The 54,883-nt window shown below is 73.2% G+C and carries 50 protein-coding genes (1 of these 50 cut by a window edge); 31 read left to right on the top strand and 19 right to left on the bottom strand.

Annotated elements, in window-relative coordinates; all coding sequences use genetic code 11:
- Positions 1-142: the final stretch of an ATP-binding protein gene (locus ACZ6NC_RS09660; protein WP_465730758.1), read on the top strand. 1,106 nt of this gene lie to the left of the window's left edge; 142 of the gene's 1,248 nt are visible here — the last part of the coding sequence; the start codon falls outside the window, past its left edge; it ends in the stop codon at positions 140-142.
- A gap of 13 nt (positions 143-155) precedes the next feature.
- On the opposite strand, the gene ACZ6NC_RS09655 is transcribed toward ACZ6NC_RS09660, so the two are convergent.
- Positions 156-848: an ester cyclase gene (locus ACZ6NC_RS09655; RefSeq protein ID WP_465730756.1), complete on the bottom strand. Its 693-nt coding sequence runs from the start codon at positions 846-848 to the stop codon at positions 156-158.
- Between the two features lie 128 nt (positions 849-976).
- Positions 977-1,516 carry a GtrA family protein gene (locus ACZ6NC_RS09650; protein WP_465730754.1) on the bottom strand — a complete coding sequence of 180 codons (540 nt, stop codon included), beginning with the start codon at positions 1,514-1,516 and terminating at the stop codon, positions 977-979.
- Positions 1,517-1,783: 267 nt separating this feature from the next.
- Here ACZ6NC_RS09650 and ACZ6NC_RS09645 point away from each other — a divergent pair, with 267 nt between their 5' ends.
- Genes ACZ6NC_RS09645 through ACZ6NC_RS09635 form a run of 3 tightly spaced genes read left to right on the top strand, consistent with a single transcriptional unit; the run spans position 1,784 to position 4,682 of the window.
- Positions 1,784-2,902, top strand: coding sequence for a 5-(carboxyamino)imidazole ribonucleotide synthase (locus tag ACZ6NC_RS09645; RefSeq protein ID WP_465730998.1), 1,119 nt, complete (start codon positions 1,784-1,786; stop codon positions 2,900-2,902).
- Positions 2,899-3,423, top strand: coding sequence for a 5-(carboxyamino)imidazole ribonucleotide mutase (gene purE, locus ACZ6NC_RS09640; protein WP_465730752.1), 525 nt, complete (start codon positions 2,899-2,901; stop codon positions 3,421-3,423). Before ACZ6NC_RS09645 ends, purE begins: the two co-directional genes overlap by 4 nt.
- A gap of 23 nt (positions 3,424-3,446) precedes the next feature.
- Positions 3,447-4,682, top strand: coding sequence for a dipeptidase (locus ACZ6NC_RS09635; protein WP_465730750.1), 1,236 nt, complete (start codon positions 3,447-3,449; stop codon positions 4,680-4,682).
- 7 nt (positions 4,683-4,689) lie between these two features.
- Here ACZ6NC_RS09635 and ACZ6NC_RS09630 read toward each other — a convergent pair whose 3' ends face one another.
- Together ACZ6NC_RS09630 and ACZ6NC_RS09625 are read right to left on the bottom strand one after the other, a co-directional pair.
- Positions 4,690-5,103: a CoA-binding protein gene (locus ACZ6NC_RS09630; protein ID WP_465730748.1), complete on the bottom strand. Its 414-nt coding sequence runs from the start codon at positions 5,101-5,103 to the stop codon at positions 4,690-4,692.
- A 73-nt stretch (positions 5,104-5,176) separates the two neighbouring features.
- The gene (locus tag ACZ6NC_RS09625) at positions 5,177-6,514 is read right to left on the bottom strand and encodes a UDP-glucose dehydrogenase family protein (protein ID WP_465730746.1); all 1,338 of its coding nucleotides are present in this window, start codon (positions 6,512-6,514) and stop codon (positions 5,177-5,179) included.
- A gap of 227 nt (positions 6,515-6,741) precedes the next feature.
- Between ACZ6NC_RS09625 and ACZ6NC_RS09620 the strand changes: the two genes are divergently transcribed.
- The 5 genes from ACZ6NC_RS09620 to ACZ6NC_RS09600 all read left to right on the top strand — a co-directional run bounded on the left by ACZ6NC_RS09620 (position 6,742) and on the right by ACZ6NC_RS09600 (position 12,182).
- Entirely contained in the window at positions 6,742-7,896 is a 1,155-nt protein-coding gene (locus ACZ6NC_RS09620) for an LCP family protein (protein WP_465730744.1), read from the top strand.
- A 105-nt stretch (positions 7,897-8,001) separates the two neighbouring features.
- Positions 8,002-9,168 carry an acyl-CoA dehydrogenase family protein gene (locus ACZ6NC_RS09615; RefSeq protein ID WP_465730742.1) on the top strand — a complete coding sequence of 389 codons (1,167 nt, stop codon included), beginning with the start codon at positions 8,002-8,004 and terminating at the stop codon, positions 9,166-9,168.
- A 166-nt stretch (positions 9,169-9,334) separates the two neighbouring features.
- Complete coding sequence (locus ACZ6NC_RS09610; RefSeq protein ID WP_465730740.1) at positions 9,335-10,198, top strand: oxidoreductase; 864 nt, start codon at positions 9,335-9,337, stop codon at positions 10,196-10,198.
- Between the two features lie 172 nt (positions 10,199-10,370).
- On the top strand, positions 10,371-11,594 hold the full coding sequence (locus ACZ6NC_RS09605) for a beta-ketoacyl-[acyl-carrier-protein] synthase family protein (RefSeq protein WP_465730738.1): 1,224 nt from the start codon (positions 10,371-10,373) through the stop codon (positions 11,592-11,594).
- Positions 11,595-11,684: 90 nt separating this feature from the next.
- The gene (locus tag ACZ6NC_RS09600) at positions 11,685-12,182 is read left to right on the top strand and encodes a GNAT family N-acetyltransferase (protein ID WP_465730736.1); all 498 of its coding nucleotides are present in this window, start codon (positions 11,685-11,687) and stop codon (positions 12,180-12,182) included.
- A gap of 129 nt (positions 12,183-12,311) precedes the next feature.
- Here ACZ6NC_RS09600 and ACZ6NC_RS09595 read toward each other — a convergent pair whose 3' ends face one another.
- Together ACZ6NC_RS09595 and ACZ6NC_RS09590 are read right to left on the bottom strand one after the other, a co-directional pair.
- Positions 12,312-12,923, bottom strand: a complete 612-nt coding sequence (locus ACZ6NC_RS09595) for a hypothetical protein (protein WP_465730734.1) — start codon at positions 12,921-12,923, stop codon at positions 12,312-12,314.
- 185 nt (positions 12,924-13,108) lie between these two features.
- On the bottom strand, positions 13,109-13,711 hold the full coding sequence (locus ACZ6NC_RS09590) for an NAD(P)H-dependent oxidoreductase (protein ID WP_465730732.1): 603 nt from the start codon (positions 13,709-13,711) through the stop codon (positions 13,109-13,111).
- Between the two features lie 98 nt (positions 13,712-13,809).
- On the opposite strand from ACZ6NC_RS09590, the gene ACZ6NC_RS09585 reads away from it, so the two are divergent.
- From ACZ6NC_RS09585 to ACZ6NC_RS09575, 3 genes are all read left to right on the top strand, one after another.
- On the top strand, positions 13,810-14,457 hold the full coding sequence (locus ACZ6NC_RS09585) for a class I SAM-dependent DNA methyltransferase (protein WP_465730728.1): 648 nt from the start codon (positions 13,810-13,812) through the stop codon (positions 14,455-14,457).
- A gap of 51 nt (positions 14,458-14,508) precedes the next feature.
- Positions 14,509-15,666: an alkene reductase gene (locus tag ACZ6NC_RS09580; protein ID WP_465730725.1), complete on the top strand. Its 1,158-nt coding sequence runs from the start codon at positions 14,509-14,511 to the stop codon at positions 15,664-15,666.
- A gap of 92 nt (positions 15,667-15,758) precedes the next feature.
- Positions 15,759-16,253: a peptidylprolyl isomerase gene (locus ACZ6NC_RS09575; protein ID WP_465730723.1), complete on the top strand. Its 495-nt coding sequence runs from the start codon at positions 15,759-15,761 to the stop codon at positions 16,251-16,253.
- A gap of 76 nt (positions 16,254-16,329) precedes the next feature.
- Here ACZ6NC_RS09575 and ACZ6NC_RS09570 read toward each other — a convergent pair whose 3' ends face one another.
- Entirely contained in the window at positions 16,330-17,694 is a 1,365-nt protein-coding gene (locus tag ACZ6NC_RS09570) for an LCP family protein (protein ID WP_465730721.1), read from the bottom strand.
- Between the two features lie 230 nt (positions 17,695-17,924).
- Here ACZ6NC_RS09570 and ACZ6NC_RS09565 point away from each other — a divergent pair, with 230 nt between their 5' ends.
- From ACZ6NC_RS09565 to ACZ6NC_RS09550, 4 genes are all read left to right on the top strand, one after another.
- A complete protein-coding gene (locus tag ACZ6NC_RS09565; RefSeq protein WP_352297720.1) occupies positions 17,925-18,011 on the top strand; it encodes a putative leader peptide in 87 nt (28 codons plus the stop codon).
- Positions 18,012-18,130: 119 nt separating this feature from the next.
- Complete coding sequence (ssuE, locus tag ACZ6NC_RS09560; RefSeq protein ID WP_465730718.1) at positions 18,131-18,685, top strand: NADPH-dependent FMN reductase; 555 nt, start codon at positions 18,131-18,133, stop codon at positions 18,683-18,685.
- Positions 18,686-19,006: 321 nt separating this feature from the next.
- Entirely contained in the window at positions 19,007-19,792 is a 786-nt protein-coding gene (locus ACZ6NC_RS09555; RefSeq protein WP_465730716.1) for an ABC transporter ATP-binding protein, read from the top strand.
- A gap of 19 nt (positions 19,793-19,811) precedes the next feature.
- On the top strand, positions 19,812-22,388 hold the full coding sequence (locus ACZ6NC_RS09550; protein ID WP_465730713.1) for an ABC transporter permease: 2,577 nt from the start codon (positions 19,812-19,814) through the stop codon (positions 22,386-22,388).
- A gap of 79 nt (positions 22,389-22,467) precedes the next feature.
- Here ACZ6NC_RS09550 and ACZ6NC_RS09545 read toward each other — a convergent pair whose 3' ends face one another.
- On the bottom strand, positions 22,468-24,054 hold the full coding sequence (locus ACZ6NC_RS09545; RefSeq protein WP_465730711.1) for an LCP family protein: 1,587 nt from the start codon (positions 24,052-24,054) through the stop codon (positions 22,468-22,470).
- A 164-nt stretch (positions 24,055-24,218) separates the two neighbouring features.
- On the opposite strand from ACZ6NC_RS09545, the gene ACZ6NC_RS09540 reads away from it, so the two are divergent.
- Positions 24,219-25,259, top strand: coding sequence for a glycosyltransferase family 2 protein (locus ACZ6NC_RS09540; RefSeq protein WP_465730709.1), 1,041 nt, complete (start codon positions 24,219-24,221; stop codon positions 25,257-25,259).
- A 102-nt stretch (positions 25,260-25,361) separates the two neighbouring features.
- The gene (locus ACZ6NC_RS09535; RefSeq protein ID WP_465730707.1) at positions 25,362-25,979 is read left to right on the top strand and encodes an acyltransferase; all 618 of its coding nucleotides are present in this window, start codon (positions 25,362-25,364) and stop codon (positions 25,977-25,979) included.
- 25 nt (positions 25,980-26,004) lie between these two features.
- On the opposite strand, the gene ACZ6NC_RS09530 is transcribed toward ACZ6NC_RS09535, so the two are convergent.
- The 3 genes from ACZ6NC_RS09530 to ACZ6NC_RS09520 form a co-directional block, all read right to left on the bottom strand.
- A complete protein-coding gene (locus tag ACZ6NC_RS09530) occupies positions 26,005-27,669 on the bottom strand; it encodes an LCP family protein (protein WP_465730705.1) in 1,665 nt (554 codons plus the stop codon).
- 215 nt (positions 27,670-27,884) lie between these two features.
- Positions 27,885-29,195, bottom strand: a complete 1,311-nt coding sequence (locus tag ACZ6NC_RS09525) for an LCP family protein (RefSeq protein WP_465730703.1) — start codon at positions 29,193-29,195, stop codon at positions 27,885-27,887.
- Between the two features lie 36 nt (positions 29,196-29,231).
- Positions 29,232-30,023 (bottom strand): TIGR03089 family protein, encoded by a 792-nt coding sequence (locus tag ACZ6NC_RS09520; protein ID WP_465730701.1) that lies wholly within the window; start codon positions 30,021-30,023, stop codon positions 29,232-29,234.
- 104 nt (positions 30,024-30,127) lie between these two features.
- Between ACZ6NC_RS09520 and ACZ6NC_RS09515 the strand changes: the two genes are divergently transcribed.
- Entirely contained in the window at positions 30,128-31,267 is a 1,140-nt protein-coding gene (locus tag ACZ6NC_RS09515; RefSeq protein WP_465730699.1) for a peptidoglycan recognition protein family protein, read from the top strand.
- Between the two features lie 27 nt (positions 31,268-31,294).
- Here the strand turns inward: ACZ6NC_RS09515 and ACZ6NC_RS09510 are convergent, their stop codons facing one another.
- Positions 31,295-31,786 carry an SgcJ/EcaC family oxidoreductase gene (locus tag ACZ6NC_RS09510; RefSeq protein ID WP_465730697.1) on the bottom strand — a complete coding sequence of 164 codons (492 nt, stop codon included), beginning with the start codon at positions 31,784-31,786 and terminating at the stop codon, positions 31,295-31,297.
- Positions 31,787-31,792: 6 nt separating this feature from the next.
- On the opposite strand from ACZ6NC_RS09510, the gene ACZ6NC_RS09505 reads away from it, so the two are divergent.
- Positions 31,793-32,761 (top strand): DNA-3-methyladenine glycosylase family protein, encoded by a 969-nt coding sequence (locus ACZ6NC_RS09505; RefSeq protein ID WP_465730695.1) that lies wholly within the window; start codon positions 31,793-31,795, stop codon positions 32,759-32,761.
- 187 nt (positions 32,762-32,948) lie between these two features.
- Here ACZ6NC_RS09505 and ACZ6NC_RS09500 read toward each other — a convergent pair whose 3' ends face one another.
- The 3 genes from ACZ6NC_RS09500 to ACZ6NC_RS09490 all read right to left on the bottom strand — a co-directional run bounded on the left by ACZ6NC_RS09500 (position 32,949) and on the right by ACZ6NC_RS09490 (position 36,106).
- Entirely contained in the window at positions 32,949-34,241 is a 1,293-nt protein-coding gene (locus tag ACZ6NC_RS09500; RefSeq protein ID WP_465730693.1) for a coenzyme F420-0:L-glutamate ligase, read from the bottom strand.
- 182 nt (positions 34,242-34,423) lie between these two features.
- Entirely contained in the window at positions 34,424-35,383 is a 960-nt protein-coding gene (gene cofD / locus ACZ6NC_RS09495; RefSeq protein ID WP_465730691.1) for a 2-phospho-L-lactate transferase, read from the bottom strand.
- Positions 35,384-35,452: 69 nt separating this feature from the next.
- Positions 35,453-36,106, bottom strand: coding sequence for a cysteine dioxygenase (locus ACZ6NC_RS09490; protein ID WP_465730689.1), 654 nt, complete (start codon positions 36,104-36,106; stop codon positions 35,453-35,455).
- A 609-nt stretch (positions 36,107-36,715) separates the two neighbouring features.
- Here ACZ6NC_RS09490 and ACZ6NC_RS09485 point away from each other — a divergent pair.
- The 3 genes from ACZ6NC_RS09485 (at position 36,716) to ACZ6NC_RS09475 (ending at position 42,887) form a co-directional block, all read left to right on the top strand.
- Positions 36,716-36,988 carry a WhiB family transcriptional regulator gene (locus ACZ6NC_RS09485; RefSeq protein ID WP_148644569.1) on the top strand — a complete coding sequence of 91 codons (273 nt, stop codon included), beginning with the start codon at positions 36,716-36,718 and terminating at the stop codon, positions 36,986-36,988.
- A 259-nt stretch (positions 36,989-37,247) separates the two neighbouring features.
- Complete coding sequence (locus ACZ6NC_RS09480) at positions 37,248-41,162, top strand: glycosyltransferase family 2 protein (RefSeq protein WP_465730686.1); 3,915 nt, start codon at positions 37,248-37,250, stop codon at positions 41,160-41,162.
- A 6-nt stretch (positions 41,163-41,168) separates the two neighbouring features.
- Complete coding sequence (locus ACZ6NC_RS09475; protein ID WP_465730684.1) at positions 41,169-42,887, top strand: DUF5719 family protein; 1,719 nt, start codon at positions 41,169-41,171, stop codon at positions 42,885-42,887.
- 76 nt (positions 42,888-42,963) lie between these two features.
- Here ACZ6NC_RS09475 and ACZ6NC_RS09470 read toward each other — a convergent pair whose 3' ends face one another.
- Positions 42,964-43,416, bottom strand: coding sequence for a metallopeptidase family protein (locus tag ACZ6NC_RS09470; RefSeq protein ID WP_148644571.1), 453 nt, complete (start codon positions 43,414-43,416; stop codon positions 42,964-42,966).
- Positions 43,417-43,605: 189 nt separating this feature from the next.
- Here ACZ6NC_RS09470 and ACZ6NC_RS09465 point away from each other — a divergent pair, with 189 nt between their 5' ends.
- From ACZ6NC_RS09465 to ahcY, 6 genes are all read left to right on the top strand, one after another.
- Positions 43,606-44,049: a DUF3499 domain-containing protein gene (locus ACZ6NC_RS09465; protein ID WP_465730682.1), complete on the top strand. Its 444-nt coding sequence runs from the start codon at positions 43,606-43,608 to the stop codon at positions 44,047-44,049.
- A 136-nt stretch (positions 44,050-44,185) separates the two neighbouring features.
- Positions 44,186-45,619, top strand: a complete 1,434-nt coding sequence (locus ACZ6NC_RS09460) for a phosphomannomutase/phosphoglucomutase (protein WP_465730680.1) — start codon at positions 44,186-44,188, stop codon at positions 45,617-45,619.
- 154 nt (positions 45,620-45,773) lie between these two features.
- Positions 45,774-45,956, top strand: coding sequence for a Trm112 family protein (locus ACZ6NC_RS09455; protein WP_465730678.1), 183 nt, complete (start codon positions 45,774-45,776; stop codon positions 45,954-45,956).
- Between the two features lie 71 nt (positions 45,957-46,027).
- Positions 46,028-47,284 (top strand): SIS domain-containing protein, encoded by a 1,257-nt coding sequence (locus ACZ6NC_RS09450; RefSeq protein WP_465730676.1) that lies wholly within the window; start codon positions 46,028-46,030, stop codon positions 47,282-47,284.
- A gap of 87 nt (positions 47,285-47,371) precedes the next feature.
- Positions 47,372-48,346, top strand: a complete 975-nt coding sequence (locus ACZ6NC_RS09445; protein WP_465730674.1) for a cation diffusion facilitator family transporter — start codon at positions 47,372-47,374, stop codon at positions 48,344-48,346.
- A gap of 336 nt (positions 48,347-48,682) precedes the next feature.
- Positions 48,683-50,131 carry an adenosylhomocysteinase gene (ahcY, locus tag ACZ6NC_RS09440; protein WP_465730672.1) on the top strand — a complete coding sequence of 483 codons (1,449 nt, stop codon included), beginning with the start codon at positions 48,683-48,685 and terminating at the stop codon, positions 50,129-50,131.
- Positions 50,132-50,199: 68 nt separating this feature from the next.
- On the opposite strand, the gene ACZ6NC_RS09435 is transcribed toward ahcY, so the two are convergent.
- A complete protein-coding gene (locus tag ACZ6NC_RS09435; RefSeq protein WP_465730670.1) occupies positions 50,200-51,096 on the bottom strand; it encodes a hypothetical protein in 897 nt (298 codons plus the stop codon).
- A gap of 211 nt (positions 51,097-51,307) precedes the next feature.
- Positions 51,308-51,463: a hypothetical protein gene (locus tag ACZ6NC_RS09430; protein WP_465730668.1), complete on the bottom strand. Its 156-nt coding sequence runs from the start codon at positions 51,461-51,463 to the stop codon at positions 51,308-51,310.
- A 120-nt stretch (positions 51,464-51,583) separates the two neighbouring features.
- Between ACZ6NC_RS09430 and ACZ6NC_RS09425 the strand changes: the two genes are divergently transcribed.
- A complete protein-coding gene (locus ACZ6NC_RS09425) occupies positions 51,584-52,219 on the top strand; it encodes a hypothetical protein (protein WP_465730666.1) in 636 nt (211 codons plus the stop codon).
- Positions 52,220-52,255: 36 nt separating this feature from the next.
- Here ACZ6NC_RS09425 and ACZ6NC_RS09420 read toward each other — a convergent pair whose 3' ends face one another.
- Complete coding sequence (locus ACZ6NC_RS09420; protein WP_465730664.1) at positions 52,256-53,197, bottom strand: RDD family protein; 942 nt, start codon at positions 53,195-53,197, stop codon at positions 52,256-52,258.
- 266 nt (positions 53,198-53,463) lie between these two features.
- Between ACZ6NC_RS09420 and ACZ6NC_RS09415 the strand changes: the two genes are divergently transcribed.
- Positions 53,464-54,468, top strand: a complete 1,005-nt coding sequence (locus tag ACZ6NC_RS09415) for a stage II sporulation protein M (protein WP_465730662.1) — start codon at positions 53,464-53,466, stop codon at positions 54,466-54,468.
- Positions 54,469-54,883: the final 415 nt, after the last annotated feature.

The following is a 54,883-nucleotide window of genomic DNA, read 5'->3' as shown; positions in this document are numbered from 1 at the left end:
GGTCAGCGGCCGCAACTCGACCGGCATCGGCCTGGCCGTCGCCCGCGACCTCGCGGAGGCGGACGGCGGGCGGCTCGAACTGCTCTCCCTCAAGCCGCCGGTGTTCGCGCTCTTCTTGGGGCGGAGCCGCAAGGACGACTAGCGGGGCGTGTGGATCAGCTGGGTGCCATCCCGAGCTGGCGCATCAGGCCCATGACGTCCCACTGCCACCAGCCTTCCGCGATCATTCCGTCCGCGAAGCGGAAGGTCGTCGTCCCGCGCCCGACGACCGACTTACCGGTGGACGGCATGCCCATGAAGTCGGCCTTCTGCGTGGCGTGCCAGGTCCACCGGGTGGCGACCTCGTCGCCCTCGGCGATCTGGCTCTCGATCGCGAAGGTGAAGTCGAAGGCTCCGACGTAGCCGCTGCAGCGCTCCTTGAACGCCGCCGGGCCGACCGCGTCCCCTTCGCTGCCGTAGTCGTGGTCGCGGTAGTCGGCGGTCATGCACTCGTCGATCACGCCGAGGTTGCCCTTGGCGATCTCGTCCAGGAGCCGGGTCGCGGCGGCCTTGTTGAACTGCTCGTCGCGGACCACGTCCAGGTCGGTGAAGGTCGGCGGCTCGTCGCAGAGCGCCACCATCTCCCGGAAGATCCGGTCGGTCTCGGGCAGGTGGGAGTTCTTCATCGCCTCCTCGTACGAGGCGAACTCCACGATCTCCACGACGTGCTTGGTGTCGGAGCGGTCCGTGGCGACCACCGCGTGGCCGGCCGTCCGCCTGCCCTTGGTCTGCTCGGCCCAGCTGTCCATGAGCCGGTTGAGGTCGTCCAACCTGTCGGTCTTGCAGTCGATGATCTGGACGAACGCCATGGCGAGCCTCCTGGGTTGCCCCCCGGGCCTCGATCGTTCGCCGGCCGTGCTCGCCCTCGGTCCCCACTGTCCTCTTGCGGAGGCGGGCACGGCAAGAGGAGCGGGCACGGCAAGAGGGGCGGGGAGGCCTACTCGGCCTTGGCGTACCGGATCTCCTGGGCGGCCAGTATCAGTTCGGCCTGCGCCGCCAGCTCGCTGTCGGGCTCCTTGGCGGCCGTCGGCTCGGGGATCGCGGTGAACACCCAGGTCCGGTACGAGATGAAGCGGAACACCGTGGCCACCGCGAGGCCGACCACCTTGGCGCCCAGTTGCTCGTAGCTCGAGTCCAGGCCCAGCACGTACCTCGAGAAGCCGAGCACGCCGGTCTCGATCAGCATGCCGATGCCGCTGTAGACCAGGAAGAGCGTGATCTCCCGCTTGCGGGAGGCGGCGTCGCGGTCCCGGTACAGCCAGTAGCGGTAGCCGAGGTAGTTGGTCGCGATCGCGATGACCGTCGCCACGATGTTCGACCGCACCGAGGCGAGGCCCAGGCCGTTGATGCAGACCCAGAACAGGGCGAAGTTGACCACCACGCCACTCAGGCCGACGATGCCGAACTTCACGACTTCGCCCTTGAGCCCGCGCATCTTCTGCACCAGCGAGGGGTTCGACGCTTCGGTCGTCGCCATACCGGGCTGCCTCCATGAACCTGCGGACGAGGGGGCCCGGAGCGGATGCTCGGCCGGCCCTTGAGCCCTGCGTGCACGCACATGATCGGACCACGCGTACCAGGACCTAGCGGCCCAGGCTACCCGCTTCCGCCGTTCGGCTCAGCCCCGAGGGCCCCGTGCACTCTGGGACGCCCTCCGTGGCAGAGCGGTTCCACGGGCTCCCACCGGCCCGGATATCCTGGCCGGGTGACTTCCCCCGGCAACGCGAATTTTCCAGTGGTGGGCATGATCGGCGGCGGGCAGTTGGCCCGCATGGCACACCAGGCGGGCATCCCGCTCGGGGTCAGGTTCAAACTCCTCGCCGACACGCCCCAGGACTCGGCCGCGCAGGTGGTCTCCGATGTCGTTCTCGGTGACTACCGCGACCTCGACACACTGCGCCGCTTCGCGGCCGGCTGTGACGTGATCACCTTCGACCACGAGCACGTGCCGACCGAGCACCTGCGGGCCCTGCAGGCCGACGGCGTCGCCGTCCGGCCCGGCCCGGAGGCGCTGGTGAACGCCCAGGACAAGGGCGTGATGAGGGCCAGGCTCGACTCCATCGGGGTGCCCTGCCCCCGCCACCGGATCGTCGCCGACCCGGCCGACGTCACCGCCTTCGCCGAGGAGGGCGCCGGATACCCGGTCGTGCTGAAGACCGTCCGCGGCGGCTACGACGGCAAGGGCGTCTGGGTCGTCGACGACGAGCAGGAGGCGCAGGCGCCGTTCCTGGCCGGCGTCCCGGTGCTGGCCGAGGAGAAGGTCGACTTCGTGCGCGAGCTGGCCGCCAACGTGGTCCGCTCGCCCAGCGGCCAGGCCGTCGCCTACCCGGTGGTGGAGAGCCTCCAGGAGAACGGCGTCTGCGCCGAGGTCACCGCCCCGGCGCCGGACCTCGACCCGGCGCTGTCCGACGAGGCCCAGCAGCTGGCCCTGCGGATCGCGGGCGAGCTGGACATCACCGGCCACCTCGCGGTCGAGCTGTTCCAGACCCGGGACGGCCGGATCCTGGTCAACGAGCTGGCCATGCGCCCCCACAACTCCGGGCACTGGACCCAGGACGGCGCCGTCACCTCGCAGTTCGAGAACCACCTGCGGGCCGTGCTCGACCTGCCGCTCGGCGACCCCCGGCCGCGCGCCAAGTGGACCGTCATGGTCAACGTCCTCGGCGGCGACTACCCGGACATGTACCACGCCTTCCTGCACTGCATGGCCCGTGACCCGGGCCTGAAGATCCACATGTACGGGAAGGACGTGAAGCCCGGCCGCAAGGTCGGCCACGTCAACGTCTTCGGGGACGACCTCGACGACGTCCGCGAGCGCGCCCGCCACGCGGCCGCCTACCTGCGAGGAACGATCACCGAATGACCCACCCCCTTGTCGGCATCGTGATGGGCTCGGACTCCGACTGGCCCGTGATGGAGGCCGCCGCCCAGGCCCTCGACGAGTTCGAGATCCCCTACGAGGTGGACGTCGTCTCCGCGCACCGGATGCCGCGTGAGATGGTCGCGTACGGCGAGAACGCCCACGCCCGCGGGCTGAAGGCGATCATCGCCGGCGCCGGCGGCGCGGCCCACCTGCCGGGCATGCTCGCCTCGGTCACCCCGCTGCCGGTCATCGGCGTGCCGGTGCCGCTGCGCTACCTGGACGGCATGGACAGCCTGCTGTCGATCGTCCAGATGCCGGCCGGCGTGCCGGTGGCCACCGTCTCGGTGGCGGGCGCGCGCAACGCGGGCCTGCTGGCGGTGCGGATGCTGGCCGCGTTCGACCCGGAGCTGACCGAGCGGATGACCGACTTCCAGGCCGAGCTGAACAGCCAGGCCACCGAGAAGGGGAAGAAGCTGCGGGCCAAGGTGGCGGGTTCCTCCTCGTTCGGCTTTGGAAAGTAGTCAAATCGGATACAACAGTTCGTATGACACCTGAGCTGTTGGACTCCTCCACCCCGTCGGACTCCACCGCCCTGCTGGAGCGTGCCCGGGCCGTCCTCCGCGACACCCCCGTGGTGGACGGGCACAACGACCTCCCCTGGGCGATGCGCGAGCAGGCCGGATACGACCTCGACGCGGTCGACCTGGCCGCCGACCAGCGCGACCGCCTGCACACCGACCTCGCCCGCCTCGCCGCGGGCGGGGTCGGTGCACAGTTCTGGTCCGTCTACGTCCCCCCGCGGCTGGCCGGCGACCACGCGGTCAGCGCCACCCTGGAGCAGATCGACTTCGTCCGGGCCCTGGCCGAGCGGTTCCCCGACCGGCTCCGGCTCGCCTCCACCGCCGCGGACATGGAGTCCGCCCGGGCCGAGGGCCGGATCGCCTCCCTGATGGGCGCCGAGGGCGGCCACTCCATCGACTGCTCGCTCGCCACCCTGCGCGCCCTGTACGAGCTCGGTGTCCGGTACCTGACGCTCACCCACAACGACAACACCCCGTGGGCCGACTCCGCCACCGACAAGCCCGCCGCCGGCGGTCTGACCAGGTTCGGCGAGGAGGTCGTCCGGGAGATGAACCGGCTCGGCATGCTGGTCGACCTCTCGCATGTCTCCGCCGATACGATGCGCGACGCGCTGCGGGTCAGCGAGGCGCCGGTGCTCTTCTCGCACTCCTCCGCGCGCGCCGTCTGCGACCACCCGCGCAACATCCCGGACGACGTGCTCGCACAGCTGCCCGCCAACGGCGGCGTCGCGATGGCCACCTTCGTGCCCAAGTTCATCCTGCCCGCCGCCATCGAGTGGACCGTCGCCGCCGACGAGAACATGCGCGCCCATGGCTTCGACCACCTCGACACCACCCCGGCCGGCATGGCCTGCCAGCGCGCCTTCGAGGAGGCCAACCCGCGCCCGGTCGCCACCCCCGCCACCGTGGCCGACCACCTCGACCACATGCGCGAGGTCGCCGGCATCGACCACATCGGCATCGGCGGCGACTTCGACGGCACCGCCTTCCTGCCGGACGGGCTGGACGACGTGGCCGGCTACCCCAACCTGATCGCCGAACTGCTCGGTCGCGGCTGGTCGGAGACCGACCTCGGAAAGCTCACCTGGCACAACGCGGTGCGCGTGCTGCGCGACGCCGAGGCCGTCGCCCGCGACCTCCGCCCCACCCGCCGCCCGTCCATCGCCACCCTCGGCCGGCTGGACGGCACGCGGTCCTGACCGGGCCTCAGCCCAGCAGCGGGAGCTCGATGGCCGGGCACCTGTCCATCACCATCGCGACCCCGGCGGCCGTGGTCCGGCCATAGGCGGCCTCGTCCACCACGCCGAGCTGGAACCAGACCGCCTTCGCCCCGGCGGCCACCGCCTGGTCGGCGACCTCACCGGCGAGGTGGCTGTTCACGAACACGTCCACCACGTCGACCTCGAACGGGATCTCGGCGAGCGAGGAGTAACCCCGCTCGCCGAGGACCGTCTCGGCCTTGGGGTGGACGGGCACGACGCGCTTGCCGTGGCGCTGGAGGACGCGGGCGACGCCGTAGGCCGCGCGCGCGGTGTTGGTGGAGAGGCCGACCACCGCCCAGGTGTCGCCCTTGGCGGTGAGGATGTCACGGACCGTCGCGTCGTCGCCGTAGCTCGTCATGCCGGTGACAACTCCGCTGTGACCTGCGGGATTCCCCGGCGTCGCCAGGCCGACGGGAGTTTGAATTCGAGCCCTAGCTCGGGCGGCCGAGCGCGCGGTACGTCCAGCCGGCCTCGCGCCAGGCGTCGGCATCCAGGACGTTGCGGCCGTCCAGCAGGCGGCGCTCGGCGACCACCGCGCCCAGCTCGGCCGGGTCGAGGGCACGGAACTCCTGCCACTCGGTGAGGTGCAGCACCACGTGCGCGCCCTCGGCGGCCTCCATCGGGGAGTCGGCGTAGGCCAGGCCCGGGAACATCTTGCGGGCGTTGTCCATCGCCTTCGGGTCGTACACCGTGACCTGGGCGCCCTGGAGCTGGATCTGGGCGGCGACGTTGAGCGCGGGCGAGTCCCGGATGTCGTCCGAGTTCGGCTTGAAGGCGGCGCCGAGGACGGCGACCCGGCGGCCGAGGAAGCCGCCGCCGCACTGCTCGCGGGCCAGCTCCACCATCCGGGAGCGGCGGCGCATGTTGATCGAGTCGACCTCCCGCAGGAAGGTCAGCGCCTGGTCGGCGCCCAGCTCCCCGGCCCGGGCCATGAACGCGCGGATGTCCTTGGGCAGGCAGCCGCCGCCGAAGCCGAGGCCGGAGTTGAGGAACTTGCCGCCGATCCGCTCGTCGTAGGAGAGCGCGGTGCTCAGCTGGGTGACGTCGGCGCCGGCCGCTTCACAGACCTCCGCCATCGCGTTGATGAACGAGATCTTGGTGGCCAGGAAGGAGTTGGCGGCGGCCTTGACCAGCTCGGCGGTGGCGTAGTCGGTGACCACGAACGGCACCCCGGCCGCGATCGGGTCCGCGTACACCTCGCGCAGCAGCTGCTCGGCGCGCTCGCTGCGGGTGCCGACCACGATCCGGTCCGGGCGCAGGGTGTCCTGGACGGCGAAGCCCTCGCGCAGGAACTCCGGGTTCCAGGCGAGTTCGGCGCCCTCGCCGACCGGTGCCAGCGCGGCCAGCCGCTCGGCCAGCCGGCCCGCCGAGCCGACCGGGACGGTCGACTTGCCGACCACCAGCACCGGGCGGGTCAGGTGCGGGGCGAGCGCGTCGATCGCGGCGTCCACGTACGACATGTCGGCGGCGAACTCGCCCTTGCGCTGCGGGGTGTTGACGCAGACGAAGTGCACGTCGCCGAACTCCGCGGCCTCCTGGGCGGAGGTGGTGAAGCGCAGCCGGCCGGTCGAACCCTCGTGGCCCGCCACATGCTTGAGCAGCAGCTCGGACAGGCCCGGCTCGTACATCGGGACCCGGCCGGCGGTCAGCGTGGCGATCTTCTCCGGGTCGACGTCCAGCCCCAGCACCTCGAAGCCGAACTCCGCCATGGCGGCGGCGTGGGTGGCACCGAGATAGCCGGTGCCGATCACGGAGATGCGGAGGGCCACGGGTTCCCCTTTGGTGGAATCTCGACCTGGGCGGGTACGGGCGGACATGACGTGCGAGCACCGATGCTATCCGGCTGCAGGAGTGCCGCCCAGGCCGTCCCGGCGGTACCGGGTTTCCGGCCGCGGGGGCGCGGTTTCCGGGCAGGGCACGGAACCCGGCGCCGGGCGGGGGCACGATCTCGGCGGAACCCCCGCGCGGGGGATGTGACCGGCGGCACAATGCGCGCATGGATCCGAAGCCGGAGCGCACGGACGAACCCGAGAAAACCGACGAGGCGGCCGGGCTCAGCCTCTTCGAGCCGCGCGAGGACGGCGAGGGGGCGCCCGGGCCCGACGCCGGCCGCGAGCCGCCGGGCCGGCGCCGCCGCACCCGCCGCGTCCTGCTCTGGACCCTCTCCGTCCTGCTGGTGCTGGCCGTCGGCGCCGGCGGCGCGCTCTACTGGACGGCCGAGCACTACGCCTCGTCCGTCACCCGGATCCCGAACGCCTTCCCCGCCGCGCCGGAGTCCGCCCAGCCGAAGCCCGTCCCGGCGAGCGGCCTCAACCTGCTGCTGGTCGGCCTGGACGCCCGCTCGGACGTCCCGACCACCGGCAGCAAGGCCAAGGCGCCGGCCTGGCAGGCCGGCGCGGCCCGCAGCGACACCATGATGCTGCTGCACCTCTCCGACGACCGCCGCAGCGCCTCGCTGGTCTCGCTGGCCCGCGACACCTGGGTCTCCGTCCCCGGCCACGGCCAGGCCAAGCTGAACGCCGCGTACTCCTGGGGCGGCCCGGCGCTGATGACCGAGACCGTGCAGAACCTCACCGGCATCCGGATCGACCACCTCGCCGTGATCGACTGGAACGGCTTCCGCGAGCTCACCGACGCCGTCGGCGGCGTGGACATCACCATCCCGCGCACCATCGAGGCGGCCGGCGAGGCCCGCGCCTGGGAGGCCGGCACCCACCACATGGACGGCGCGCAGGCGCTGCTCTACGTCCGCGAGCGCTACGGCCTGCCCGGCGGCGACCTCGACCGCACCAAGCGCCAGCAGAACTTCCTGCGCGCGCTGATGCTACGGATCATGGACTCAGGCACCCTGACCAGCCCGTCCAGGCTGGGCGGCCTGCTGCAGTCGGTCGGCGAGGTGGTCAGCGTGGACGACCGGCTCTCCAACGCGGACCTCTTCCAACTCGCGTGGAGCCTGCGCCCGCTGCGCCCGGACGACGTCCGGTTCATGAACGCGCCGTTCGGCGGCTTCGACACCCGGGAGGGCCAGAGTGTCGTCCTGCTGGCCGAGCGCCCGGCCGCGCAGCTCTGGGAGGCGATGCGCAACGACCGGATGCCGCAGTACTTCCAGGAGCACCGGGCCGGCGACACCCTCGGCGCGGACGTCGACTGAACCTAGGCAGCCGCAGGTCGGAGCCCTAGGATCTACTGAACGGTAGCTAACTGACTTCACTCCTTCATCGCACGAATCCTTCATCACACGAACGAGGCGGGAACCATGGCGGGCAGCGCAGGGGCGGCGGACTTCGATCTCTTCCGGATCTCCGAGGAGCACGAGATGCTCCGTGAGGCGGTGCGTTCGCTGGCCGAGGCGAAGATCGCTCCGTTCGCGGCGGAGGTGGACGAGCTGGGGCGGTTCCCGCAGGAGGCGTTGGACGCGTTGCAGGGTAATGACCTGCATGCGGTGCACGTGCCGGAGGAGTTCGGTGGTGCGGGGGCGGACGCGTTGGCGACGGTGATCGTGATCGAGGAGGTGGCGCGGGTGTGCGCCTCGTCGTCGTTGATCCCGGCGGTGAACAAGCTGGGTTCGTTGCCGGTGCAGTTGTCGGGTTCGCAGGAGTTGAAGGCGAAGTACCTGGGGGCGCTGGCGCGGGGTGAGGGGATGTTCTCGTACTGCCTGTCGGAGCCGGAGGCGGGTTCGGACGCGGCGGGGATGAAGACCCGGGCGGTGCGGGACGGGGACTTCTGGGTGCTGAACGGTGTGAAGCGGTGGATCACCAACGCGGGTGTGTCGGAGTTCTACACGGTGATGGCGGTGACGGATCCGGAGAAGCGTTCCAAGGGGATCTCGGCGTTCGTGGTGGAGAAGGGCGACGCGGGGGTGTCGTTCGGTGCGCCGGAGAAGAAGTTGGGGATCAAGGGGTCGCCGACGCGTGAGGTGTACTTCGACGATGTGCGGATTCCGGCGGACCGGATGATCGGTGCGGAGGGTACGGGTTTCGCGACGGCGATGAAGACGTTGGACCACACGCGGGTGACGATCGCGGCGCAGGCGTTGGGGATCGCGCAGGGGGCGTTGGACTACGCGAAGGGGTATGTGCGTGAGCGCAAGCAGTTCGGGAAGCCGATCGGTGATTTCCAGGGTGTGCAGTTCATGTTGGCGGACATGGCGATGAAGCTGGAGGCGGCGCGGCAGTTGACGTATGCGGCGGCGGCGAAGTCGCAGCGTACGGATGCGGATCTGACGTTCTTCGGGGCGGCGGCGAAGTGTTTCGCGTCGGATGCGGCGATGGAGATCACGACGGACGCGGTGCAGTTGCTGGGTGGGTACGGGTACACGCGGGACTACCCGTTGGAGCGGATGATGCGGGACGCGAAGATCACGCAGATCTACGAGGGCACCAACCAGATCCAGCGCATCGTCATGGCCCGCAACCTGCCGTAGCCCGGCCTCTGCCGTAACGCGCCGCGGCCCCCGGTCACTTCAGGTGGCCGGGGGCCGTTTCGCGTACAGGCGGCCGGCGGCCCGTCCTGGACGCCCACCGGGCCGGGCTGGCATAACTGAGTGCGTCAACTACCAAGTCTTCCAACGGCTTACGGAGGCACTCCGGATGACCAGCACCACCCCTGAGAAGAACGCGGCCGGCCGGGTCTGGCTGATCACCGGCGCCAACTCCGGCTTCGGCCAGGCGATCGCCGAGGCCGCGCTGGCCGCAGGCGACACCGTGGTGGCGGCCGCCCGCCGCCCCGAGGCGCTGGACGCGTTGGCCGCCGCCCACCCCGACCGGGTCGTCCCGGTCCGGCTGGACGTCACCGACCCGGCCGGGATCGCCGCCGTGGTGGCGGACACCCTGCTCCGGTACGGGCGGATCGACGTCCTGGTGAACAACGCCGGGCGCGGACTGATCGGCGCCGTCGAGGAGTACACCGACCGCGAGCTGCGGGACTTGATGGAGCTGCACTTCTTCGGCCCGGCCGCGCTCACCCGCGCCGTCCTGCCGCACATGCGGGCCCAGGGCTCCGGGGCCGTCGTCCAGATGAGCAGCATGGGCGGCCGTTTCTCGTTCCCCGGCGTGGGCGCCTACTCGGCCACCAAGTTCGCGCTGGAGGGGCTCTCCGAGGCACTGGCCCAGGAGGTCGCCCAGTTCGGCGTCAAGGTGCTGATCGTCGAGCCCGGCTCCTTCCGCACCTCCTTCGCCGGCCCCGGCGCACTCGCCCAGGCCACCGTCATCCCCGCGTACGACTCGGTGGTCGGCCCGGTGCGTGTCGGGCTGCCGGAGAGCGACGGCAAGCAGCCCGGCGACCCGGCCAGGGCGGCTGCCGCGATCCTGGCCGCGCTGGACGCCGAGCGGACCCCGCTGCGGCTGGCCCTCGGGAACGACGCCGTCGACGCCGTCCTCGGGAACCTCCAGGCCGCCGAGAAGGAGCTCCGGGACTGGGAGACGGTCGGCCGGGGCACCGATTTCCAGGCCTGAGCGACTGTGGAAACCCCATAACATCTTCGTGGTCGAATCGGTCTCCCTGCACACCTGATCGATCATCACCATCCTGGCAAGGTGGCAGATGAGGCGGCTGCTCCCCGTGCCGACCCGGCGCGGGGAGTTGTGCCTCTCTCACAATCTCCACAACAGTCAGGGGGTTCGTTCGATGAGTGTCGACGACAACGGTGTGCTGGTCACCGGGCTCGGCGCGACGACGCCGCTCGGCGGGGACGTCGCCTCGACCTGGGCCGGTCTGCTGGCCGGCGAGTCGGGCATCAGCGCGATCGAGGAGGAGTGGGCCGAGGGCCTGCCGGTCCGGATCGCCGGACGGCTCAGGGTCGAGCCGTCCGAGGTGCTGGACCGGGTGCAGGCCCGGCGGATGGACCGCTGCGAGCAGGTGGCACTGATCGCCGCCCGGCAGGCCTGGGCCGACGCGGGGGCACCCGAGGTGGACCCGGAACGCCTCGCCGTGGTGATCGGCACCGGCACCGGCGGGGCGCTCACCATGCTCGGCCAGGACGATGTGCTGGAGGCGTCCGGGGTACGGAAGGTCTCCCCGCACACCGTGCCGATGCTGATGGCGAACGGCCCGGCCGCCTGGGTCTCCATCGAACTGGGCGCGCGGGCCGGCGCGCACACCCCGGTGAGCGCCTGCGCGTCCGGCGCCGAGGCGATCGCGATGGGCCTGGACCTGATCCGGCTCGGCCGGGCCGACGTGGTGGTGGCGGGCGGCGCCGAGGCGTGCATCTGCCCGCTGCCGCTGGCCGGGTTCGCCCAGGCCAAGGCCCACTCGATGCGCAACGACGAGCCCGGGCGCGCGTCCCGGCCGTTCGACGTGGACCGGGACGGCTTCGTGATCGGCGAGGGCTCGGTGGTCGTCGTCCTGGAGCGGGCCGGATTCGCCGCGGCCCGGTCCGCCCGCGCGCACGCCACCCTCGCGGGTGCGGCGGTCACCTCGGACGCGTACCACATCACGGCGGCCGCGGCCGAGGGCCAGGTCCGGGCGATGCGCCGGGCGGTGGCCGAGGCCGGGCTCGCCCCGGGCGACATAGGCCTCGTCCACGCCCATGCCACCTCGACCCCGCTGGGCGACCTGGTCGAGGCCGAGTCGGTCGCCGAGGCGATCGGCCTGCACCCGGTTGTCACGGCGACCAAGTCGATGACCGGCCACCTGTTCGGGGCCGCCGGTGCGGTCGGCGCGCTGGCCGCCGTCCTCGCACTGCGCGACGGCGTCGTGCCGGCCACCCGGAACCTGGAGACCCTGGACCCGGCGGTCAAGCTGGACGTGGTGGCGGGCGCCCCGCGGCGCGGCGCGCTGACCGCCGCGCTCACCAACTCCTTCGGCTTCGGCGGCCACAACGCGTCCCTGGTCTTCACCCCGGCGCCCTGACTGCCGACGGCTTCGACGCGGAGAGCCCCTGACTGCCGGCGCCCTGAAAACCGGACGACCGCGCCGTCCGGCCTCACTAGGGTGACCGGCATGTCTACGTCATCGCCCTTGCTGTCCCCGGCTCTGCGTCTGGAGCAGATCACCCCCGCCACCATCGACGCCGCGCTCGCCCTGAAGGTGCGGCCCGACCAGGAGGGGCTGGTGTCGCCGGTGGTGAAGTCCCTGGCCGAGGCGTACGCGCACGGAGACACCGCCTGGCCCCGGCTGGTCTTCGACGGCGACCGGCCGGTCGGGTTCGTGATGGCGTTCTTCGACATCCACTTCCACCCCGACCAGCCCGGTGACCGGCCGCGCTCCGGCCTCTGGCGCCTCAACATCGGCGCGGAGGAGCAGGGCCGCGGGTACGGGCGCTTCGCCGTCGAGCAGGTCTGTGCGGAGATCCGCCGCCGCGGCGGGCGCCGGGTGACGGTCACCTACGTTCCGGGCGACCACGGGCCGGCCGGGTTCTACGCGAGCCTCGGCTTCCGCCCCACCGGCGAGTTCAGCGGCGACCAGGAGGTGGCCGAACTGGAGCTGCCGGAGGGCTGAGCCGCCGGAGGGCTGACCGGTGGTGGTGGGGGGGGGGGGGGGGGGGGGGGGGGGGGGCCGGGGGGGGGGGGGGGGGGGGGGGGGGGGGGGGGCCCCCCCCCCCCCCCCCCCCGCCGGTGCGTTCGGGACTCAGCCCAGCAGCAGGTACTTGGTGGACAGGACACTGCCCTGGATGTTGCTGCAGTCGGTGTTCTGGACGGTCTGGCTGTAGGTGAAGCCGGTGGGGATGGTGCACGCCCAGATGCCGTTGGCCGGCTTGCGGAGGTGGAAGGTCGTGGCCTGGACGCCCTGGTTGAGGCTGCACGCGCTCGTGAAGGTGATCCGGTCGTAGGTGAAGGCCGGCGTGGCCATGCAGGCGGTGAGGCCGTCGACCGGGACCCGCAGGTGGTACATGTTGGAGGTCACGCCGGAGATCTGGCTACAGGCGCTGCCCCAGGTGATGGCGTCGTAGACGAAGCCGGGCGAGCTCTTGCAGGCGTACAGCCCGTCCACGGGGGTCCGCAGGTGGAACTGCGGCGAGCCCCAGTTGCCGGAGCTGCACGTCCGGTTCATGGACACCTGGTCGTAGACGTACCCGGCGGGGACGTCGCAGGCCCAGACCCCGTCGAGGCTGGTGGTGGCGGTGGTGGCAGCGGAGGCGGTGGTCGCGGTGGCGGCGCCGGAGAGCAGCAGTGCCAGGACGGAGAGGGTGGCGAGCACCAGGCGGATCGGGCCGGTGCGGGCGGTGCGTGCGGCGGACATGGGTCTCCCAAGGGATGGCCGGTGGTGTGAAGGTCGCACGGTGATTCGGGCAAGGTTTTGTGCCCGCCGCTGGTTTTAGCATGCCCATGTGGATCTCCGCACCCCCGCCGGACGGCAGGGACGGATACCCGCCACCGGACACCCGTCCGTCGGCCAGTTCCGCCGGCCCAGGCCGCTCCGGGGCCTCAGCCGAGCAGCGCCGCCGCCTCCTGTCGCGCCCGGCGCAGCCACTGGGCGCGGGTGGCGTCCGTCGAGTCCGTCACCGTCCGGAAGACGACCCGCCGCACGTCGTCCACGCCCACGTACGGCAGGACGCAGGCCGCCCAGATCTGTTGCAACGGGTCGCCGAACTCGCCGTGCTCGCGCTCCTCCGGGGTGTCGGAGGTGTTCAGGACCAGCGCCCGCCCGGCCCGGAGCAGCCCGGCCGGCTCGCCGTCCGCCGTGCCCAGCTTGTACGCCACCCCGGGCACCAGGACCCGCTGCACCCACCCGGTCAGGACGGCGGGCGGCATGCCCCACCAGTTCGGGTGGACCAGGACGAGCGCGTCAAGGTCGGCCACCTCGGCCCGGTGCAGGGCGAGTTGCGGGTCGGCGGACTCGCCGGCCGCGGCGACGGTCTCCGTCTCCCCGGCGGTCAGCGCCGGCTCGAACCCCTCCGCGTACAGGTCGTGCGCCACCACCTCGCAGCCGTGCCCGCGCAGTTCGTCCGCCACGGCCTCGAACAGCGCGTGGTTGAAGCTCCCCGGTCGCGGATGTGCCAGATAGACCCCGACTCGCCATGCGTCCATGTCCCGTTCTCCTTCGGTCAGTTGATCCTTCATGATCCCAGGTGTGTCGGTGTGCCCCGCAGCAGCCGGCCCGGCGGCGCCGGGTAGGGTGCCGGACCATGACCGAGCCGGACTTCCTGACCGCCACCCGGGCCTTCTACGACGCCGTCGCCGCCGACTACGCCGACCGATACCGCGACGAGCTGGCCGCCAAGCCGCTGAACCGCGCGATGCTCGCGGCCTTCGCCGAGCTGGTGCGGGCGGACGGTGGCGGACCGGTGGCCGAACTCGGTTGCGGGCCGGGCCGGGTGACGGCGCATCTGCATCGTCTCGGGCTGGACGTCTCAGGCCTCGACCTCTCCCCGGTGATGGTCGCCCTCGCCCGGGAGGCCCACCCCGGGCTGCGGTTCGAGGTCGGTTCGATGCTCGATCTCCCTTTTGTGGACGGCGAGTTGGCCGGCGTCGCGGCCTGGTACTCGATCATCCACACCCCGCGGGAGCGGCTGCCGGAGATCTTCGCCGAGTTCCACCGCGTCCTGGCCCCCGGCGGTCACCTGCTGCTGGCCTTCCAGGTCGGCGACCGACCGTCCCGCATCGAGCAGCCGTTCGGCCACCCGGTGGCGCTGGACTTCCGTCGCCAGCAGCCCGACCGCATCGTCGAACTGGCCGCCGGGGCGGGCCTGGAGATCACCACCCGCCTGCTCCGGGAGCCCGAGCACGAGGAGAAGACCCCGCAGGCCTGCCTGCTGGCCCGCAGGCCCGCGTAGTTCGAGGGCGGACTTGAACCTGACACTGATGTCAACTTCTATGGTTTCCGCATGACGAACACGACGAACACGACGAAGACCACGAGCCCGGCCGACACCACGAGCACCACGCGGACGACCTCGCTCTTCCAGCCGGCCCGCCTCGGCGCGCTGGAGCTGCCGAACCGCCTGGTGATGGCGCCGATGACCCGCACCCGCGCCGCCGCCGACGGCGTCCCACAGCCGATCATGGCCACCTACTACGCCCAGCGCGCCTCGGCCGGCCTGATCATCGCCGAGGCCGCCACCCCGAACGCCGTCGGACAGACCTACGCCAACATCCCGGCGATCCACGCGGAGAAACACGTGGCCGGATGGCGGCGCGTGACGGAGGCCGTGCACGCGGCGGGCGGCCGGATGTTCCTGCAACTGCAACACGGCGGGAGGGTCGGCCACCCGGAGAACAGCGGACTGCACCCGGTCGCGCCCTCACCCGTCGCCCTGCCGGACACCATCCACACCGCGGGCGGCCACCGGGAGGCGGTGGTGCCCCGCGAGATGACCGTCGCCGAGATCCACGAGACGGTCGCCGACTTCGCGGCCGCCGCCCGCAACGCGGTCGAGGCGGGCTTCGCGGGCGTCGAGGTGCACGCGGCCAACGGCTACCTGCTGCACCAGTTCCTGGCCCGGAACACCAACCGGCGCACCGACGAGTACGGGGGCCCGGTCGCCGCCCGCGTCCGGTTCGTCGTCGAGGTGGTGCGGGCGGTCGCGGAGGCGATCGGCCCCGAGCGGGTCGGCGTGCGGCTCGCGCCGGGCCTGACCGTCAACGGCATCGAGGAGGGCGACACCGAGGAGATCTACCGGACCCTGCTCGGCGAGCTGGCGGGGGAGGGCCTGGCCTACCTGCACGTGGTCTTCGCCGACCCGGAGTCGCCCGTCTTCCAGGAGATCCGGAAGACCTGGGACGGCGTGCTGATCGCCAACCCGGTGCTCGGCTGGGGCGGGCCCCTCCCGGCCGACGGCGGCCGCGCGGCCGGCGATCGGCTGCTCGCGGCCGGCGCCGACCTGATCTCCTACGGCCGCGGCTTCCTCGCCAACCCGGACCTGGTCGAGCGCCTGCGCACCGGTGCGCCGCTCAACCCGGTGCGCGGCGCCCAGATGTACGCGAGCGGCGCGGACGGGTACACGGACTACCCGGTGCTCGCCGCCGGGCGAGCCGCCGCCTGAGGCCGGTGCTCCGCGCCCCGGAGAGGTAGCGCCGTGGGACCGCAGGGCGGGGTCGTCGCGCATCGCGGGGTGCGGCATGCCATGATCCCTGCATGGGTTCCAACGTTTACTTCGACATCACCATCGACGACAAGCCCGCCGGCCGGATCGTCTTCCAGCTCTTCGACGACATCGTCCCGAAGACCGCCCAGAACTTCCGCGAGCTGGCCACCGGCCAGCACGGCTTCGGCTACAAGGGCTCGTCCTTCCACCGTGTGATCCCGGGCTTCATGCTCCAGGGCGGCGACTTCACCCGTGGTGACGGCACCGGCGGCAAGAGCATCTACGGCGAGAAGTTCGCGGACGAGAACTTCCAGCTCAAGCACACCAAGCCGGGCCAGCTCTCGATGGCCAACGCCGGCAAGAACACCAACGGCTCGCAGTTCTTCATCACCACCATCGTGACCGACTGGCTGGACGGCAAGCACGTCGTCTTCGGCGAGGTCGTCGAGAACCTGGAGCTGGTGACGAAGATCGAGTCGCTCGGCTCGCAGAGCGGCCGCACCAAGGCGAAGATCACCATCGCCGACTCGGGCATCGTGGAGTAATTCCGCCCCCTCCGAGGCGCTGTGGAGCAGGACGTCGGCCCGGCCGACTTCCTGCTCCTCGCCGTTTCCGCGGGAGTTACTTCGTGTCGGGGACGGCCGTGTCGTTCTTGAACGCGTCGAAGACCTGCTTGGCCTTGGCGCTGTCCCACTTGACCGCCGACTCGCCGGTGCTGGTCCTGAAGTCCGGGTTGGCGATCGGCACGGTGATGCTCTTGCCGCTCCCGCCGTTGACGTCCTTCATCGCGAGGAAGAGCGAGCCGAGGTCGGTCAGGCCGGCGTCGTCGTCGACGATCAGGGTGCCGAGGCCGGAGTCCACCAGCGGGTAGAAGGTGAACGGGTTCAGCAGGGTGGCGGGCGAGGCGGCCTGCTTGGCCAGTGCGCCGAGGAACTTCTGCTGGTTGCGCATCCGGCCGAGGTCCTGGTCGGCCATCTGGTGGCGCTGGCGGACGAAGGCGAGCGCCTGGGTGCCGGTGAGGCTCTGGCAGCCGGCCTTGAGGTCGAGGCCGGAGTCCTTGTCCTTGACGTCCTGGTCGATGCACATGTCCACGCCGCCGACCGAGTCGACGATGCCGACGAACCCGGCGAAGCCGATCTCGGCGTAGTGGTCGATGCGGATGCCGGTGTTCAGCTCGACGGTCTGGGCGAGCAGCTTGCCGCCGCCCGTCGCGAAGGCCGAGTTGATCTTCGACGTGGTGCCCTTGACGGTCTTCCCGTTGTCGCCGGGGTGCTCGGGGATCGGCACCCAGGAGTCGCGCGGGATGCTCATCAGGGTGTTCCCGTTGTCCCCGATGTGCAGGATCATCATCGAGTCGCTGCGCTTGCCGCCCGCGTGGCCGGTGTGCAGGTCCTCCTCCTGCGAGTCGGAGAGGCCGTTGCGGCTGTCGGAGCCGACGATCAGCCAGTTGGTGCCCTTGCCGGCGGCGGGGCGGCCCGCGTAGTCGGTGAGCACGTTCTCGTGGTTCAGCTTGGAGCCAGCCCAGAACCAGGTCGAGACGGCGGTCACCATCATCGCGATCAGGACGCCGAACACCGACCACTTGATGATCCGGCGCCGCGGCCAGCGCGACGGTCGGGCGGCCGAGGGCGGCTGGGTGCCGCCCGGGGGTATCGGCCCGCCGGGGCCACCGGGCGCCCCCGGCCCCTGCGCGGGCACCCCGGGCCGACCGCCCGGCTGCCCGTACGACTGCGGCTGCCCGTAGCCCTGGGCCGGGTACCCGGAGGCCTGCCCGGGAACCGGCGCCTGCCCGCCGGACGGCTGCCCGTACTCCTGCGGCTGCCGCGGCGCGGGGGCCGCGGGCCCGCGCGGGTTCAGCGAAGCCGGCAGCGGCGGTTCGGCCGCCGTACCGCCCCCGCCGTGCCCGTACGCGCCGCCGCCGTTGCCGCTGCCGCCGCCGTACGGGTTCCCGCCGCCGCCCGGGCGGCCCTCCTGCCACGTGTTCATGTGGGAGAGGATGCCCGACGCCGGGTGCGGTGACTCCCCCGGGGCCCCCCACCAGGCGCCTTGTAGCAGTTTTGATGCACGTGCCGGATCGTTCCGCCGCAACTTCGCGCCGGGGGCGGTGCCGGCGTCCGCCCCCGGTGGCCGCCCGCCCCACCCCGTCTCACCATCCGTCTCACCCTGTGTTCACCTGCCGGAACGATCCTTGACCGGCCGGAACGCTGCGTGTTTGCATGACAGCCATGGATCAGCGATGGACCCTCACGCGTCGGCGGCACGTCGACCTTCAGCGTGTGTCCTGTTCGCTCTGTCGTGGCTGACGCGCGCCCGTCGAACCCTCTCCAGCGCCCTCCCCGCTTCTCACCCTGCGCCGCCGCTGCCCGCGCAGCGCGCGACCTGCCGTAGCGCCGTCCCCGCTTCCCGCCCAGAGGTGAACTCCATGGCCACCGTCCTGTCCGTTTCCGGATCGCCGTCCGCGACCTCCCGCACCACCCGCCTGCTGCGCCACGTCGACGCGCAGCTCGAAGCCCGCGGCCACCACGTCGTCCCGTTCGAGGTGCGCAGCCTGCCCGCGCACGCGCTGCTCTCGGCGGACTTCTCCCACCCCGAGATCGTCGCCGCCCTGGAGCTGTTCGCCCGGGCGGACGGCATCGTCATCGGCACCCCCGTCTACAAGGCCGCGTACTCGGGCCTGCTGAAGACCCTGCTGGACGTGCTCCCGCAGTACGCGCTGGCCGGCAAGGCCGTCCTGCCGCTGGCCACCGGCGGCTCCACCGCGCACGTGCTGGCGGTGGACTACGCGCTGCGCCCGGTGCTCAGCTCGATGGGCGCCGGCCACATCACCCAGGGCTGGTTCGTCCTCGACCGTCACATCACCGTCAGGGAGGACGGCGGCACCGCGATCGAGCGCGAGACGGACGTGCTGCTGACGCCGGTGGTCGAGGCCTTCGCGGCCGCGCTGGAGCGGCTCGCGGTGCCCGCGCTCACCTGCTGACGGGCGATCGGGAACGCCCCGTACGGGCCGACCCCGAGACGGGTGGCGGCTACCCCTAGGGGGAGGGGCGCCGCGCCCCGTACAACTACGGTTGAGGCGCTTCATACCGGCGGATGACGAGCAATCGTGCCGCCGCTCCTAACGTGGATCACATCCCCCGCCCGTCCGAGGAGGGTCCGGTTCTGTCGGGTCGGCAGCCCGCTCCACCGGGAGGGTGGGGCTGGCTCCCGGTCGAGGACTATCTCCTGCACCCTGTCGCAGCACAGGGGGCGGCGACAAGGCTGGGGGGCAACGGGTGGGCCCACTTCTTAGGAGAATCCAGTGACGACGGCAGCAGCCGTGTACGACCCCCAGCTTCCCGGCGGCGCGGCCGCCGTCGCCGCCTCGGCCCGTCAGGTGACCAAGGCCTACGGCACCGGCGAGACCAGGGTCACCGCGCTGGACGCGGTGGACGTCGACATCCAGCGCGGCCGGTTCACCGCGATCATGGGCCCCTCGGGTTCGGGCAAGTCGACCCTGATGCACTGCCTGGCCGGCCTGGACACCGTCTCCGAGGGCCGGATCTGGATCGGTGACACCGAGATCACCGGCCTCAAGGACAAGCAGCTCACCAAGCTGCGCCGGGACAAGATCGGCTTCATCTTCCAGGCGTTCAACCTGCTCCCGACGCTGAACGCGCTGGAGAACATCACGCTCCCGATGGACATCGCCGGCCGCAAGCCGGACACCGCCTGGCTGAACCAGGTGGTCGAGACCGTGGGGCTGGCCGACCGGCTCAAGCACCGCCCGACCCAGCTCTCCGGCGGCCAGCAGCAGCGCGTCGCGGTGGCCCGGGCACTGGCCGCCCGCCCCGAGATCATCTTCGGGGACGAGCCCACCGGCAACCTCGACTCGCGTTCCGGCGCCGAGGTGCTGACCTTCCTGCGCCGCTCGGTCGACGAGCTCGGCCAGACCATCGTCATGGTCACCCACGACCCGGTCGCCGCCGGCTACGCGGACCGCGTGCTCTTCCTCGCCGACGGCGTGATCGTCGACGAGATGCACGCCCCCACCGCCGACTCCGTCCTCGAACGCATGCGCCGTTTCGACGGCAAGCGCACCAGCTGAGCGGGCGGGACACAGACTCATGCTGCTCAAGACGTCACTACGGAGCTTCTTCGCCCACAAGGGGCGGATGGCGCTCTCCCTGATCGCGGTCGTGCTGTCGGTCGCCTTCGTGTCCGGCACCCTCGTCTTCTCCAACACCGCCACCGGCACCTTCGACCGGCTGTTCGCCTCGACCGCCTCGGACATCGCGATCCAGCCCGCCAAGGCCGACCCCGACGAGGAGGAGGACGCGCCGCGCGCCCAGGTGGCCACCGTGCCGGCCGCGACGGTCGCGAAGGCCGCCGCGGGTGCCGGGGTGAAGCAGGCCCTGGGCCAGATCTTCGTTCGCAACGCCGTGCTGGTCGACCCGGGCACCAACAAGCAGATCGGCCCGACCGGTGGCGCCCCGACGCTGGCCGGCAACTGGACCGACACCCCGCGCAACTCGGTCGAGATCACCAGCGGCCACCAGCCGCAGGGCGCCGACCAGATCGTGCTGGACGCCGACACGGCGAAGAAGGCGAAGCTCGGCCTGGGCGCCAAGGTGCGCATCATCACCACCAACAACGGCACCTACGACTTCACCCTCGCCGGTATCGCCACCTTCAAGACCACCAACCCGGGTGCGGCGCTGGCCTTCCTGGACACCCCGACGGCCCAGCAGGACCTCCTCGGGAAGGCCGAGTTCACGTCGGTCGAGGTCTTCGGCGACGGCAGCCGCTCCAACGAGCAGCTCAAGGCCGACGTGCTCGGCTCGCTGGGCGCCGGCTACCAGGTGAAGACCGCAGCCGAGCAGAAGGAGGAGAACAACAAGAGCGTCGGCTCCTTCCTCGACTTCATGAAGTACGCGATGCTCGGCTTCGCCGGCATCTCGCTGCTGGTCGGCGGCTTCCTGATCATCAACACGTTCTCGATGCTGGTCGCCCAGCGCACCCGGGAGATCGGTCTGCTGCGCGCCATCGGCGGCAGCCGCAAGCAGGTGAACCGGTCGGTGCTGGTCGAGGCGCTGATCCTCGGCCTGCTCGGCTCGACGCTCGGCCTCGGCGCCGGCCTCGGCCTGGCGGCCGGGCTCATCCAGCTGATGAACGCCGTCGGCATGCACCTCGACGCGGCCGACCTGCAGATCGGGCTGAACGTCCCGATCGCCGCCTACACGGTCGGCATCGTGATCACCGTGTTGGCCGCCTGGATCCCGGCCCGCCGGGCCAGCAGGATCGCGCCGATGGCCGCCCTGCGCGACCACGGCACCCCGGCGGAGGCCCGCTCGAACACCGTCCGCACGGTCGTCGGCCTCGTCCTGACCGCCGGTGGCGGTGGCCTGCTGGTGCTCGCCGCGAGCGCCGACAAGGCGTCCGCCGGCGGCCAGTACCTGGGCCTCGGCGTGCTGCTCTCGCTGATCGGCTTCGTCGTCCTCGGCCCGCTGCTGGCCACCACGGTGGTCCGGGTGCTCGGCGCGGGGCTGCCGTCGCTGTTCGGCCCGTCCGGCCGGCTGGCCCAGCGCAACGCGATGCGCAACCCGCGCCGCACCGGCGCCACCGCCGCCGCGCTGATGATCGGGCTGGCCCTGGTGATCGGTGCCACCGTCTTCACCTCCTCGGCGGTGGAGTCCACCAACCAGCAGATCGACAAGTCGGTCGGCGCCGACTACGTCATCTCCAGCAGCCAGGGGGTCATCGGGCCGGAGATGATCCAGGCGGCGCGGAAGACCCCGGGCCTGAAGCACATCACCGAGCAGAAGGACCTCGGTCGGCTGAAGATCGCGGTGCCGGACGGCCGGACGGTGAAGGCGCACGTCGGCGCGGTCTCGGCGACCTTCACCGACGACTTCCAGCTCCCGGTCAAGTCCGGCACGGCCGACGCGCTGAACCAGGGCTCGCTGGCGATCGGCGAGGACCTCGCCAAGGACTTCGGCCTCAACGTCGGGGACACGGTCACGCTCGACTACGGCCAGGGCCGGACCCAGTCCCTGCCGGTCGGGGGCGTCATGTCCAAGGGCGACTCGCTCTTCAACGGCGCCACCTTCGTGGGTATCGACACCGTCGCCAAGGCGGTCCCGGCGGGCGAGATGCCGCCCGACGACCAGCTCTACGCCAAGGCCGCGGCCGGCGCCGACGTCGCCTCGACGCTCAGCGCGCTGGAGGCCTCGCTCAAGGACTACCCGCAGATCACCGTCCAGGACAAGGCCGGCTACAAGGACCTCGTCCAGGAGCAGATCAACACCCTGCTCTACATGATCTACGGCCTGCTCGGCCTGGCGATCGTGGTCGCGGTGCTCGGTGTGATCAACACCCTGGCGCTCTCGGTGGTCGAGCGGACCCGCGAGATCGGCCTGCTGCGGGCGATCGGGCTCTCCCGCCGCCAACTGCGCCGGATGATCCGGCTGGAGTCCGTGGTGATCGCCCTGTTCGGCGCGATCCTCGGCACCGGCCTCGGCCTGGCCTGGGGCATCACCGGGCAGCAGGTCCTCAAGGACCAGGGGCTGGCGACGCTGGCCATCCCGACCGGCACGATCATCGTCACGCTGATCGCCTCGGTGGTCATCGGCCTGGTCGCCGCCCTCGTCCCGGCCTTCCGGGCCGGGCGGATGAACGTCCTCGCGGCGATCGCGACGGACTGACCCCCCGGATCGGGGGACCGGGGGACGGCAGGGGCCGGGTGCGCGACAGCATCCGGCCCCTGCCGCGTACCCGCGCCCGCTACGGGCAGATGATGTCCGTCGCCCTCTCGGCCGTCACCGGCACGGGAGGCGCCGCCGTGGTGGCCGGAGTGGCCGGAGAGGCCGGTGTCGCCGGAGCGGTCGGGGGAGGCGGGGGCGCGGGCGGGTCGGACGCGCTCGGACCCGCGCTCGCCGAAGCACCCGGAGCCGCCGGGTAGTCCGCGCCCGCGAACACCTGCAGGGTGGGCCCGAGCCCTGGCACGGTCGCCAGCTCCGCGCCCGGCAGGGCGGCCGCCAGTGTCCGCGCCGACTCGGCCCAGCGCGGGTCGTACCGGACCACCGTCCGGCCGGGCGCCGTCCCGGCGGGGGCGTTGGACGGGGCGCCGGTGGTGGCGAAGCCCGCCCGCCGCAGGTCGCCGTCGACCCGTGCGCCGAGCCCGACGACCCCGGCCGCGTTGAACACCCGGACGTGCACCTGCTCGGGCGCGACGGCGGGTGTGGTGGCAGCAGTCGACCCCGCGGCCGGCGACGAACCCGCAGCCCAGGCCGGAGCCGGAGCGGGAGCCGGAGCCGGAACCGCCGACGGCGACGCTCCCGCCGTCCCGTCCACCAGCGGCCGCCCGGCCCGCACCGCGTCGAACAGGGCCCGCGCCCCGGCCTGGTCCCAGAGCACCGTCGAGCCCCATCCGCTCACCTGGTGGTCCACCTGCGCCAGCGGCACGGTCGCGAAGTCCGCCCGGCCCGCCGACAGCTCCTTCATCCGGGTGGCCAGGGTGATCAGGTCGTCCGCGGTGAGATCCTTGTCGGCCTTGACCGAGCCGAGCAGGCTGTCGGTCACCCGGGCCAGCCGGACCGGGTTGAGCAGGGTGCCGCCGCTGGTGACCTGGTGCAGCAGCTGGGCGACGACCTTCTGCTGCCGGTGCATCCGCCCCAGGTCGGAGCTGGCGTCCACGTGCCGGGCGCGGACGTACTTGAGCGCCCCGGCGCCGTCCAGGGTGCTGGTACCGGCCGGCAGGTCGAGGCCGGAGTACTCGTCCTTGAGCGGCCTGGCGGTGCACACCCGCACCCCGCCGACGGCGTCCACGGCGGAGACGAACCCGGCGAAGTCGACCTGGAGGTAGTGGTCGATCCGCAGCCCGGTGTTCTGCTCCACGGTGGCGACGGTGAGCTGCGGCCCGCCCATCCCGTACGCGGCGTTGATCTTGCCCTTGGCGGCCGGGACCTCCTTGCGGGTGACCTGGTCCCGGTGGGCGGGGATGTCCACGTACGAGTCACGCGGGATGCTGACCACGCTGGCCCGGGCGCCGTCCCCGGCGAGCTGGACGATCATCATCGTGTCGGTGCAGTGGCAGGACTCGCCCCCCGCGTGCAGCACGTCCTTGAGGGTCTTCTCCGGGATGCCGTCCCGTTCGTCGGTGCCGACCACCAGGAAGGTGGTGGAGCCGTCGTCGGCGGGCCGGGCCTGGTCGCCGCTGAAGGCGTCGACCCGGTCGATCGAGCCGAGGCCGTGCAGCACCGCCCAGCCGCCGCAGGAGGTGGCGAGGACGCTGAAGGCGATGCCGACGGCCAGCCGGCGGGGCCAGGCGCGGCGCCGTCCGGGCAGTGCGGGGAGGGGGGAGACGGGCATCTCTCGGATGGTAGGGGCGGCCCGCTCCGGCCTGGGCGAGGGCGCGCCGTGGGTGGGGAGTACGGTGGGCCTCGTTGATGAAACGTTCCTCCGGTGAAGGGTGTGCGGAGGTACCCGAACCGGGACAAGACGGCGACCCTTCGACACCGGTACGGTGGGCCCCGATGAACACCAAGGCTGCTGAGGAGCTGCCGGCGGTCTCCGTGATCATGCCGGTGCTCAACGAGGAACGACACCTGCGTACGGCCGTCCGGCACATCCTGGAACAGGACTACGCCGGGCCGATGGAGGTGGTGATCGCCCTCGGTCCGTCATCCGACCGCACCGCGCAGATCGCCGCCGAGCTGACCGCCGAGGACCCGCGGGTCCGTACGGTGGAGAACCCCACCGGCCGCACGCCCGCCGGTCTGAACGCGGCGATCCGGGGCTCCAGCCACCCGATAGTGGTCCGCGTCGACGGTCACGGTCTGCTGACCCCCGGCTACATCACCACGGCGGTCCGGTTGCTCGGTGACATGGAGGCCGCCAACGTCGGCGGCATCATGCACGCCGAGGGCGAGACGGAGTGGGAGAACGCGGTCGCCGCCGCGATGACCTCCAAGATCGGCGTCGGCAACGCGGCCTTCCACACCGGCGGCCTGGCCGGCCCGGCGGACACCGTCTACCTCGGGGTGTTCCGGCGCGAGGTGCTGGAGAGGCTCGGCGGCTACAACGAGGAGTTCGTCCGCGCCCAGGACTGGGAGCTCAACTACCGCATCCGCCAGGACGGCGGCCTGGTCTGGTTCACCCCGCAGCTGCGGGTCACCTACCGCCCGCGCCCCACCGTGCGGGCCCTGGCCAAGCAGTACAAGGACTACGGGCGTTGGCGCCGGGTGGTCACCCGCTACCACCGGGGCTCGGTCAACTTCCGCTACCTCGCCCCGCCGGCCGCCTTCCTGGGCGTCACCCTCGGGCTGGTGCTCGGCGCGGCCGTCCACCCGGCGTTCCTCGCGGTGCCCGCCGCCTATCTGCTCGGCATCCTCGGCGGCGCGCTGGTCGTGGGCCGCGGCCTCTCGGCGAAGGCCAAGGCGCTGCTGCCGGTCGCCTTCGCGACCATGCACCTCAGCTGGGGCTTCGGCTTCCTCACCTCGCCGCGCTCGCTGGCCCGCCGGGTGATCGGCAGCCGCGCCCCGGCCGCCGCCGACGTGGTGGCCGAGGCCCGCTGACACAGGGCTCGGTCCGGACGCGCCCTCGGTCCGCCGACCCGATCCGGCCAATCCCGCGGACCCGCCGTCCCGCCCCCTCCGCCGACGCTATCGTCTGGCGCCATGGGGACAGTTGAGGGCGGGTCCGTCGCCGGTGCCCGCGTGGAGCCGACCGCGGACGTGGACGACCGGGCGGTGCTCGGCGCCGGGACGACGGTCTGGCACCTCGCCCAGGTGCGGGAGGACGCCGTGATCGGCGCCGACTGCATCATCGGGCGCGGCGCCTACGTCGGCCCGGGCGTGCGGATCGGGGACCGCGTCAAGCTGCAGAACCACGCGCTGGTGTACGAGCCCGCGGTGGTCGAGGACGGTGTGTTCGTCGGCCCGGCGGCCGTGCTCACCAACGACCTCTACCCGCGCTCCGTCGACGTCGACGGGAAGCTGAAGCGCGGCGACGACTGGCACGCCCGCGGGGTGACGCTCCGCGAGGGCTGCTCGGTCGGCGGCCGCGCCGTCCTGGTCGCCGGGGTGACGGTCGGCCGCTGGGCGCTGGTCGCCGCGGGCGCCGTGGTGCACCGGGACGTCCCGGACTTCGCCTTGGTGGCCGGCGTCCCGGCCCGCCGGATCAAGTGGGTCGGCCGGGCCGGCGAGCCGCTGGAACCGGACGGCCCGGACCGCTGGCGCTGCCCGCGCACCGGCGAGCGGTACCGCGAGACCGACGGCACCCTCGCGCTGCTCTAGGGATTGTCGGACAAGCCCGAGGCCGCTACTTGGCGCAGACGTCGGTGTCGTCCGCCTGAACGCGCTGGAGGTCCTTGGGGGCCTCGGTCGGCGCGGCGCTCGGGGTGGCCGGCGCCGCCGGCACATCCTTGCCGAGCACCAGGACCAGAGCCTCCCTGGCGCCCGCCTTCGGGTCCTCCCTGACCGCGTCGGCCGGCAGGCCGAGAGTGGCGGCCAGTGCGGCGGCCTCGGCGGCCTTCCCGGCCGGGTACGTGACCGAAGTGGTGGGCGTGGCAGGCGCGTTGGCGCCGGTCACGGCCTTGGCGAAGCTCTTCGCCTGGAGCTTGTCGACGGCCTGCTGCGCCTGCCCGGGCGTCCCGCTGCCGTTGCGCACCGTCACCCGGACGTCCTTGGCGTCCACCGCAGGGGTGGTGGCCGTCGGTGAGGGCGCCGCGGCCGCCGGGGCGGTGGCCTCCGGGGTGGCCGGGGCGGCGGGGGCCGCCGTCTCGGTCAGCGAGCGGTCGTTGGCGACCAGCGAGAACACCTGCCCGGCGTCCGGCTGCTTCAGCACCAGCCGGTTCTCGTCCTTCGGGTCGTCCAGCACCGGCACGGTGGCGAAGGTGATGTTCTTGGTGTCGACCTTGCTGACGTCCAGCGCCAGGTCCTTCAGCTTGTCGACGCTGCCGATGCCGGAGTCCACGGTGAGCGCCTTGGTGGCGGCGTCGGCGAGCTTCCACAGCTTGGTCGGGCTGGTCAGGGTGTCGCTGCTCTTGACCGAGCGGATCATCGAGCTGATGAACTGCTGCTGGAGCGGGATCCGGGTGAGGTCCCCGCCCAGGCCGACGGCGTGCCGGGTGCGGACGAAGGCCAGCGCCTCGTCGCCCTGCACCACGTGCCGGCCCTTGGTCATCTTCAGGTGGGAGTCGGGGTCGTTGATGTCCTTGGCCGCGCACACCTCGACTCCGCCGACGGCGGTGGAGAGCGTCTTCACGGCATCGAAGTTGACCATGACGAAATGGTCGACCCGGATACCCGTCATCTTCTCGACGGTCTTCCAGGTACAGCCCGGATCGCGGCCCTCCTGCCCGAGGCTCTCGTTGAACATCACCCGTGCCGAGCCGGGGATCTTCTTCCCGGTATTGGTTTCGCAGTCCGGGACCGGCACCATCAGATCGCGCGGAATGCTGATCACGGTCGCGTTGGTGCGGTCCTTGGCGACGTGGAAGAGGAGGGTGGTGTCGGCGTGCCCGGCGCTGCCCTCGTCGCCGTACTCGCGGCCCAGGCCCTCCCGGCTGTCGGTGCCGATCACCAGGATGTTCAGCGCGTCACCGGCCGCCTTGGGCCGCTCCTCCTCGTTGCCCAGCTGCACCTTGACGGCGGTGATGTTGTTGTTGAAGTGCTGGTACGCGTAGTAGGCGCCGCCACAGCCGGCCACCAGGGCCAGTGAGCCGACCCCGGCCGTCCATTTCAGCGCTCGGCGCCGCCGGTTGCGCCCGACCGCGCCCTTGCGGCGGTGGCCGGCCCGGCCGCCGGGGTGACCGGGCCCGGTGGCGGTTTCCGGCGCTGCGTCCGGTGCGGAACCGGGCTCGGGGGCGGGCGCCCGGCGGCGCTGCGCGGGGATGCCCGCACTCGGGTCGAGCCGGTACTGCCCGGTGTCGGGGTCGAGCACCCACTGGTCGGCGGGGTCGACCTCCTGCCTGTCCTGCTGCACGGGGGTTCCCTCCCTCCGACCGGTCTGCACGGGTCGGCGCGCGTGCCGCGCACCGACCCGGACACACTAGACGAGCCGCGTGGGGGAATTGTTCCGGATGTGATCTCCGCCATGTCCGGAAACCGCAATTCACCAGGTAATCGGGCGCCTGGGAATTCCCGGGGAATGCCTGGCAGCCTCATGATCTGTACACAAAAGGGTGACCTGGTCTGTGGTCAGTGGATCGCGCAGGCGTCCACGTCGGCGGTGCGCCCCTCGAAGGAGGGCGGCGCGGTGGCGGAGGGTGACGCTCCGCCAGCCTGGTCCGTACCGGCCCCCGAAGTCGCGCTCGGGGTCGCGCTCGGGGTCGGCCCCGCGCCCGACCCCTTGCTCGGCCCCGCACCCGGCGCCGCCACGGTCGGAGCCGCGCTCGGAGCGGTCGAAGCGGCGGACCCAGGCGCGCGGACGGCGACCGGACGGTCGTCGCGCAGCGCCGTGAACAGCTGCGTGGTCTGCGGCTGCACGAACTCGTCCCGGTCCGAGTCGAAGCGGTACGGGCGGCGCGGCGCGGTCAGGAACACCACGTCGGAGGAGGGGATCCCGCGCAGGTCCTGGGTCAGGTCGTAGAGCGCGCCCAGCGAGGAGAGCCCGCCGTCGGCCTTGACCGAGGAGGTCGCCGCATCCAGCACCGGCCAGAGCCGGGCCGGGTTGAGCAGCACGCCCTGCGACTGCACCTTGCGGATCAGCGCGGCCAGGAACTGCTGCTGACGGCCCATCCGCTGGGTGTCGCTGCCGTCGCCGAGGGTCTCCCGGGCCCGGACGTAGCCGAGCGCCTGCTCACCGCGCAGGGTCTGCCGCCCGGCCGGGAGGTCCAGCTTGGCGTCCTTGTCGTGGATCGCCTGCGGCACGCACACCTCGACCCCGTCGACGGCGTCGACCATGGCCTTGAACCCGGTGAAGTCGAGGATCACGTAGTGGTCGATCCGGATGCCGCTCAGCTGCTCGACCGTTCGGATCGAGCAGGCCGGGCCGCCGGTCTCGAAGGCCGCGTTGAACTGCAGCAGCGCGGGCCGGCTCCGGGTGCCGTCCGGCTTCTCACAGGCCGGGACGGTGACCATGACGTCGCGGGGGATGGAGACCGCCGTCGCGTGCCGCCGGTCCGCCGCCAGGTGCAGCAGGATCGTGGTGTCCGAGCGCTGGCCCCCGACCTCGCCGTACGAGGCGTTGGTGCCGGTACGGTCGTCGCTGCCGATCAGCAGGATGTTCTCGGCGCCCTTGGCCCCGGCGGTGCGGCTGGGCCGTTCGGCCTCCAGCCGGGCCAGCAGCCGGTCGGTGGTGGAGTCGGTCTGGATGTTGCCGTCGAGCTTGCGGTAGGCGATCCAGAGCAGCGCGCCGCAGGCGACCAGCAGGAAGGCGAGGGCGCCGGCGGTGATCATCAGCCACCGCCGGCGCCGTCGTCCGGGTGCGGTCGGGGTGTCCGGGGCCTCGGCGGCGTCCCGGGGAGGGGGGTTGTCGGTCGGGGGGTGCTCGGTGTCGTCCTCGGCCATGGCAGGGATCCCTACCCGTTGGGCCGGGGCCGGGAGTTACCCGAGGCGCAGTGTCACCCGTTCGGATTCGGTCCGCTTCTCCCACTGCTCGGCGCTGAGGCCCTCCGAGTTGCGGCAGAGCACCACCGAGGCACCGGCCGCCAGCGGCGCCAGCAGGCCGGCCTCCAGGCCCGACCAGTCGTCGTACGAGAGGGTCGAGAGCACCCGGTCGCCGGTCTTGATGCCGAGCCGGGCGGCGCCCTCCCTGGCCAGCTGCACGGTCTGGTCACCGGTCAGCTTCAGCGGCAGGCCGTCCACTCCGGTCTCCAGCGCGGGCGCGTCCGGCGTGACGGGGGAGTACGGCGCGAACCGGTCGCCCTGGCCGGGCACCTCGGCGGCGTAGTCCAGGAAGCCGTCCGGGCGCTGTGGGAAGCGGCCGCCGAGCGGGCGCAGTGCGAGGGCCACCCGCTCGCCCTCGCACGCCTGGGCGGACTCCAGGCCCTCCGGGCCGCTGACCACCAGGTCGGCGTCGGCGGGCTCGCCGCCGGGCACCGCCGCCACCCCGACCGACCAGCAGGCCAGCAGCCAGACGGCGCTCTGCCAGTGGGCGGGCAGCAGCAGCGCGGCGCGGTCACCCGGGCCGGCGTTCAGCTCGTCCTGGAGGAGGTTGGCGGTCTTGGCCACCCAGTTGTCGAAGGTCCGGGCGGAGAGCTCCACCCGTTCGCCGGTGGCGTCGTCGTAGAAGGTGACCAGCGGGGCCGCGGGGTCGACTGAAGGAGTGCCACCTCGCAGGTATGCGTGCAGCAGCTCGACGGGGGTTCGGGCATCGGCAGCGAAAGGCGCAGTCATGGTGCGCCCCAGCCTACGGCCTTCGGGTGGGCGACCGGGAGGGGTGCCGGGGAGGGCGCGAGGCGGCGTGGCGGGCACGGCGTTTTCCGGTGAACATCCCTTTTATGCGCATCTCTCTCCCGGCCGCCCTCCCTGCCGCGGTCCTCGCCGGCTGCACCGCCGTTCTGCTCCTCCAACCGCCCGCCACCGGTGCCGCGGCCGGCCCGGCCCCGCGGCACCGCACCTCGGCCGGCGGCGGCTCCGTCACCGCCCTGCCGCTGACCGCCGGCCGGGCCCTGGCCCCGAGCACCACCCGCCCGTTCGAGCTGCTCGGGGTCGGCTGGGACGGCCCGGCCGGCGCGCTCGCGGGCGGCTCGGCCAGGGTCCGCACCAGGGACGCCGCCACCGGGATCTGGAGCGGCTGGCACACGCTGGAGGCGGACGGCGAGGACGGGCCGGACGGGGCCTCGCCGGACGCCGCCGGGCCGCGCAGTGCGACGGCCCCGCTCTGGACCGGGCGCAGCGACGGTGTCGCCGTCGAGGTCACCCCCGGCCCCGGCGGCCTGCCGCCCGGCCTGCGGGTCGAACTGGTCGACCCCGGCGAGGGCGCCGCCCCCGCCACGGCCCGGACGCTGCCCGCCCGACCGTCCGACGGGCACCAGGCCCCGCGGCCCGCCATCGTCACCCGGGCCGGCTGGGGCGCCGACGAGTCCCTGCGGGACCCGGACTTCGAGTACACCGGCCCGGTCCGGGCGGTCTTCGTCCACCACACCGCCAGCGCCACCACGTACGACTGCGCGGACGCACCCCGGGTGATCAGGGCGATCTACCAGTACCACGTGCAGACCAACGGCTGGCGGGACATCGGCTACAACTTCCTGGTCGACCGCTGCGGCACCGTCTACGAGGGCCGGGCCGGCGGCGCCGACCTGCCGGTGCACGGCGCGCACACCCTCGGCTTCAACACCGACTCGGCGGGCGTCGCCGCGATCGGCACCTACGTCACCGACATTCCGCCGCTGTCCCTGCTCGACGGCCTCGCCCGGACGGCCGCCTGGAAGCTCGGCCTCACCGGCCAGGACCCGGCGGGCACCACCCAGCTGACGTCCACCTCCGACGGCAGCCTCTACCCCAAGGACACGGTGGTCACCTTCGACACCGTCTCCGGCCACCGCGACGCCTTCGCCACCGAGTGCCCCGGCTCCGCCCTCTACCCCCTCCTCCCCACCATCCGCTCCCACGCCGCGTACCTCCAGGCGCACTGACCCCCGGCCCGTCGGCGGCTACGCGCCCTACACCGGCCCCGGCCCGCGTCCGATCAACGTCCGCAGCTCCGCGGTGAGCGCCCGCGCGAGGTCCGGCCGCAGGTCGTACCGGGCCGGGGTGTTCTGCAGCAGCGCGATCCGCCAGCCCGCCCCCGCGTTGACCGAGATCACCGTCTGCAGGGCGTTCAGCGCCGGATCGAGGTCCTCGGCGTCGTCCGGCACCAGCCCCGCGACGGCGTCCAGCTGGGCCACCCCCGGCCCCAGTGCCCGGATCCGCCGGACCTTGGCGACGTACTCGGGCGTGACGTGGTCCGCGAAGACCCGCCCCAGCTCGGCGGCGATCACCGAGCGCCCGCTGTGCCGGGTGCCGTCGAACCCGATCACCTCCCCGTCCTCGGCGAACGGCCCGGCGAAGGCCGCGCCGTCCCGCAGGTTCCAGCCCTCCAGCGCCCGGTGGTAGAGCGCCCGGACGGCGCCCTCGTCCGCGGGGGACAGCACCGGCAGCCGCGTATCGTTCATAACCCCATGGTCGGCGGAGAGCGAGGGAGGCGCACGGCGGTGACAGCCCCCGCGGCAACGGGCGAAGGCGCGGTACGCCGCTGGCGCCCCGGCTTCCCCCTGGACGCGGCCCGCACCCTGCTGCCGCTGCGCCGGGGCCCCGCCGACCCGACGTACCGGACGACCGGCGACGGCGCACTCTGGCGTGCCTCCCGCACCCCGGCCGGCATCGGCACCCTGCGCGTGCTGGCCCGCCCCGCCGAGGGCACGGTCGAGGCCAGCGCCTGGGGCCCGGGCGCGCAGTGGCTGCTGGACCGGCTGCCGGTCCTGCTCGGCGCGGAGGACGACCCGGCCGGCCTGGTGCTCCCGCCCGGCCCGCTGCGCGACGCCCAGCGGCGGGTGGCCGGGGTACGGCTGACCCGGACGGGGCTGGTGCTGGAGTCGCTGGTGCCGGCGATCCTGGAGCAGAAGGTCACCACCGACGAGGCGTACCGCGCCTGGCGGACGCTGCTGCGCGACTTCGGCACCCCGGCACCCGGCCCGGCCGAGGGCATGCGGGTGGCGCCGTCGGCCCGCGAGTGGGCGCTCGTCCCCAGCTGGGAGTGGCACCGTGCCGGCGTGGACCCGAAGCGCTCGGCGACGGTCGTGCGCGCCGTCCGGCTGGCCCCGCGGCTGGAGGAGGCCGCCGCGATGGACCACACCGAGGCCTTCGCCCGCCTCACAGCGGTGCCGGGCATCGGGATCTGGACGGCCGCCGAGACCCTCCAACGCAGCAACGGCGACCCGGACGCGGTCTCGGTCGGCGACTACCACCTCCCCAACCTGGTCGGCTGGGCTCTGGCCGGCCGCCCCCGCAGCGACGACGCCCAGATGCTCGCGCTGCTGGAGCCCTACCGCCCCCACCGCCACCGGCTCTGCCGACTCCTCCTCGCCACCGGCACCCACGCCCCCCGCTACGGCCCCCGCCTCACCCCCAACGACCACCGGAGGCGGTGAGGAACGGTCCGGCTGTGGTGTACACATCGGGCCCGGATGTGAAGACGCCGACCGGACACGACGGCCTCTACCGCTTGAGGGTCGGGGACCATCGGGTGGCCTACGAGGTGCGGGGCGACGTGATGGTCGGCCCCGTGGTCGGCGGCGGCAACCGCCGGGACGTGTATGCCGATGCCGGCTCTGACCCCTACCGCACCTCGATGAAGGCGTCCGCGCTGCGGTCGGGGCGCTCGCGCGGGGGTTCGGCCGGGCGGCCGACGGCGATGGCGCCCATCGGGTCCCAGCCGGCGGGGAGGGCGAGGGCCTCGCGGACGGTGTCGCGGCAGAACATCGTGGAGGAGACCCAGGCGGAGCCGTAGCCCTCGCCGGTGAGGGCGACCAGGAGGTTCTGCACGGCCGCGCCGATGGCGACGGTGAACATCTCGCGTTCGGCGGTGGCGCGGCGGCGGTCGGGGTAGTCGTGCGAGCCGTCCATCACCAGGCAGGGGACGACCAGGTACGGCGCGGCGCGCAGGACGTCACCGCGGGCGGTGCGGCGGGCGATCCTGGCGTCGTCCCAGCCGTCGAGTTCGCGCAGGTCGCGCTGCCAGGCGGCGAGCATGGCGTCCAGCAGCTTCGTCCGGGTCCCGGCCGACTCCAGCAGCACGAACCGCCAGGGCGTCGTGTGGTGCGGGGCCGGCGCGGTGACGGCGGCGGCGACGGCGCGGCGGACGGCGCCGGGGTCGACCGGTTCGGGGCCGAAGGCGCGGATGGTGCGCCGCAGGGTGACGGCCTGTCGCAGCGCTTCGGAGGTGCCGAGCCGGAACATGTCGTCGGCGGCGGCGCGGATCAGCGGCCGGGTGCCCTCGCCGTCCTCAGCGGTGACCAGGTGGCCGAGGCCGCGGACCACGGCGACCGGGGTGCCGGTGGCCTTGCCCTTCACCAGGTCGGCGGCGGCGGCGAGTTCGTCGGCCGTCGCGGTGACGGTGAGGGCCAGCTCGTTGCCGTGGGAGTCGGTGCGGCCCCGGTGGTCCTCCAGGACGGGCAGCCCGGCGGCGCCGATGGCGACGTCGGTGAGCCCGTTGCGCCAGGGCCGGCCGAAGGTGTCGGTGACGACGACGGCGAGCTGGCGGCCGGTGAGCTGCTGGAGGCGGGCGCGCAGGGCGCGGGCGGAGGCGTCCGGGTCCTCGGGCAGCAGCAGCACGGTGCCGGGGGCGGTGTTGGAGGTGTCGACGCCGGCGGCGGCCATCACCAGGCCGTTGCGGTTCTCGACGATCCGGGCCGGGCCGCGTCGGGCGACCACACGGACGGTCTCGGCGTCGATCGCGGCCTCGCGGTCGGCGGCGTGCAGCAGCCGTCCCTCCGCCTTGCTGACGATCTTCGAGGTGACGAGCAGGATGTCGCCGTCCTCGTACGTGCAGGCCTTGGCGATCAGCCCGGCGAGGTCGGCGCCGGCGTCGACCTCGGGCAGGCCCTCGACCGGGAGGATGAACAGGCTCATGCGCCCGCCTCGCAGCCCTCGGCGGCCGCTTCGCCGGACGCGCGCCTGCTGATTGTTCCCTCGCTCCGCTCGCTCACGTGCCCGCCTCGCAGCCCTCGGCGGCCGCTTCGCCGGACGCGCGCCTGCTGATTGTTCCCTCGCTCCGCTCGCTCACGTGCCCGCCTCGCTGATTGTCCGCTCGCTCACGCGCGGACCTGCTCGGCGAGCGCCAGCGCGGCCCGGGCCATCTCGGCGGTGGTGTCGACGTCCGTCATCAGCAGCGGGACGGCGCGGCAGGCGATCCCGCCGGCCTCGACCGCGGCGACCGCGGCCTCGTCGGCGGTGTCCACCAGCCAGCCGTCCAGCAGCTCGGAGCCGTAGTTCAGCGCGACGGCCTCCGCGGTGGCGTCGACGCCGACGGCGGCGAGCACCTTGTCGGCCATGCCGCGCACCGGCGCCCCGCCGATGATCGGAGAGAGCCCGACCACCGGTGCGGAGGCGGCGGCGAGCGCGGCCCGGATGCCGGGGACGGCGAGGATGGTGCCGATCGAGACGACCGGGTTGGACGGCGGGAAGAGGATCACGTCGGCGGCGGCGATGGCCTCCAGCACGCCGGGCGCGGGCTTGGCGGTGTCCGCGCCGACCGGGATGATCGCCTCGGCGTCGACGGCGGCGTGCAGCCGCACCCAGTACTCCTGGAAGTGGACGGCCCGGGTGCCGTCCTCGTCCGTGATCTTCACGTGTGTCTCGACCCGGTCGTCGCTCATCGGCAGCAGCCGGACGCCCGGCTTCCAGCGCACGCAGAGCGCCTCGGTGACCTGGCTGAGGGTGTACCCGGCGGTGAGCATCTGGCTGCGGACGAGGTGGGTGGCGAAGTCGCGGTCGCCGAGCCCGAACCACTCGGGCCCGACGCCGTACTCCTTCATCTCGGCCTTGATCGACCAGGTCTCGTCGGTCCGGCCCCAGCCCTGTTCCTCATGGATGCCGCCGCCGAGGGTGTACATGACGGTGTCGAGGTCGGGGCAGACCTTCAGACCGTAGAGGTGGATGTCGTCACCGGTGTTGCCGATGACGGTGATCTCGTCCTCCGGACCGATGGCCTCCCGGAGTCCGCGCAGGAAACGCGCTCCGCCGATCCCGCCTGCCAGTGCCACGATGCGCATGCGCCCATCCTGCCACGGCCCGACAGGTCGTCAGCCCGACCGTCGACCGACCGCTGCCGGTGCCCGCCGTCAGTGGGCCTCGGCCTGCTCCTGCGGGTGCTGCTCGGGGACGACGGTGCCGCCGTACTGGTTCATCTCGGTCAGGCCCGGCGTGTAGAGGTGGATGGAGACGGCGGGCTCCAGCGCGCCGTTGACCACCTCGTGCAGGTAGCCGGAGGAGAAGACCCGCTGCCCGCCTGGCCTGAGGGTGCGCGCGCCTTCGCCCGCGTGCGTGAGGGAGCGCTCGATCAGCTCGCCCTGGACGACGGTCATCACCCCGGAGGAGATGCCGTGGTCGTGGAAGCCGCTGCTCTGGCCGGGCAGCCAGCTGAGCAGCCAGACCTCGTAGCCGGGGCCGGTCTCCAGCCGGGCGTACCAGCGGGTGAGTGCGTCGTAGCGGACCAGCGGCTCCCAGCGGGCCCGGTCGGCGGCGATCTCGCGGACCAGCCGGGCGTAGCCGGCGACGGTGGTGGGGTGGCTGGGCAGGTCGGTGCGGGCCAGGTGCGGGAAGGCGAGCGGGTCGCCGGCGATGGAGACGTCGCTCAGGCCGTCGGCCCACGGGTGCACGGGGTGCACCGGGTGAACGGCGCGGGTGGGTGCCGGGGGAGGGGCGGTCGGCGCGAGGCCACGGTGGGCCGGCTTGTTGCGGTCGCGGTTCCGCTTGCGGATGCGGTTCATTCGCACGGGGTCGTCCTCGGAGTACGGCTGGTTCGTCAGGGGATCAGCCGGATCCGGGATGTCCTGGGGCGGGAATCGCGGGCGGCCTCTGTGCTTCCTGGGCGGCGCGCGGTGGGACGCGGGCGCCTAGATACAGCAGGAACAGAGGCGACAACAAGAGTTCGCGGCAGGGCGAAGCGTGGAACCGCTCCGGGTGCTGGCGAACTCTGACATAGGGGAAAGGAGACCGCATGCGGGGGGCCGGTGTCAACTCCGGAGCTGGGGCATTCGGGCGGGTTAGGTCATGAAGTACCCGATGGGGTGATAAATCACCCTCTATGTTTCGATGAGAAGATCGCCGGGAAGGCAGGCCGATGACCGGCCTGTGATGGTGACTGCGCGTCACTCGGCGGATGGTTGCGAATGGTTCGACGGCATCCGGACAGTAAGTCCGATGTGTCCGTATATGTACACTATTCGTAACGGCTTGGTGCCGGGGAGTGAATCCTGACCCCAATACCAGAGCTCGGCTTGACTGGGCCAGAGTGACGCAACTGTAATTTCACTCGTGTCGTCAGCCGCACGAGGCAACGGCAACCACGGGGACGCCAAATAGGGGCAGAGGAGGCGCGCCACATGAGCGAGCTCTTTGAGCTGTTGATCGGTGACGGCATCGAGGAGGAAGAAGAGGAACTCGGCTGGCAGGAGCGCGCGCTGTGCGCGCAGACCGACCCCGAGTCCTTCTTCCCGGAGAAGGGCGGCTCCACCCGCGAGGCCAAGAAGGTCTGCCTCGCCTGTGAGGTCCGCTCCGAGTGCCTGGAGTACGCCCTCGCCAACGACGAGCGGTTCGGCATCTGGGGCGGCCTCTCCGAGCGCGAGCGCCGTCGGCTCAAGAAGAGCGCGGTCTGACCGGGTCGGCCCCTGACCCTGCTGACCCTCCGACAACCGCACAGCTGTTACGGGCGCCTCACCGCGGTGGTGGGGCGCTTTCGTGTTCCCGGGCCCGCGCGGGCGTCTCGGGCCCGTGCGGGGCGTCCCCGGCGTTCGCCGTCCACGCCCTCTCCACGGACACCGCGGACAAAGGCGCCATCCGGAGCCGTTAGTGTGGTGCGCCATCCGGTTGCCGTTCACCGGCTGTGTCCACCGAGAACTGGGGCCCGCGCACTCGATGACCGTCTACAGCCACCAGAGCGGCTTCACCGCTGCCAGGCCGCCCGCCTATCCGCGCCACCTGGTCACCGCCGTGATCGTCTCGCACGACGGCGCCCGCTGGCTGCCGCAGGCCCTGGCCGGCCTGCTCGGCCAGGACCGCCAGGTCCAGCGGGTGCTCGCCGTCGACACCGGCTCCACCGACAACTCCCCGCAGCTGCTCGCCAAGGCGCTCGACGACTTCGGCCACACCGACGGGATGCCGGAGAGCGGCCCGATCATCCTCGGCCGCCGGGCCGGCTTCGGCACCGCCGTCGGCGAGGCCGTCTTCAACAGCCCGCCGCTGCGGCCCGAGGACCTGCCGTACCGGCTCGACCCCTCCGGGTACGACCCGGTCACTGGCGGCTGGGACGACTTCGGCGACCCACTCGGCCACGAGGACGACCTCGGCCGCGGCGGCCCCCGTGAGACCCAGCCGGTCGAGTGGCTCTGGCTCCTGCACGACGACTGCGAACCGCAGACCGACGCGCTGCGCCGGCTGCTCCAGGTCGCCGACTCCACCCCCAGCGCCGCCGTGGTCGGCCCCAAGCTGCGCAGCTGGTACGACCGCCGCCAGCTGCTGGAGGTCGGCGTCACCATCGCCCGCTCCGGCCGCCGCTGGACCGGCCTGGACCGCCGCGAGCAGGACCAGGGCCAGCACGACCAGGTCCGCCCGGTGCTCGCCGTCTCCACCGCCGGCATGCTGGTGCGCCGCGACGTCTTCGAGGAGCTCGGAGGCTTCGACAAGGCGCTGCCGCTGATGCGCGACGACACCGACTTCTGCTGGCGGGTCAACGCCGCCGGCCACCGCGTCGTCATCGCCCCCGACGCCGTGCTGCGGCACGCCGAGGCGGCCAGCCGCGAGCGCCGCGTCATCGACTGCGGCCCCACCCACCCGCACCGGGTGGACAAGGCCGGCGCCGTCTACACCCTGCTCGCCAACTCCAAGGGCCTGCTCTTCCCCTACGTCCTGCTCCGGCTGGTGCTCGGCACCCTGCTGCGGGTCGTCACCAACCTGCTCGGCAAGGACCCGAAGCAGGCCTTCGACGAACTGGCCGGCCTGAGCCACGAACTGGTCCGGCTGCCCCGGCTGCTGGTCGCCCGCAAACGACGGGCCCGGCTGCGGGCCGCCGACGCGCTGGACGACCGGACGCTCTTCCCCGCGCCCGGCGCCACCGCCCGGCTCGCCGTCGAGGGTGTGATCAGCTCCCTCGGCATAGGGGGCGCCGACGACTCCGGGGCCGGCCGGCACGGCTCGGTCGAGGCCGGACCGGGCGACGAGGACACCGAGGACCTCGTCGTCGAGCAGTTCGCGCTGATCAAGAAGCTGGCCCGGCGCCCGGCGCCGGTGCTCTTCGCCGCCCTGCTGGCCTTCGCCCTGGTCGCCTGCCGCGGCCTGCTCGGCGGCGGCGACCTCTTCGGCGGCGCGCTGCTGCCCGCCACCGGCGGTGCCGGCGGCCTCTGGTCGATGTACGCGGACGCCTGGCACCCCGTCGGCACCGGCTCCACCTCCGCCGCGCCGCCGTACCTCGGCGTGCTGTCGGTGCTCTCCTGGATGCTGTTCGACCACGCCGACCTCGCGGTCACCCTGCTGGTCGTCCTCTCGGTGCCGCTCGCCGCCGTCAGCGCCTACCTGGTCTCCCGGCCGCTGCTCGACTCCAAGCTCGTCCGCGCCTGGGCCAGCGCCACCTACGCGCTGCTGCCCGCCGCCACCGGCGCGCTCGCCCAGGGCCGGATCGGCACCGCCGTGCTGGCGGTGCTGCTGCCGCCGCTGGCCCGCGCCGCCGCGATCTCCGCCGGCCTCGGCATCCGCGCCGAGAGCGCCGCCAAGGGCGCCCGGCCCGGCTGGCGGCCCGTCTGGATGGCCGTCCTGCTGCTGACCCTGGCCACCGCCTTCGTCCCGCTGGTCTGGGCGCTGGCCGTGCCGCTCTGCCTGGCCGTGCTGGCCGCCGGGGTGGTGCGCGGTGGGGCGTTCGGCTCCGGCGCGCAGGCGGTGCGGCTGCTCGGGCTGCGCGTTCTGGTGATCCTCGCGGTGCCGGTGCTGGTGCTCGCGCCCTGGTCGCTGCAGGTGCTCTCGCACCCGCAGCGGCTGCTGCTGGAGGCCGGTCTGCCCGGTCTGCACGGCGGCGGCGCGAGCGCGCTCGGCCTGGTGCTGGTCAACCCCGGCGGCGCCGGGGTGCCGCCGGTCTGGCTCTCGGCAGGCGTGGTGCTCGCCGCGCTGGCCGCCCTGCTGCGCGCCGACCGCCGCCGTGCGGTGCTCGCCGCCTGGGGCGCCGCCGGGGCCTCCATGGTCTTCGCGGTCGTCGTGGCCGGCACCTCGGTGACCCCCGCCTCCGGCGGCCCGGCCGTGCCCGCCTGGGCCGGCCCGGCCTCCCTGCTCGCCGGTATCGCCCTGCTGGCCGCCGCCGCGACCGGTGCCGACGGCGCCAACGCCCGCGTGGCCGGCATCGCCTTCGGCTGGCGCCAGCCGGTAGCCGCCCTGGTGGTGGCCGCCGCCGTGCTCGCCCCGCTGGGCACCGGCGTCTGGTGGGCCGTCACCGGCGCCGACCGCCCGCTGCACCGGGCGCAGGCCGCCCAGGTGCCCGCGTTCATCGCCGAGGAGGCCGGCACCACCGACCGCGCCCGCACCCTCGTCGTCACCGGTGACCCGAAGGGCGGCTCCGTCCGCTACACGCTGGTGCGCGGCGCCGGCCTGACGCTCGGCCAGGTGGAGTCCACGGTGGACCCGGAGACCGGGACCACCGCGGGTCTGAACAAGGTGGTCGGCAGCCTGCTGGCCGGCTCCGGCGCCGACCAGGCCGGCGCGCTGACGGGCTACGGCATCGCCTACGTGCTGGTGGACCAGCCGGCGATCGCCGCCTTCAAGGACGTCCTGGACACCACCCCCGGCCTGGTCAAGGCCAACCAGGACGACGACGCCGCACTCTGGCAGGTCAACGGTGCCCCGGCGGCCCGCGCCCTGATCACCGCCCCCGGCGCCACCGCGGTGGTGGTCCCGTCCGGCGAGCGCGACCTCGACGCCACCGTCCCGGCCGGCCCCGACGGCCGGGTGCTCCGCCTCGCCGAGGCCGCCGCCCCGGAGTGGAAGGCCACCCTGGACGGCACCGCACTGGAGGCCACCACCGTCGACGGCTGGGCGCAGGGCTTCAAGCTCCCGGCCGGCGGCGGCAAGCTGGTCGTCACCCGCGAGGGCAGCCTCCTGCACACCGGCTGGATCTGGGCGCAGCTGCTGCTCGGCCTGACCATCCTGGTGCTGGCCCTGCCCGGCCGCCGCAGCCACAAGGACGACGACCTGCCCGAGGAGGTGGTCGCCGCCGCCGCGCTGGCCGCCGCAGCCCAGGCGCAGGCGCCCGCCCCCGGCAGCCGTCGGGCCCGCCGGATGGCCGAACGCGAGGGCGGCGAGGGCGGCGACGGGGACGGCGGCGTGTACGAGGGCCGGCCGGGCGCGATCCCGGCACAGCCCGCCGGCGACCCGCCGGTCGAGGCGGTCCGGGCGGCCGCCGCCGTCCAGGAGAGCGAGCCGTACGCCGACCCGTACCAGGGCTACCAGCAGGCCGACCCGTACAGCTACGACCCTCCCCCGGCCTTCGGCCGGGAGTACCCCCACTCCGCCCAGCAGCCTGCGGCCGCGCCCTACGACGGCCAGGGGTACGGCCCCGACGGCTACCCGCAGCAGGCCTACCCGCAGCAGGGCGGCCAGCCCGGGTACGAGCAGTACCCGCAGGACCCGCAGTACGGCTACGACCCCTACCAGCAGGACGGTCAGCAGCCCTGGGTGCCGGGGCAGCCGCAGGGCGAGGTCTACTACGACCCGAACGCCCCGCACGACCCGCAGGATCCCGACCATCCCCACGGGCCGGGCCGGTACCCGCACCACCACGGATCGGGGAGCTGACCCGCGATGAAGAAGCCCGCGTTCAAGAAGAAGCCGCAGGACCAGGCCGGCGCCGTACCGACGGACGACGCCGCCGGGTTCTCCGCCGCCCCGGGGGCGCCCGGGGCCGGCGGGGCTCCCCGGTCGTCCGGCGGGACGAGGACCACCCAGTCGCTGCTGGCCGCCGCCGCCGTGCTCGCCGTGGTGTTCGGCATCGCCGAGCTGCGCCCGCCGGCCGCACCGGCCGGCGCCGACCAGGGCGGCGTCGCCACCTCGGCGCAGGTCGAGCGGACGTCCGCGGTCTGCCCGCAGCCGCTCCAGGGCCTGACCGGCTCCACCAGCCTCACCGCCTACACCCCGCCCGGCGGCACGGCCACCGCGGACGGGGCGGGCACCGGGGCCGGCTGGATCGTCGACGCGGCCGCCCCCGCCACCCCGCCGACCGCCGCGCCCTCGGCGACGCCGTCCGCCGCCGCGCCCCCGGCCCCGGCGCCGGCCGCCTCCGGCGCGGCCGCCCCCGGCAAGGGCGGCGCACCCTCCGACGCCCGGCTGACCCTGGCCAAGCCCGGCACCCCGGTGACCGGCCCCGCGGCCAACGGCGACACCGCGCCCGGCACCGGCGGGGTCGCCAACGGCGCCCTCGCGCCCGGGTTCACCGTCACCCAGACCACCACCGTCACCGAGCAGCGCGGGCTGGGCCTGTCCGGCATCACCTGCACCCCGGCCGGCACCAGCTTCTGGTTCGCCGGCGCCAGCACGGCCGGCGACCGCACCGACTACGTCAGCCTGGTCAACCCCGAGGCGACCGCCGCCGTCGTCGACATCAAGCTGTACGGCGACAAGGGCCTGATCGAGAACGACGCGGCCAACAGCATCACCGTCGCCGCCGGCAGCTCGCAGTCCGTCCTGCTGCCGACCATCAGCAAGGGCCAGGTCGCCGACCTCGCCGTGCACGTGGTGGCCCGCACCGGCAGGGTCGGCGCAGCCCTGCACGCGGCCGACGGCAGCAAGGGCGCCGACTGGGTGCCCGCCTCGGCGGACCCGGCGCCCACCCAGGTGCTCCCCGGCCTGCCCGCCGACACCGCCGGCGCCCGCCTGGTGGTCTGGGCGCCGCCGGAGGACGACGCCGACCTGAAGATCGAGCTCTCCGGCAAGAACGGCTGGTTCACCCCCGCCGGCAACGAGTCGATCCACATCAAGGCCGGCATGGTGGCCGCCCTCGACCTCGGCAAGATCACCCGCGACGAGGTGGCCGGCCTGCGGCTGTCGCCCAGCGACGCCAAGCACCCCACCCCGGTCGTGGCCGGCCTGCGGGTCGACCGCGCCGGCCAGAACGGCAAGTCCGACGCGGCCTGGCTGGCGGGCAGCGTCCCGGTCGGCGCCCGCGCCACCGTGGCCGACAACCGGGGCGGCGGTGCCAGCACGCTGTTCCTCACCTCCGCCGGCGAGGCCGCCACGGTCAAGGTCACCGCCTCGGCCGGCACCGGCGGCGGCACCCCGGTCAGCAAGGACGTCCAGCTGCCGGCCGGCGGCACGGTCGCCATCCCGGCGCCCGAGCCCGGCGGGCTGAACGGCAGCTTCGCGCTCACCGTGGAGACCGTCTCCGGCGGGCCGGTCATGGCCGCCCGGATGCTCGCCATCCCCGTCAAGGACGTCCCGATGTTCACCGTCCAGGCGCTGCGCGACGACCGCAGCAGCGTCAAGGTCCCGCAGGCCGCCCAGGACCCGGGCGTCGTGCTGCGCTGACCCGCCGACGACGAGGGGCGGTACCCGGGCCTTCCGGGTACCGCCCCTCGGTCGTCACGCGTGCCGCGTCGCCGCGTCAGTCCTCGTCGTAGCGGGGGTCGATGGCGTCCGGCGACAGCCCCAGCAGCTCCGCCACCTGCTCGATCAGGATCTCGTGCACCAGCGCCGCGCGGTCCTCCCGCGACTTCGCCCGGATCTCCACCGGCCGCCGGTACACCACGATCTGGCTCTTCCGCCCCTGCTGCCCCGGCGACACCCGGCCCAGCGGCACCCCGCCGTCCGCGTCCGGGCCGTCCGCCTCGTGCAGCGGCACCTCCTGGACGGCGAACTCCACCTCGATCAGCTGCGGCCAGCGCCGTTCGAGACGCTCCACCGACTCGCGCACGTAGTCGTCGAACAACTCGGAGCGGGTGAGCGAGATCGGCACCTGCGGAGGCGCCAGCGGGCCGCGCAGACCCCGGCCGTGCCGGTCGCGGTGCCGGGGGCGGCGCGAAGGTCCCGTCGATGACTGCGGTGCAGAGCTGTCCATATCACTGCCGAGGGTAGTCCTTGGACGGTCGGAAGTGGACCACCCCGACGCCGAATCGCCCGGGGCGGCGGGGGCGCGCGGGAGCGAGCGACGGGGGTACTCCCAGGCCGGAGCCCGGGGGAGGGCGGATCACCTCAGGTGCGCGTCGCGCGAGGCGCCCGCCGAGCGTGGCGACGGGGTGTCCGAGGCGTGCGGACCGCGACACGGCACACCCTCCGGGCAGGCGGTCTTCGCTCCCCGGCGAGGAGTGCTGTACCGTCCACCCTCGTGAGCTCTGTACGTCGTTGTTCGCGGACCGCGTGCGGCCGACCGGCCGTCGCGACGCTGACGTACGTCTACGCGGACTCCACCGCCGTACTCGGCCCGCTCGCGACCTACGCCGAGCCGCACTGCTACGACTTGTGCGCCGAGCACGCCGAGCGCCTCACCGCCCCGCGCGGCTGGGAGGTCGTCCGGCTCGCCGCCGAGGCCGGTCCGCTGCGCCGCAGCAGCGACGACCTCGAAGCGCTCGCCAACGCCGTCCGCGAGGCCGCCCGCCCGCAGACCCCCCGTCAGGGCCGCGGCCCCGAGGGCGAGTCGACCGAGGCCGGCCGCCGAGGGCACCTGCGGGTGCTGCGCTCGCCCGACAGCTGAGCCCCGGCCAAGCCCCCGCCCGAGCCCGGCTCAGGCCCCGCCCCACCCCTGCCGCGGCCCGGCCTTCCGCCGCGTCCCGGTACGCTGCCCCCCTGTCCGGGCACCGGCCGGTGCCGTACTCGGACGTATCGTGACCATGGGCGACCAGCCCGCCGATCAGACAGAGAACCAGGGTGGAGCCGCAGTGCGCGACCTCAAGCAGCTCGTGAAGGCGTACGACGTACGAGGCGTGGTCCCGGACCAGTGGGACGAGAGCCTCGCGCGCGCCTTCGGCGCCGCGTTCGTGCAGGTCACCGGAGCGTCCGCGATCGTGGTCGGCCACGACATGCGGCCCTCCTCCCCGTCGCTGAGCCGGGCCTTCGCCGTGGGCGCCGCCGCGTACGGCGCCGACGTGGTCGAGATCGGCCTCTGCTCGACCGACCAGCTGTACTACGCCAGCGGCAAGCTCGACCTGCCCGGCGCGATGTTCACCGCCAGCCACAACCCGGCCCAGTACAACGGCATCAAGCTCTGCCGGGCCGGCGCCGCCCCGGTCGGCCAGGACACCGGCCTCTCCGAGATCCGCGAGCTGGTCGAGTCCTGGACCGGCGAGGACGACACCGTCACCGTCCCGCCGCTCGACGTCAAGCCCGGCGGGCTGTCCGCCCAGGACACCCTGCGCGGCTACGCCGACCACCTGCTCGGCCTGGTCGACCTCACCGCGATCCGCCCGCTCAAGGTCGCCGTCGACGCCGGCAACGGCATGGGCGGCCACACCGTGCCGACCGTCTTCGACGGCCTGCCGCTCGAGCTCGTCCCGATGTACTTCGAGCTGGACGGCACCTTCCCCAACCACGAGGCCAACCCGCTCGACCCCAAGAACCTGGTCGACCTCCAGGCCAAGGTGCGCGAGGTCGGCGCCGACATCGGCCTCGCCTTCGACGGCGACGCCGACCGCTGCTTCGTCGTCGACGAGCGCGGCGAGCCGGTCTCCCCGTCCGCGATCACCGCGCTGGTCGCCGCCCGCGAGATCGCCCGCGCCCGGGCCGCCGGCGAGGACGAGCCGACCATCATCCACAACCTGATCACCTCCTGGACCGTCCCCGAGGTGGTCCGCGAGCTCGGCGGCAAGCCCGTCCGCACCCGGGTCGGCCACTCCTTCATCAAGCAGGAGATGGCCGAGACCGACGCGGTCTTCGGCGGCGAGCACTCCGCGCACTACTACTTCCGCGACTTCTGGCGCGCCGACACCGGCATGCTCGCCGCCCTGCACGTGCTGGCCGCCCTCGGCGGGCAGCAGGGCACCCTCTCCGCGCTCACCGCCGAGTACGACCGCTACGCCGCCTCCGGTGAGATCAACAGCACCGTCGCCGACCAGGCCGCCCGCTCCGCCGCCGTCCGCGCCGCCTACGCCGGCCTGGAGGGCACCACGGTGGACGAGCTGGACGGCCTCACCGTGGCCGGCCCGGACTGGTGGTTCAACCTGCGCGCCTCCAACACCGAGCCGCTGCTGCGCCTCAACGTCGAGGCCAAGGACCCGGCGAGGATGGCCGAGCTGCGCGACGGCGTCCTCGCCATCGTCCGCGCCTGACGGACGCGGTCCGGGCGCGGCCCGGACGCACGCGACCTCGCGCACGCGCCTGACGCACGCCCGTGGTGCCCCGGCCGGTAGGGTTTCCTCTCGGCCGGGGCACCGCCGTGCCACCCCTCCGACCCCGCCACCCGAGACTGGGAGCCCGAACGCCATGAAGCTCGAATCCTTCCTGCTGGAGATCCTGGTCTGCCCGCAGTGCCGGGCCGCGCTCACCGAGGGCGGCACCGAGGACCACCCCGAGCTGGTCTGCACCGCCGAGAACTGCGGCCTCGCCTACCCCGTCCGCGACGGCATTCCGGTGCTGCTGGTGGACGAGGCCCGCCGCCCGGCCTGATCCTTGGGGCGGACACCCGCACCCCGACCCCGCAGCCCTCAGCGCCCAGCCAGCAGCCGGAGGCCCGCCGCATGCTCGACGACACCCTGCTCGACGACCCGGCCGCCCTCCAGCGCGCCGACCACGACCGCGCCCTGCTCGCCCTGGCCGGTGCCGGCGCCCGGGTGCGCACCGCGCTGCGGCTCGCCGACACGGCCGGCCTCGACCGGCTGCGGCCCGACGGCCGCCCGCGCGCGGTGCTGGTCGCCGGCCACGGCAGCGCCCTGACGGCGGCCGAGATCCTCGCCGCCCTGGCCGGCACCGCCGTCCTGGTCACCCCGCTGGGGCCCATCGATGCCGTGTACGTCCCGCGCACCGACCGGGCCGCCGCTCCGCCCGTCTTCACCGCCGGACTGGCCTGGCAGCTCCCCGGCTGGGCCGGGCCGCTCGACCTGCTGGTCGTCAGCTCCGCCGCCGGCGTCGAGCAGGGCCTGATCGCGCTCGCCGAGCAGGCGTACGCGCGTGGCTGCGCCATCGTGGTGACCGCCCCGGTCGGCAGCCCGCTCGCCGAGGCCGCCCTCCAGGTGCGCGCGCTGCCGCTGCCGTACGTCCCGCCGAACCTGCCCGACGACGGCACGCGGCCGCCCGGCCCGGCCGCCGAGCCCGACCTGCCGGCCGAGGACCCGGCCGCGCTCTGGGCCCACCTCGCCCCGCTGCTCGCCCTCACCCAGAAGCTCGGCGTCACCCAGCTCCCGTACGACGCGCCGGCCGCCACCGCCGACCTGCTGGACGCGGCCGCCGTCCGCTGCCGGCCGGACGCCGCCGCGTACACCAACCCGGCCAAGGGCCTGGCCGCCCGGCTGGCCGGTACCGTCCCGCTGCTCTGGGCCGAGGGCCCGGTGGCCGGGGCGGCCGCCGCCAGGTTCGCCGCCCAGCTGGCCGAGCGGGCCGGCCGTCCGGCGCTGGCCGGGCAGCTGCCGCAGGTGCTCACCGCGCACCGCGGCATGTTCACCGGGCAGCTCGGCGCCGGCGCCGACCCCGACGACTTCTTCCGCGACCGGGTCGAGGAGCCGGACCCGCTGCACCTCCAGGTGCTGTTGCTGCGGCACGTCCCCGGCCCCGCGGCCGGCCCGCCCGACGAGGAGACGGGCCCGGCCGAGGTGCCGGCCGACGACGAGGGCCCGCGCAGCTTCGGCGCCGCCCGCGCGCACCGGCTGGCCGCCGCCCACGACGTCCGGCTCACCGAGTACGCCAGCGCCCGGCCCGACCCGCTGCACGCACTCGCCGACCTGATCGCGCTGACCGACTTCGCCGCCGTCTACCTGGGGCTCGCGGCCGCACAGTCCTGAGCCCGGGGGCGGAGGCCCGGTACCGTATGCGCTCGACAACGACTGAGCGCGGGCTGAACGGCCCCCGGCGGAGGGACCCTCCCGAGCATGAGCACCGAAGGCGGTACCAAGGCCCTGGTCGCGGCCCTGTCCGCGAACCTGGGCATCGCGGCCGGCAAGTTCGTGGCCTTCGCGTTCTCCGGCTCGTCCTCGATGCTGGCCGAGGGCGTGCACTCGCTGGCCGACTCCGGCAACCAGGTGCTGCTGCTGGTCGGCGGCAAGCGCTCGCAGCGCAAGGCCACCCCCGAGCACCCGTTCGGCTACGGGCGCGAGCGCTACATCTACGCCTTCCTGGTCTCGATCGTGCTGTTCAGCGTCGGCGGCATGTTCGCCCTCTACGAGGGCTACGAGAAGATCGCCCACCCGCACGAGCTGGACAACTGGTACTGGCCGGTCGGCGTGCTGGTCCTGGCCATCGGCCTGGAGGCCTGGTCGTTCTTCACCGCCTACCGCGAGGCCGTCAAGGACAAGGGCGTGCACGGCTGGCCCGCCTACATCCGCCGGGCCAAGGCGCCGGAGCTGCCGGTCGTCCTGCTGGAGGACACCGGCGCGCTGATCGGCCTGGTGCTGGCGCTGTTCGGCGTCGGCCTGACCGCGATCACCGGGGACGGCGTCTGGGACGGCGTCGGCACCCTGTCGATCGGTGTGCTGCTGATCGCCATCGCGATCGTGCTCGTGCTGGAGACCAGGTCGCTGCTGATCGGCGAGTCGGCCCACCCCGAGGTGGTGGCCGGGATCCGCGACGCCCTGGTGGACCACGACACCGTCGCCCGCGTCATCCACATGCGCACCATGCACCTCGGCCCGGAGGAGCTGCTGGTCGCCGCGAAGATCGCGGTCAACGCGGAGGACACCGCGGCGCAGGTGGCCGAGGCGATCGACGCCGCCGAGGTGCGTGTCCGCCGGGCCGTCCCGATCGCCCGCGTCATCTACCTGGAGCCGGACATCTACAGCGCCGAGAAGGAGGCCGCGGGCGACGACCCGTACGCCACCCCCGGCGGTCCGGTGCCGGGCGCGCACTGAGCCCGGCACACACGCAGGCTCCTTCGTTGCTTCCTTCATACGGGGCCCGGAGGCCGAATCCGGTCGTACCGGGCCGGGGCGCGGGGCCGTCGGTGTAGATTCGTCACCAGAGCCAGAACGTCGCTGCTGATGGCGGTCGATCGGCGGTCCGCGCCCGCGAGGGCGCGCCCCGGTCGAGGGAGAGAGGTCCTCCGACGGTATGTGCTGAGCAGCAGGGAGCCCGTCCCATCGTGGCCGGGTTGACCCGGCGTTGCCGCGCACCCGTGCGGCCCGCCGTGCTGTGACGCACCCTGAGGACCTTGGCCATGCCCCACCCCATCAGCGAGGAGCAGACGCATGTCGACCGACATCACCGGTGACTTCAAGGTTGCCGACCTTTCCCTGGCGCCGTTCGGGCGCAAGGAGATCCAGCTGGCCGAGCACGAGATGCCCGGCCTGATGTCCATCCGTGCGGAGTACGCCGCGGCGCAGCCGCTGGCCGGCGCCCGGATCACCGGCTCGCTGCACATGACCGTGCAGACCGCCGTGCTGATCGAGACCCTCACCGCGCTCGGCGCCGAGGTCCGCTGGTGCTCGTGCAACATCTTCTCCACCCAGGACCACGCCGCCGCCGCGATCGCGGTCGGCCCGGAGGGCACCCCGGAGAACCCGCAGGGCGTTCCGGTGTTCGCCTGGAAGGGCGAGACGCTGGAGGAGTACTGGTGGTGCACCGAGCAGGCGCTGACCTGGCCGGACGGCCAGACCCCGAACATGATCCTGGACGACGGCGGTGACGCCACCCTGCTGATCCACAAGGGCGTCGAGTTCGAGAAGGCCGGTGCCGCGCCGGACCCGTCCACCGCGGACAACGACGAGTTCCGGATCATCCTGGAGCTGCTGAACCGCACCCTGGTCGAGACCCCGAACAAGTGGACCGAGGTCGCCGCCACCATCAAGGGCGTGACGGAGGAGACCACCACCGGTGTCCACCGCCTGTACGAGATGCACCGTGACGGCAACCTGCTGTTCCCGGCGATCAACGTCAACGACTCGGTCACCAAGTCGAAGTTCGACAACAAGTACGGCTGCCGCCACTCGCTGATCGACGGCATCAACCGCGCCACCGACGTCCTGATCGGCGGCAAGGTCGCCGTCGTCGCCGGCTACGGCGACGTGGGCAAGGGCTGCGCCGAGTCGCTGCGCGGCCAGGGCGCCCGCGTCATCGTCACCGAGATCGACCCGATCTGCGCCCTGCAGGCGGCGATGGACGGCTACCAGGTCGCGACGCTGGAGGATGTCGTCGAGACGGCCGACATCTTCATCACGACGACCGGCAACAAGGACATCATCATGGCCTCGCACATGGCCCGGATGAAGCACCAGGCCATCGTCGGCAACATCGGCCACTTCGACAACGAGATCGACATGGCCGGCCTCGCCCAGCTGCCGGGCGTCGTCAAGACCGAGGTCAAGCCGCAGGTCCACGAGTGGCGCAAGGCCGATGGCAAGACCATCATCATCCTCTCCGAGGGCCGCCTGCTGAACCTGGGCAACGCGACCGGCCACCCGTCGTTCGTGATGTCCAACTCCTTCGCGAACCAGACGATCGCGCAGATCGAGCTGTTCACGAAGACCGAGCAGTACCCGATCGGCGTCTACGTGCTGCCGAAGCACCTGGACGAGAAGGTCGCCCGCCTGCACCTGGACGCGCTGGGCGTGAAGCTGACCACGCTGACCAAGGACCAGGCCGACTACATCGGCGTCCCGGTCGAGGGCCCGTACAAGGCGGACCAGTACCGCTACTGATCGCCCGGAACCACGGCGGTGGCCGGCACCCCTCGCACGGGGTGCCGGCCACCGGCATGTCCGGGCGCTCAGCGGGTCGCGTCGGTCGTCCAGGTGCCCGGGTCGGCGCCCGTGACGCCCACCAGGCGTGCCAAGCCGGCCAGGCCGCCGAAGCGCTCGGCCGCGGGCAGCGCGTCGACGTGCGTCGACACGCAGATCTGGAGCCCCTGCTCGGTCCGGCACTCCTTTCGCGGCATCGAGTACCGCAGCTCGCCCTCGGGCGCCACCACGGCCTCGAACTCCTTGCCGTCCACCGCGAGGGAGACGGTCGCGGCCCAGGGCAGCGGGCCCGCGGGGCGGATCAGCGACGCCCCGGTCGGCCGGAGTCCGTCCGGAAGCCCGGTCAGTCGGATCGGAAGCGGGACGTCCCGCCGGCCGAACTCGACGCCGGCGGCCACCCGGAGCAGCACGTCGTCGGGGATTCCGGCGGCGCCGAACGTCCCGAGCAGCTGCGCCCAGCGGCCGGAGGGGGTCAACCAGCGCAGGATGCGCTGCGAGTTGTCGAAGGTCGGGTGCGTCGGATTGACCACCCAGTACGCCGTCCGGCCGCCGACCGGAGGGGCCGGCGCCTTCTCCTGCTTCTGAGCGGGCGAGTCGACCAGCGTCGGTTCGGCCCCGGCCGGGTAGAGCGTCAGGTCGACACGGCGCCCGGCGAGGCCGGGCTCGGCGGCACTGACCGTGCCGACCGTGGGGGCGGCGGCGCCGGCGAGCTCCCGGTCCGACGAGTACCCGACGCCGTGCTCGCCGTCCACCCAGTCGGGCAGCACACCGAAGCGGACCTCGGTGGTCAGCAGGGCGCCCCCGGATTGGGTCGGGGCCGCGGTGGAGGCCGATACGGCCGGGGGCGCGGCGGGCGGGGCGGACGCGGCACCGCCGGGCTCCAGCAGCAGCGTGGCCGTGACCACGGCCGCGGTCGCGACGGCCACCACTCCGACCGCGGCCCGCTGCCGTCGCCGCAGGCGCGCCCGCCCCCGGGCGACGGACGTGGCAATGTCGAAGCCGGCCGCCGGGGAGGGTTCGTCGGCCAGGGCCGACAGCCGGGCGGCGAGGTCGCCACCAGGGCGAGCGTTGCTCGGCCAGGAACGTGTTGACCAGTACCTTGCGGGCGTAGCCGTCGACGTTCCCGACCCGCCGGGCTCATGACCAGTTCACGTAGAGCTTGGTGACGCTTTCCTGAACCAGGTCGTCCGCGCGGTGCCAGTCCCCGCACGGCAGATAGGCGACCTTGCGCAGCCAGCCGCTCCTGGAAGCCACGTACTCGGCGAACTCCGCGTCGCGTGCCTGCTTCGCCATCCCTGCCCCCCTTCCCTCGAACCAGAGGCGCCGATCGGCGCCGTCCAACCCCTAATGCAGGGACCGGTGCAGAACGTTGCATGCGGGTTGTCCGGACGGGCCGGACGTAGGCTTGCGGGCATGCCCAACGGCCGGTATTCGCTCCACGACACCCATGACCACGTGCTGCTCGGCGAGGAGCGCTTCAGCTGCGCCCCCGGCCCGGCCGGCTGGCGGTACGTCTCCAAGACGTACGGGCCCGAGGGCCAGGTGCTCGGCACGGTCGACCTGACGCTGGACTCGCGGGCCCGGCCGCTGCGGATGGAGCTGCGGGCGGGCGGCTGGCAGGTCCGGGGCGGCGCCGTCGACGGGGTGGCCTGGGTGCGCACCGACGCGGCCGACCCCGGCGGGGAGCACACGGTGGAGGGGCACGACCGGGCCCACGGCTTCGCCGGGCGCTCGCCGGCCTTCCTGGTCGCCACCGCGCGGCTGCTGCGGCTGCGGGATGGGGGGAGCGCGAAGGTGCGGCTGGTGGCGTTCACCGAGCCGGTACTGGCGCCGCGCACCTTCGACCAGGGCTGGCTGCTGGAGGGTGTGGACACCCACGAGACGGACTCCGGCCCGCTGCTGGTCGAGCGCTACCAGGTGGCGGACCTGGAGACGGGCGAGCAGCAGGTGGTGCACCTGGCCGGGGACGTGGTGCTGGCCGCGGCCGGGGTGGAGCTGGAGGAGCTGGAGTCGCCGCCGAACCCCTGGCCGGTGGAGTTCGGCGAGTAGCCCGGCGCGGGGCCGGGCACGCCGGGCGGGCCGGTGTCAGGCCGGCGGGGCGAAGCCGGTGGCGGGGGCCTGCGGCGGGGCGGTGGGCTGCTGCATGGCCTGGGCGGCCGGCTGCTCCACGGGCGGGGTCGACGGCTGGGGCTGGGGCTGCGACTGGGGGTGCGGGTTCGGGTGGAGCTGCGCCTGGGACTGGGCCTGCTGCTGGAACGCGTAGCCCTGGGCCCGGGTCCACTCGCGCCGCTGGCGCTCGGTCAGCACCGCGCCGAGGTACGCCGCCGGGTGCAGCCCGTACGGGACGGGGTGGCCGGTGCGAGCCGCGAGGTCGTCGGCCAGCCGGGCGGACATCTGGTGCGCCACCGCCGGGTCCAGCTGGCCGATCCGGCCGAGCAGCTGCCGGATCGCCAGCCAGAGCGGCTCCGGCACGGCGGAGAGGTCCAGCGCCACCAGTTCGCCGCCGATCGCCTGCAGCAGCTGCGGGGGCACCGGCGGCAGCGGGTTCACGGCGGCGCCGCTCCCGCCCGGCACCCGCTCGCGGACCACAAGGGTCCCCGCGAAGACGTCGCCGAGCCGCTTGCCGTCCGCCGACACCACCGAGCAGATCGTCGCCGGCACGCCGCTCAGCATGATGAGCTCGAAGAAGCCGACCAGCCCGCGCACCAGCGAGTGCCGGAACCGCACCGGACCGCCGTCGCTGCGCACCACCCGCAGGCCCAGGGCGGCCTTGCCGAGCGAGCGCCCGCGGGTGAGGGTCTCGATCATGACGGGCAGGGCCACCAGGAAGAAGACCACGAGTCCGAGCATCACGGCGGCCAGGGCGGCGGGGTCGAGATCGACCAAGACGACGCTCAGCGTCAGGGAGCACACCAGGAGCGCGGCGCCCTGCACGGCCAGGTCCAGCCCGATCGCCAGCGCCCGGCTCGGAAGCTTCGCCGTGCGCAGGCCGAGGACGACCGCCTCACCCGTCACCAGGTCGCTCAAGACACCCGTCCGTTCCCGTCGGTGATTCATGGTCCGTGGTTCATGGTCCGCGATCCGGGGAGGGAGCGTCCGTCGGATCGGCCCCCACGATCCCGTGATCCGCAGTCGTCAACATACGGGGCCGCGCGGCCGCTCGGGAAGGGAGGTCCCGGGCCGCCGGGGAAAGGAGATCCCGGCCGCCCGGGCACTCCCTCCCCCTGGCATGCTGGGCGCACCTGTCCGCACCCGCCTGCCCGCGCGCCCCGCGCCGACCATGGAGCTGCCGAATGGACCTGGACGTCTTCGTCGCCACCCACCAGGGGGAGTGGGCCCGGCTGGACGCCCTCGCCCGGACCCGCCGGCTCACCGGTGAGGAGGCGGACGAACTGGTCACCCTCTACCAGCGCGTGACCGGCCATCTGGCCAAGGTCCAGGCCGCCGCCCCCGACCCCACGTTGGAGGGCCGGCTCACCAGCCTGGTCTCCCGTGCCCGGGACGCGGTCACCGGCAGCCGCAGCAGCGGCTGGCGGGACGTCGCCCGCTACTACAGCGTGAGCTTCCCGGCCGCGCTCTACCGTTCGCGCCGCTGGTGGCTGCCGGTCGCGGTTCTCTCCCTTCTCGGCACCGCCCTCGTCGCCTGGTGGGTGGCGACCCACCCCGAGGTCCGGAACAGCCTGGCCACGCCGGCGACGATCCGCGAGATGACCAGGCCCGGCGGAGACTACGAGGCCTACTACTCGGACCGCCCCGCCAGCTCGTTCGCGGCCCAGGTCTGGACGAACAACGCCTGGATCGCGGTGCAGTGCCTGCTCTTCGGTATCGCGCTGGGCATCCCCGTGCTCAACGTGCTGTGGACCAACGTCCTCAACCTGGGGCTCGGGGTGGGGCTGATGGCCTCCGCCGGCCGGCTCGATATCTTCCTCGGCCTGCTCATCCCGCACGGCCTGCTGGAACTCACCGCCGTCTTCGTGGCGGGCGGCCTCGGCCTGCGGCTCGGCTGGACGATCATCGACCCCGGACCGCGCACCCGTGGGACGGCCCTGGCGGAACAGGGGCGCTCGATCATCGGCATGAGTATCGGCCTCACCACCGTGCTGGCCGTCTCCGGCATCCTGGAAGCCTTCGTCACCCCGTCCGGCCTGCCCACCTGGGCCCGCATCTCGATCGGCGTGCTGGCCGAGGTCGCATTCCTTCTGTACGCCCTCGTCCTTGGCCGGAAAGCTGCCGCGGCCGGCGAGACCGGCGACCTGGACACGGCCGACCGGGCGGACCTGCAGCCGGTCGCGGCCTGAGTCGAGGTGATCCACACGCCTCTGACCTGGTACTCTTCTCGCATCCCAGCCGAACCATTGACGTGGTAGGGCTGGGCTAGTAGATTTGAACGGTTGGGACAGGTTGGACAACGACCTGGTCCAGGCGCTAGTGTCTACGACACCGCCAAATCGAGGCGAGCGTGTTTCACGAAATACGCGCCCTCCGACGAGGTAAATTCCGGAACTGAGCACACCGAAAGCTTTGATAAGCTTCGGAGCGAAGTTGAAGGAAATCCCCCCAGTGGGAAATCAGAGAAACAAGCGCCGGTAAGAACGGCCGCGAGGATCTGATAAGCTGGAAACACGAAAGAACGAAGCGCCCGGAGGGCCCGCTGGAAGGCGGTCCGAAGGAAGTGTCCGTTCCTTGAGAACTCAACAGCGTGCCAAAAGTCAA

Source organism: Kitasatospora sp. NPDC041988, assembly GCF_055588525.1.
This window is presented reverse-complemented; position numbering and strand designations above follow the sequence as displayed.

What these genes read in the sequence shown, in the direction of transcription:
- ACZ6NC_RS09655 (WP_465730756.1), bottom strand. Translation starts at nt 848, where the DNA reads ATGGCGTTCGTCCAGATCATCGACTGCAAGACCGACAGGTTGGACGAC.
- ACZ6NC_RS09650 (WP_465730754.1), bottom strand. Translation starts at nt 1,516, where the DNA reads ATGGCGACGACCGAAGCGTCGAACCCCTCGCTGGTGCAGAAGATGCGC.
- ACZ6NC_RS09645 (WP_465730998.1), top strand. Translation starts at nt 1,784, where the DNA reads ATGATCGGCGGCGGGCAGTTGGCCCGCATGGCACACCAGGCGGGCATC.
- purE (WP_465730752.1), top strand. Translation starts at nt 2,899, where the DNA reads ATGACCCACCCCCTTGTCGGCATCGTGATGGGCTCGGACTCCGACTGG.
- ACZ6NC_RS09635 (WP_465730750.1), top strand. Translation starts at nt 3,447, where the DNA reads ATGACACCTGAGCTGTTGGACTCCTCCACCCCGTCGGACTCCACCGCC.
- ACZ6NC_RS09630 (WP_465730748.1), bottom strand. Translation starts at nt 5,103, where the DNA reads ATGACGAGCTACGGCGACGACGCGACGGTCCGTGACATCCTCACCGCC.
- ACZ6NC_RS09620 (WP_465730744.1), top strand. Translation starts at nt 6,742, where the DNA reads ATGGATCCGAAGCCGGAGCGCACGGACGAACCCGAGAAAACCGACGAG.
- ACZ6NC_RS09615 (WP_465730742.1), top strand. Translation starts at nt 8,002, where the DNA reads ATGGCGGGCAGCGCAGGGGCGGCGGACTTCGATCTCTTCCGGATCTCC.
- ACZ6NC_RS09610 (WP_465730740.1), top strand. Translation starts at nt 9,335, where the DNA reads ATGACCAGCACCACCCCTGAGAAGAACGCGGCCGGCCGGGTCTGGCTG.
- ACZ6NC_RS09605 (WP_465730738.1), top strand. Translation starts at nt 10,371, where the DNA reads ATGAGTGTCGACGACAACGGTGTGCTGGTCACCGGGCTCGGCGCGACG.
- ACZ6NC_RS09600 (WP_465730736.1), top strand. Translation starts at nt 11,685, where the DNA reads ATGTCTACGTCATCGCCCTTGCTGTCCCCGGCTCTGCGTCTGGAGCAG.
- ACZ6NC_RS09595 (WP_465730734.1), bottom strand. Translation starts at nt 12,923, where the DNA reads ATGTCCGCCGCACGCACCGCCCGCACCGGCCCGATCCGCCTGGTGCTC.
- ACZ6NC_RS09590 (WP_465730732.1), bottom strand. Translation starts at nt 13,711, where the DNA reads ATGGACGCATGGCGAGTCGGGGTCTATCTGGCACATCCGCGACCGGGG.
- ACZ6NC_RS09585 (WP_465730728.1), top strand. Translation starts at nt 13,810, where the DNA reads ATGACCGAGCCGGACTTCCTGACCGCCACCCGGGCCTTCTACGACGCC.
- ACZ6NC_RS09580 (WP_465730725.1), top strand. Translation starts at nt 14,509, where the DNA reads ATGACGAACACGACGAACACGACGAAGACCACGAGCCCGGCCGACACC.
- ACZ6NC_RS09575 (WP_465730723.1), top strand. Translation starts at nt 15,759, where the DNA reads ATGGGTTCCAACGTTTACTTCGACATCACCATCGACGACAAGCCCGCC.
- ACZ6NC_RS09570 (WP_465730721.1), bottom strand. Translation starts at nt 17,694, where the DNA reads ATGAACACGTGGCAGGAGGGCCGCCCGGGCGGCGGCGGGAACCCGTAC.
- ACZ6NC_RS09565 (WP_352297720.1), top strand. Translation starts at nt 17,925, where the DNA reads ATGACAGCCATGGATCAGCGATGGACCCTCACGCGTCGGCGGCACGTC.
- ssuE (WP_465730718.1), top strand. Translation starts at nt 18,131, where the DNA reads ATGGCCACCGTCCTGTCCGTTTCCGGATCGCCGTCCGCGACCTCCCGC.
- ACZ6NC_RS09550 (WP_465730713.1), top strand. Translation starts at nt 19,812, where the DNA reads ATGCTGCTCAAGACGTCACTACGGAGCTTCTTCGCCCACAAGGGGCGG.
- ACZ6NC_RS09545 (WP_465730711.1), bottom strand. Translation starts at nt 24,054, where the DNA reads ATGCCCGTCTCCCCCCTCCCCGCACTGCCCGGACGGCGCCGCGCCTGG.
- ACZ6NC_RS09540 (WP_465730709.1), top strand. Translation starts at nt 24,219, where the DNA reads ATGAACACCAAGGCTGCTGAGGAGCTGCCGGCGGTCTCCGTGATCATG.
- ACZ6NC_RS09535 (WP_465730707.1), top strand. Translation starts at nt 25,362, where the DNA reads ATGGGGACAGTTGAGGGCGGGTCCGTCGCCGGTGCCCGCGTGGAGCCG.
- ACZ6NC_RS09525 (WP_465730703.1), bottom strand. Translation starts at nt 29,195, where the DNA reads ATGGCCGAGGACGACACCGAGCACCCCCCGACCGACAACCCCCCTCCC.
- ACZ6NC_RS09520 (WP_465730701.1), bottom strand. Translation starts at nt 30,023, where the DNA reads ATGACTGCGCCTTTCGCTGCCGATGCCCGAACCCCCGTCGAGCTGCTG.
- ACZ6NC_RS09515 (WP_465730699.1), top strand. Translation starts at nt 30,128, where the DNA reads ATGCGCATCTCTCTCCCGGCCGCCCTCCCTGCCGCGGTCCTCGCCGGC.
- ACZ6NC_RS09510 (WP_465730697.1), bottom strand. Translation starts at nt 31,786, where the DNA reads ATGAACGATACGCGGCTGCCGGTGCTGTCCCCCGCGGACGAGGGCGCC.
- ACZ6NC_RS09505 (WP_465730695.1), top strand. Translation starts at nt 31,793, where the DNA reads ATGGTCGGCGGAGAGCGAGGGAGGCGCACGGCGGTGACAGCCCCCGCG.
- ACZ6NC_RS09500 (WP_465730693.1), bottom strand. Translation starts at nt 34,241, where the DNA reads ATGAGCCTGTTCATCCTCCCGGTCGAGGGCCTGCCCGAGGTCGACGCC.
- cofD (WP_465730691.1), bottom strand. Translation starts at nt 35,383, where the DNA reads ATGCGCATCGTGGCACTGGCAGGCGGGATCGGCGGAGCGCGTTTCCTG.
- ACZ6NC_RS09485 (WP_148644569.1), top strand. Translation starts at nt 36,716, where the DNA reads ATGAGCGAGCTCTTTGAGCTGTTGATCGGTGACGGCATCGAGGAGGAA.
- ACZ6NC_RS09480 (WP_465730686.1), top strand. Translation starts at nt 37,248, where the DNA reads ATGACCGTCTACAGCCACCAGAGCGGCTTCACCGCTGCCAGGCCGCCC.
- ACZ6NC_RS09475 (WP_465730684.1), top strand. Translation starts at nt 41,169, where the DNA reads ATGAAGAAGCCCGCGTTCAAGAAGAAGCCGCAGGACCAGGCCGGCGCC.
- ACZ6NC_RS09470 (WP_148644571.1), bottom strand. Translation starts at nt 43,416, where the DNA reads ATGGACAGCTCTGCACCGCAGTCATCGACGGGACCTTCGCGCCGCCCC.
- ACZ6NC_RS09460 (WP_465730680.1), top strand. Translation starts at nt 44,186, where the DNA reads ATGGGCGACCAGCCCGCCGATCAGACAGAGAACCAGGGTGGAGCCGCA.
- ACZ6NC_RS09455 (WP_465730678.1), top strand. Translation starts at nt 45,774, where the DNA reads ATGAAGCTCGAATCCTTCCTGCTGGAGATCCTGGTCTGCCCGCAGTGC.
- ACZ6NC_RS09450 (WP_465730676.1), top strand. Translation starts at nt 46,028, where the DNA reads ATGCTCGACGACACCCTGCTCGACGACCCGGCCGCCCTCCAGCGCGCC.
- ACZ6NC_RS09445 (WP_465730674.1), top strand. Translation starts at nt 47,372, where the DNA reads ATGAGCACCGAAGGCGGTACCAAGGCCCTGGTCGCGGCCCTGTCCGCG.
- ahcY (WP_465730672.1), top strand. Translation starts at nt 48,683, where the DNA reads ATGTCGACCGACATCACCGGTGACTTCAAGGTTGCCGACCTTTCCCTG.
- ACZ6NC_RS09430 (WP_465730668.1), bottom strand. Translation starts at nt 51,463, where the DNA reads ATGGCGAAGCAGGCACGCGACGCGGAGTTCGCCGAGTACGTGGCTTCC.
- ACZ6NC_RS09425 (WP_465730666.1), top strand. Translation starts at nt 51,584, where the DNA reads ATGCCCAACGGCCGGTATTCGCTCCACGACACCCATGACCACGTGCTG.
- ACZ6NC_RS09415 (WP_465730662.1), top strand. Translation starts at nt 53,464, where the DNA reads ATGGACCTGGACGTCTTCGTCGCCACCCACCAGGGGGAGTGGGCCCGG.